Annotated in this window: 14 protein-coding genes (1 of these 14 running past the window's edge); 2 read left to right on the top strand and 12 right to left on the bottom strand. The window is 73.2% G+C overall.

All coding sequences use genetic code 11. The annotated features are described in order from the left end of the window. Together ABD269_RS20520 and ABD269_RS20515 are read right to left on the bottom strand one after the other, a co-directional pair. Positions 1-113: the beginning of an NADP-dependent succinic semialdehyde dehydrogenase gene (locus ABD269_RS20520; protein WP_344119791.1), read on the bottom strand. Its footprint begins 1,291 nt before the window's first position; only the first 113 of its 1,404 coding nucleotides appear in the window; the start codon lies at positions 111-113; the stop codon falls past the left edge of the window. Positions 114-239: 126 nt separating this feature from the next. Continuing rightward, positions 240-1,565: an MFS transporter gene (locus ABD269_RS20515; protein ID WP_301889923.1), complete on the bottom strand. Its 1,326-nt coding sequence runs from the start codon at positions 1,563-1,565 to the stop codon at positions 240-242. Positions 1,566-2,036: 471 nt separating this feature from the next. Here ABD269_RS20515 and ABD269_RS20510 point away from each other — a divergent pair, with 471 nt between their 5' ends. Together ABD269_RS20510 and ABD269_RS20505 are read left to right on the top strand one after the other, a co-directional pair. Continuing rightward, the gene (locus ABD269_RS20510; protein ID WP_301889922.1) at positions 2,037-2,678 is read left to right on the top strand and encodes a DedA family protein; all 642 of its coding nucleotides are present in this window, start codon (positions 2,037-2,039) and stop codon (positions 2,676-2,678) included. Between the two features lie 404 nt (positions 2,679-3,082). Further along, positions 3,083-5,824: an AAA family ATPase gene (locus ABD269_RS20505; protein WP_344119788.1), complete on the top strand. Its 2,742-nt coding sequence runs from the start codon at positions 3,083-3,085 to the stop codon at positions 5,822-5,824. Positions 5,825-5,904: 80 nt separating this feature from the next. Here the strand turns inward: ABD269_RS20505 and ABD269_RS20500 are convergent, their stop codons facing one another. From ABD269_RS20500 to ABD269_RS20455, 10 genes are all read right to left on the bottom strand, one after another. Further along, entirely contained in the window at positions 5,905-7,470 is a 1,566-nt protein-coding gene (locus ABD269_RS20500) for a DHA2 family efflux MFS transporter permease subunit (protein WP_344119786.1), read from the bottom strand. Further along, positions 7,467-7,997, bottom strand: coding sequence for a GbsR/MarR family transcriptional regulator (locus ABD269_RS20495; protein WP_301889917.1), 531 nt, complete (start codon positions 7,995-7,997; stop codon positions 7,467-7,469). Before ABD269_RS20495 ends, ABD269_RS20500 begins: the two co-directional genes overlap by 4 nt. A 141-nt stretch (positions 7,998-8,138) precedes the next feature. Then, complete coding sequence (locus ABD269_RS20490; RefSeq protein ID WP_344119783.1) at positions 8,139-9,560, bottom strand: NAD(P)/FAD-dependent oxidoreductase; 1,422 nt, start codon at positions 9,558-9,560, stop codon at positions 8,139-8,141. Between the two features lie 82 nt (positions 9,561-9,642). Then, a complete protein-coding gene (locus ABD269_RS20485) occupies positions 9,643-13,650 on the bottom strand; it encodes a type I polyketide synthase (RefSeq protein ID WP_344119781.1) in 4,008 nt (1,335 codons plus the stop codon). A 37-nt stretch (positions 13,651-13,687) separates the two neighbouring features. Then, positions 13,688-20,245 carry an SDR family NAD(P)-dependent oxidoreductase gene (locus ABD269_RS20480; protein ID WP_425572943.1) on the bottom strand — a complete coding sequence of 2,186 codons (6,558 nt, stop codon included), beginning with the start codon at positions 20,243-20,245 and terminating at the stop codon, positions 13,688-13,690. Between the two features lie 58 nt (positions 20,246-20,303). Continuing rightward, positions 20,304-25,904 (bottom strand): type I polyketide synthase, encoded by a 5,601-nt coding sequence (locus ABD269_RS20475; protein ID WP_425572939.1) that lies wholly within the window; start codon positions 25,902-25,904, stop codon positions 20,304-20,306. Between the two features lie 46 nt (positions 25,905-25,950). Then, positions 25,951-30,915, bottom strand: coding sequence for a type I polyketide synthase (locus ABD269_RS20470; protein ID WP_344119775.1), 4,965 nt, complete (start codon positions 30,913-30,915; stop codon positions 25,951-25,953). A 67-nt stretch (positions 30,916-30,982) separates the two neighbouring features. Continuing rightward, positions 30,983-36,514 (bottom strand): type I polyketide synthase, encoded by a 5,532-nt coding sequence (locus ABD269_RS20465; RefSeq protein WP_425572942.1) that lies wholly within the window; start codon positions 36,512-36,514, stop codon positions 30,983-30,985. A 95-nt stretch (positions 36,515-36,609) separates the two neighbouring features. Next, positions 36,610-53,148: a type I polyketide synthase gene (locus ABD269_RS20460; RefSeq protein ID WP_425572941.1), complete on the bottom strand. Its 16,539-nt coding sequence runs from the start codon at positions 53,146-53,148 to the stop codon at positions 36,610-36,612. 118 nt (positions 53,149-53,266) lie between these two features. After that, a partial coding sequence (locus ABD269_RS20455; protein ID WP_344119769.1) for an SDR family NAD(P)-dependent oxidoreductase occupies positions 53,267-57,671 on the bottom strand: 4,405 nt, incomplete at its 5' end.

Below are 57,671 nucleotides of genomic sequence, written 5' to 3'. Positions count from 1 at the left end.
CGCCGGAACGCCGAGACCGCGGCGGCCAGGCATCGCTCGATCCCGTCCGCTCCGAGCTCGTCGAAGGTCCTGAGCGTCTCGCCGTTCGCGGGGTTCACCGTCGCGATGGGCACGGTCGTCCGCCTCCTCCTGCTCCTCGTGCTCGTTGCCTCGACCTTGCAGGGGTCCGCGCGGGCGCGCAAGACGTGATGCGGCCGGGCGCGGCCGGCCCGGCCCGTACGGCGGGGTGGTCACCGGGCTCAGCGGGGAGGCTGCTCCCGTGCCTCGTCGGGGGCGTGCGCCGGGCCGGGCAGCCGGGCCGGGCCCTCGATCGCGGGCCGCGGCACCGCGGCGGGCGCGCGGGGCAGCACCCGGGCGCGGTAGAGCCAGTTGACGGCCACGGCCGACGTCAGCCCGAAGCCCACGCAGCACAGCCAGGGCAGCCAGCGCCTGCCGGTGCAGTCGGCGAGGTCCATCGCCCAGCCGACGACGGCGTTGCCGCCGACCGCCGCCGTGCCCGACAGCATGTAGAAGAGCCCGAAGTACGTTCCGGTCAGCCGCTCGCGGCCGAACCGGGGGATGACCTCCATGGCCGACGGATAGGCGATCATGCCCCCGGCGTAGAGCAGCAGCGCACCGGTGATCATGACGGCGAGCCTGGCGATGCCCTGCCCGGGGCCGTCCGGCCGGGTCGTGGCGCAGACCAGCAGGGGCGGCACGAAGCCGGCCCCTATCAGGGCGATCCCGGCCCCCAGCCAGCGCGCGCCGCCGCCGCGTCTCTCCAGCGTTCTGGTGATCGGGAGTTGGAAGAGCAGGTGGACGACGGCGCCGGAGGCCAGCAGCAGCCCGGCCGCGCCGTTCCAGCCGGACACGGTGCGCGCGCCCTCGGGCAGCAGGACGAAGAGCTGGTTCTCCATGACGACCATGCCGGTGGCGGCGAGGGAGAAGCACAGGAAGCGGCGGTTGCCGAGCACCTCGCGCCAGTCCGCGAGGACCGTCTCGGGCGCGTGGACGGTCTTGCGCGCCGGGAGAGTGAGTGCCTGGGCGATCGTCAGCAGGGTGAAGAAGCCGGAGACGGCCAGCGCGCAGACCCGGATGTCCGCGAGGAACAGCAGGCTGCCGAGCAGGAGTCCGATCAGCCAGCCGCTGGTGGCGAAGACGTTGAGCAGCGCGAACGCCTCGGCCTGACGCTCCCCCATCTCCTGGGCGACGTAGGCGCGTACGGCGGGATAGAACAGCGCCCCCGCCAGGCTGCTGAGCACGGAGGCGGCCAGCAGCAGGGGCAGGGAGTTCCCGAAGGCGAAGAGGGCGAAGCCCGCGGTCCGCAGGGCGCACCCGGTGACGATCACCGTGCGCGCGCCGAGCCGGTCGGCCGCGGTGCCGCCGACGACGAACAGCCCCTGCTGGCTGAGGTTCCGTACGGCGAGCACGAGTCCGACCAGGGCCGCCGACATCCCGAGATCCTGTTCCAAATACTTTGCGAGAAAAGGGATCAGGACGCAGAAGCCGATGTCGACGCCAAACTGATTGATGAATAGCAACCGCAATGCCAGAGGGAAATCCCGCACCGCCCGAAACATTCTCATGCGCGCCCCTGTACGGGCCCGACCGGCAGGCGACCGCGGTCGGGGAAACAACCATGATTTCGGCCCGATCACAGGCCGGGATGCCCCGGTGTACGGCTCGTCGGCTCGCTGTTCCGGTCAGTGGAAGGTCGCGTTCGACGACCTTGGGAAGCGGCCGATCATATGTATTTGCGGTCCATCCCCGATGACCCCCGGCCGTGTTCCTGACGGACACTTCGCCAGACACTTTAGCAAAGCAGACCCCTTGCCGACAGGGCTCGTTGGTGGGGCATTTGCATTTGCGCGGCAGCACAGGAGGTGACGGCGCACAGCGCCGCGCTCTCCCCCGCACCCCGCTTCGCGCCCCGGTCCGCGCCGCCGGGCGGACCCGGATTCCGCGGGCCGACCCGCATCCTTCGCCGCCCCGGATCGTCATACAGTCCCGGGGGCCGGGACGGACCGGCCCCGCCCTCGACTGGCGGAGGCGTTCACGTGCTCACCCACACCGCTGCCGATCTGGCCGTCAACCCCCTGGACGCCTCCTCGTTGCTGGCGGCCTTCGGAGCACTCGGGATCGCCGTGGTGCTGTTCGCGGAGACGGGGTTGCTGATCGGCTTCTTCCTGCCCGGGGACTCGCTGTTGTTCACCGCCGGGCTGCTGGCGAGGGCGGGCACGCACTCCGGTCCCCGGCTCGACCTGACGCAGGTGCTGGTCGCCGCCGCCGTCGGGGCGCTGGCCGGTGCGCAGTGCGGATACGTACTCGGGCGGCGGGGCGGCCGCACCCTGCTCGGCCGCTCCCGCAACCGCCGGCTGCACGAAGGGGCCGCGCGGGCCGAGGAGTTGCTCGACCGGTACGGCCATGCCCGCGCGATCGTGCTGGCGCGCTTCGTGCCGGTGGTCCGCACGGTCCTCAATCCGCTCGCGGGAGCCCTGGGCGTGGCACCGCGCACGTTCGCGCTCTGGCAGACGGCCGGCGGGCTGGTGTGGACGGTGGGCCTGGTCCTGGCGGGATACGGTCTGGGGTCGGCGGTGCCGAACGTCGACCGCTATCTCCTGCCCCTCGTCGGGCTCGTCGTCGCGCTGTCGCTGCTGCCACTGGCGCTGGAACTGCTGCGCAGCCGCCGCACCGGCTGAGGTGACGGCGGGCACGCCCTCACAGTCGCGAGCCCGCCAAAGGCGCGTAAAAATTATGCACAGTCATCCGGAGTGATGCAGTGCAGCGGGGCACCTTCACACAGCAACTGCTGTCCCTACCAAGGAGTTTGACGGGACGGGGGCGGCAGTCTAGGTTTACGCCGAGACTGGAAGACCTCGCCCTTCGCCCGCCCCGGCGCATCGACGATGATGCGCGCGCCGTCCTCAGCCGACTCCGATCCACCCCTGGGCTGCCCATACAGCGCGCTCATGACACAGGGCGCCCCGAGCGGCCGCAGTTGGACACACCGCGGCAACGCACAGGCAACGTGCGCCAAGTATGCCGGAGAACAACCTGCTCGTGAAGTGCTCGGCAAGCAGAAATCTCGGGGGTGCTCAACATCATGATATTCGCCGAAAGAGGAGCGGAATTAGAGATACTCCAGGCGGCGCTCGCCGAGAGCGTCTCCTGCGGAAACGGCGGCGGAACCAGAACCATTCTCATCGAGGGCGGAGTGGCATGCGGGAAGAGCGAGACGCTCGCCCTGACGGGTGATCACGCCTCATCGGCCGGAGCGATGGTGCTCGGCGCCACGGGCTCCCCGGCCCCGGACAGCCCGCCGTTCGACGTGCTGCGCCAGTTGATCGATCACCCGTCCTTTCCCCGCGACGCCCGCGAACGTCTCCGTCCGGTCGACGACCGGCACACCCGGACACCGATATCCCAGCGGTTCTCGGCCGCTCTTCAGGAACTGGCCCGCGAGGTCCCGGTGGTGGTCGCCATAGACGATCTCCAATACGTCGACGGCGACTCCCTGCATTGTCTGGCGCACCTGATCCACCATTCCCGGAAGAGCCGGATACTGGTGCTCCTGGCCCAGTCCCTCGACTGCCCTCCGCAGGACCCGACGTTCGACACCGAACTGCTCCGGCAGCCGGGCTTCCGGCGGATCCGGCTGGAGCCGCTGGGGCTGCCGGGCGTGGCCCAGATCCTCGCCGCGCAGCCGGACGTGCCGGCCGACCCCCGGCTGCCGGCCGAGTTCCACGCCTGCAGCGGGGGGAACCCGCTGCTGTTACGGGCGTTGATCGAGGACCACCGCCTGTCGGGGACCTGCCGGGAGCCCGGCACCGCCCTCGGCGTGGTCCCCGGCGCCCGCTTCGGTCAGGCCGTCCTCACCTGCCTGCACCGGGGCGGCGCCGGGATGCCGGCGGCCGCCAAGGCACTCGCCGTGCTGGGCGACCCGGCCCGCCCCGAGCGCCTGGGTCAACTGGCGGGAATGACACCGGCGTCGGCATCCCGCGCCCTGCACGCCCTGGCCGGTGCCGGGCTGCTCACCGAAGGGTTCCGCTTCCGGCACCCACTGGCCAGGGCGGCAGTGATCGACAGCATGCCCGCCACCGAACGCCGTTCGCTGCACTGCCTCTCCGCGGCGCTGCTGCACCAGGAGGGCGCGCCCGCCACCGAGGTCGCCGGGCACCTGCTGGCCGCGCGCGACGCGATCGGCCCCTGGGGCGTCGCGGTGCTCCAGGAGGCGGCCGAGCAGGTGCTGGCGGAGGACGAGGTGCGGCAGGCCATCGCGTATCTGGAGCTGGCCTGCGAGAGCTGCGCGGACGACGGGCTCCGGGCGGAGATGCGGATCCGGCTCGCCGCCATCACCTGGCGGATCAACCCGGCCGCCGCGGAGGAGCGCCATCTGGCCGAGCCGATCTCCGCGCTGCGGGCCGACCGCCTCCCGGTGGCCTCCGTCGGCCTGCTGGCGAGGCTGCTGGCCGCGCACGGCCGGCTCGACGAGGCCCGGCACGCCCTGGGGAGGATCAAGGAGTTGTCCGGCCCCGAGGCGGAGTGGGCGGTCGGGTCCGAGTGCGAGGTCCTGATGCCGTGGACCTGGCACCCGCAGCGCTCCGAGTGCGTGGGCGCCACGGTCGGGTCCGCCCGGCCACAGGACCCGCCGGTGGTGCCCGGCAGCGCCCAGGAGTACGAGTGCACCCTCGCCGGGACCGAGCACTTCCTGCGGGTGTCGCCGCTGACGGACACGACGCTCGGCCCCATCGTCACGGCGCTGAAGTCACTGCTGTACAGCGACCGGGTGGACCTGGCGGATCCGTGGTGCACCTGGTTCCTCGAGGAGGCCGCGCGCCGGGGCGCCCCGGGCTGGCAGGCGGTGTTCGCCTCGCTGCGGGCCGAGATCGCACTGCGCCAGGGCCGGCTGCCGGCCGCGGAGGACCACGCGCGCCGCGCGATGCGGGCCTTCCCCGAGCGCACCGGCAGCCTGTTCATCGGCGGCCCCATGTCGAGCCTGATCCTCGCCTACACCGCCATGGGGAACTACGGGGCGGCGGCCCGGCAGCTCAACCAGTCGGTGCCGAACGCCCTGTTCCGGACCGTGTACGGGCTCGGCTACCTGCGGGCGCGCGGACGCTACCACCTCGCCACCAACCGGATCCACGCCGCGCTCGGCGACTTCCTCGCCCTGGGCCGGCTCGCCGCCCGCTGGGGGGTCGACCGGCCCGTCCTGCTGCCCTGGCGCACGGACGCCGCCGAGGCGTGGCTCCAGCTCTCCGACCGCGACCAGGCGGCGCGGCTCGTCACCGAGCAGCTCCGGATGAGCGACTCCGACAACTCCCGTGTCCGGGGCGTCTGTCTGCGGATCCGGGCGATGACCGGGGACCTCGCACAGCGGCCGCGCGCGCTCGCCGGGGCCGTGGAGGCGCTGCAGCGCTCCGGTGACCGGCTGGAGCTGGCCCGCGCGCTGGCCGCGCTCGGTGAGGCGCACGAGCTGCTGGGCGACTCCGCACGGGCGGCCGTGGTGAAGAGCAGGGCGTGGCGGATGGCCGAGGAGTGCGGGGCCGGGACACTGTGCGAGTCCATACGGCCCGACCTCGGGGACCGGCATCCGGCGGTCGTGTTCGGCGGCCCCGACAACCGGGCCTTCCGGGCCGCGGCCGAGGCGAAGCTCAGCGACTCCGAGAAGCGGGTGGCCGTCCTCGCGGCGTGCGGCTACACCAACCGCGAGATCTCGGAACGGCTCACTGTCACGGTGAGCACCGTGGAGCAGCATCTCACCCGGGTCTACCGGAAGTTGAACATCTCCCGGCGCGAGCAGCTGCCGCCGGATCTCCAGGTCGGCATGGGCGAGATCGCCTGACGGCCCCGGGCACGGCGGGACCGCGGCACCGCGTCCACAGGGAGACGCGGTGCCGCGGCGCCGAGGGGCCCGCACGGTGGTCAGGCCGGCGAGCCGGGGGCCTCCGCCTGGTCGCCGAGGCCCTCCTGGGCCGGTTCCTTCTCCGGCGGCAGGGCCGCGCGCCTGGGCATGAAGGCCAGGGCCAGCAGGGCGGCGACGACGCCGATGCCGGAGCAGACGAACAGCAGCGTGTGCATGGCGTCCACGAAGGCGTCCCGCACGGCGCCGAGCATCACAGTGTCGTGCATCTTCTCGGCCACGGCGACGCCGGTGGACACGCTCCGGCTGACCGCGTCCTCCACCTGCTGGGAAGCGTTCTTCAGGTCGAGGTTGTTGCGGTAGCTGGAGTTGGCGACGGAGCCGAGCACCGCGACGCCGATGGCGCCGCCGACCTGGCGGAGCGCCTGGACGACCGCGGAGCCGACGCCGCTGCGCTCCTTGGCCAGGGAGTTCAGGGCCGCCGCCATCGAGCGGGTCATGGCCAGGCCCAGCCCGGCGCCGATGACCACGATCCAGACGGCCACATAGCCGTAGCCGGTGTCGGTCTCGGTGTAGGTGCCCATGAACAGGCCGATGGCCACCAGGAGGAAGCCGAGCGCCGGTACGGCGCGGGGGCCGATGTCCGGGCGCATCTTGTTGATCGCGCTGGCGCCGACGAGGAGTCCGCCGATCATCGGCAGCAGCCGCAGGCCGGTGCCGAGGGCGTCGGTGCCCTGGACGGCCTGGAAGTACTGCGGCAGGGCGAAGATGAGCCCGAACATCGCGAAGCTGACGATGGTGCTGAGGACCGAGCCCCAGACGAAGCCGCGGGTGCGGAACAGGCGGAGGTCGACGAGCGGATTCCCGGTGACGGCGACGCGCAGCTCCCACAGGACGAACACGATCAGGGCGACCACGCCGCCGCCGAGCGACAGCAGGGCCTCGGCGCTCCCCCAGCCCTTCTCGCCGGCCTCGATCGCGCCGAAGGTCAGCGCCGTCAGGCCGACGCTGGAGATCACCACGCCCAGGAAGTCGATGCCGACGCCCTCCGAACCGCGCGACTCCGGCACCACTTTGGCCACGGCGAGCGCGCCGATGACGACGAGCGGGACGTTGATGAGGAAGACCGAGCCCCACCAGAAGTGGTTGAGCAGCGCGCCGCCGACGACGGGACCCAGCGGGAGGCCGAGCATCGTGGAGACGGCGATGACGCCAATGGCCTTGGTGCGTTCCTGCTCGGTCTCGAAGAGGTTCAGCAGGACGGAGGTGCTCATCGGGACGATGAAGGCGGCGCCGAGCCCGAGCACCGCGCGGGCGGCGATCAGCTGCCCGGAGGAGCCGGAGTAGGCGCACCACAGGGATGCGCCGCCGAAGAGGATCAGCGCCGCGACGAGGAACTTCTTGCGGCCGTACTTGTCGCCCAGCAGGCCCGCCGGCAGCAGCGCCGCGGCGAGGACCAGGGTGAACGCGTCCACGATCCACTGGAGTTGGCTGGTCGAGGCGTCGAGGTCGGCGCTGATGGTGGGCACCGCGACGTTGAGGATGGTGGCGTCGACACCGACGACCAGCAGGCTCAGTCCGATGGCGCCGAGCGCCCACGCCTTGCGGGTGGCCTCAGTGCTGCTCATAAAGACATCCCTTCTTCTTCCCCTTCCACGGCCTGGTCACCGGAGTTCACGGCGTCCCAGCGCTTCCACATCGGCCCGGCCTCGGAGCTCAGCCACGCGAACATCCGGTGGGCCTCCCGCATCCGGCGGGCGCGCACGGCGTCGTCCGGGAACAGGTGCAGGCCCTCACTGGTGATGTCCACGAACGAGGTGAGGCTTTCGAGCCGCCGTTTGAGCACGCCCGACCAGGCGTCCTCGGTGATCTGGTAATACGTCGCCCGGCGTCCGGCGCGGGTGACGGCCTGCACCATCCTGGCCTCGGTCAGCAGCCTGAGCGTGGTGGTGAGCGAGGCGCGGCTCGCCTGCACGGCTTCGGCGATTTCCGCGGCGGTCTGTTCGGGTGGATCGCTCACCATGAGCCAGGCCATGGTGCGCCCCATGATCGGTGGCCAGCCCGCCTGTTGCATGAACCAGGTGGTCACCCGCTCCATCCAGGCCAGCACTTCCTCGGACTGGGGGGCGGGCCCCTCGTCGGCGCTCGATGACATACAGCTTCTCCTAGGCGAAACAGCAACTTCTAGAAGTTTCAGTCATCACTGTAATCCAGGAGCGGGGGGCAGGGAACGGAATCGACGCCGCCGGAAGGTTGATTCACCCCCGGCGGCATCAAAGTTCCGTCAACTCGTTCCCTATTCGGACTGGTTGGCGACGACCAGCGCCGCCGCGCCCCGCTCCTCTTCGGTCAGCGTCGGCCCGTCCGGCCGCACCCCGCCTGCGGGTATCCGGCCCAACGCGGCCCGCACCTCGGGCGATTGCAGGGCGTCGGCCGCACCCGAGAGCGTGTTGACCTGCATCGCGGCCGCGCAGACGACCGGATCGCCCAGTGCCGCCTCACCGATCAGGTCGGCCTGCGCCCGCCGCTCCCCGGCGTACCGCGTCAGCCGTGGATCCCGGGTCTCGATGTAGACATCGGGGTAGCAGATGTCCTGGGAGGTGCCGAGCGACCAGGGCGTGTCGACCACGGCGCCGATCGCCCGCTGGGCGCCGCGCGCCATCCCCGGCCCGACCCCGCTCTCCTCCAGTGCCGCCCCCAGGGCGGCCGCGCCCAGGGCCGCCGCGCTCATGCCGTGCCCGTAGACGGGGTTGAAGGCGGCCACCGCGTCGCCGACGACGACCAGCCCCTCCGGCCAGTCGACGAGCCGGTCGTAGAAGAGGCGGCGGTTGGCCGTGGAGCGGGACGCCTGGACCCCGGTCAGCGGCTCGGCCCGGGAGACGAGTTCGGCGAGGAGCGGGTGGCGCAGGGTCTCCAGATAGGCGGTGAAGCCGTCCTCGGTGTTCGGCGGTTCGCCGCCGCGCGTACCGGACAGCGTCACCATCCAGCGGCCGTCCTCGATCGGCAGCAGGATGCCGTTGCGGCCCGGCACCCCGGCGCGGTGGTCGGCGTAGACGCTCACCAGGGGGAACCTCTTGGCCGCACCCTCGGGCGCCCGGAAGATCCGCGTCGCGTACGCCATCCCGGAGTCGACGACGTCCTCCTGCACGGCGGGCATCCCGAGGCCGGCCAGCCAGCGCTTCATCGGCGAGCCCCGGCCGGCGGCGTCCACCACGACGTCGGCGTCGAGCACCGACACCGTGCCCTGGCGGCGGGGCTTGTACGTGACGCCGGTGATCCGTTCCGCGTCGCCGCGCAGCCCGATGATGTCGGTGTCGCCGATCACGGTGATCCGCGGATCGGCCTGCGCCTGGTCGCGTACGGTCCAGTCGAGCAGCGGACGGCCGGCCGCGATCATGAACTGGGTCTCGGGGAAGCGCTGTTGCCAGCCGTAGGCGGTCAGCGACACGAGGTCCTCGGGCAGGCCGATGCGGTGGGCGCCCGCCTCCAGCAGCCGTTCCGTCGTGCCGGGCAGCAGCGACTCGATGACCCGCGCCCCGCCCGACCACAGCACGTGGGTGTGCCGGGCCTGCGGTACGCCCTTGCGCGGGTCCGCGTCGCCGGGGAGCCGGTCGCGGTCCAGCACGGTGACGGTGTCGACGTGGCGGGCCAGCGCGGCGGCGGCGAGCATGCCCGCCATCCCCGCGCCCAGGACCACCGCACTCGTTTTCTCGCCCATGGTTTCTCGGGATTCCCTTCGTGTGCGCGCGGAAAGAGAGAAGCGGCCTGCCGGGGGCCCGTCGGGCCGGGCCGCCGGTCGGTCAGACCAGGTCACGGAGGAATTTCTCGACGGCCCCGGCCGTCGCCGCCGCGTGGTCCGCCTCCAGCATGGAGAAGTGGTCGCCGGGAACCTCCGCGAGCGTGTGGGTCTGCTCCCAGGTGACCCGCCACCCGTCACCGGCCCCCGGGGCGGCGGCGCCGAGCGGTTCGGTGGCCCGTACGAGCAGGGTCGGGGTGGTGAGCGGCGGCACGGTGTAGTCGAACGTGGCATACCGCGCACGGGCGGTGATCCACGCCTCCCCCGCCCCGTCGCCCGCCTGCCCGATGCGTTCCCCGCGGTCGAGCAGCGACGCCTGGAGGGCCTCGCCCCATTCCGGGCCCAGGCCGTGCCCGCCGCCCCAGGTCGGGGTGTCGAGCAGCACCAGGGCGGCGGGGCCCGCCCCCCGGCTCTCCAGGTGCGCGGCCGTCGCACTCGCGACGGAGCCGCCGCCGGAGTGGCCCAGCAGAGCGAACCGCCTACCGCCGGCGGCCCGTCGGGCCGCGTCCGCCAGGACCTCCGTCAGCGCCCGGACTGATGCGGGCAGCGGCTCGCCCCGCAGGAAACCGGGCAGGCCGACCATGGCCACGTCACGCTTGCCGCGGAGCCAGGAGGCGATACGCGCGTATTGGTAGAAGTTCTGCTGCCACACGAAGGACGGGAAGCAGATCAGGACCGGTTCCTCCGGGCCGTCGCACAGCCGGACCGTGCGGGGCGGCCGCCCGAGGGCGGCGGCCGAGTCGAACTGCGGCCTGAAGCGGGCGAGTTCGGTCATCAGTTGGTGGACCTCCGCGGCCCGGCCGTCCTGGCAGGCCCGCAGGAAGAGTCCGCCGAGCCCTTCGGGTGCCGCGGCGGGGGCGGGCCCGGCGCCGGACCCGCGGGCGAGCTCACCGTCGAGGAAGGCCGCCAGGTCCCGGGACGTGGGGTGGTCGAGGACGAGGGTGGCGGGCAGCGCGAGTCCGATGGCGGCGCCGAGCCGCTCGGAGAGCTCGACCGCCGACATCGAGTCGAAGCCCAGGTCGGCGAAGTCCCGCTCCGGAGCCACCGCGTCGGCCGAGGCGTGGCCGAGGGTCCCGGCGACGTACTGCCGCACAGCCTCCACCAGCCGCTCGCGGCGCTCGTCGCCGTCCAGGCCGCGCAGGGACTCGCGCAGGGCGGGCCGCCCGGCGTCCGGAACGGGCGCGGTGGCGGGAATGGAACGGGCGCCGGGAAGGGCGGGCCCGGCACCACCGGTCCCGGCATCCGTGCCGTTCTCCAGCCAGAACCGCTGCCGTTGGAAGGCGTACGTCGGCAGGCCCACGCGGCGCGCGCCGGTGCCGGTGAACACCGCGTCCCAGTCCGGGCGGACGCCCCGGACGTGGGCGGCGGCCACGGCGGAGAGCGCCGTACGGGTCTCCGGGCGCGCGCGGCGCAGCGTCGGGATCAGGGCGGTGCCCTCGGCACGGACGCCCAGGCAGTCGCGGGCCATCGCGGTGAGCACGGCGTCGGGGCCCAGTTCGACGAAGGTGGTGACGCGGGCGTCGGCCAGGGTCTGCATCCCGTCCCGGAAGCGGACGGCCGAGCGGATGTGCCGCACCCAGTAGTCCGGTGAGCGGAGGTTCTCTCCGGTGGCCGTGCCGCCGGTGACGTTGGAGACGACGGGGATGCGGGGCGGCGCGTAGGAGAGGGTGCTCGCGGTCAGCCGGAACTTCTCCAGGATCCCGTCCATCCGCGGGGAGTGGAAGGCATGGCTGGTCCGCAGCCGCCGGGTCCTGCGGCCCTGTCCGGCCCAGTGCGCGGCGAGTGCGGCCACGGCCTCCTCGTCGCCGGAGACGACGGTGGACCGGGGGCCGTTGACCGCGGCGACGGACATCTCGCGCTCGCGGCCCGCCAGCAGGGGCGCGATCTCGTCCTCGGACGCCTGGAGGGAGTACATCGCACCGCCCCCGGGGAGCCCCTGCATCAAGGTGGCGCGGGCGGCGACCAGTTCGCAGGCGTCGTCCAGTGACAGCACTCCGGCGACGTGGGCCGCGGTCAGCTCGCCCACGGAGTGGCCGATCAGGTGGGTGGGGGTGATGCCCCAGGACTCCCACAGCCGGTGCAGCGCCACCTGGAGGGCGAAGGTCGCGGGCTGGGTGAACTGCGTGTCGTCCAGCAGGGCGGCCTCGGGCGAGCCCTCCACGGCGAGGACGATCTCCCGCAGGGGGCGGCCGAGGTGCCGGTCCAGGCTCGCGCAGGCGCGGTCGAAGGCGTCGGCGAAGACGGGGAACGCCCCGTGCAGTTCCCGTCCCATGCCGGGCCGCTGGGCGCCCTGTCCGGTGAAGAGGAACGCGATGCCGCCCGGCTCCCCCGCCGTGCCGGTGACGACGGCCGGGTCGGGCCGTCCGTCGGCGAGGGCGCGCAGGCCGCGGAGGGCCTCGTCCCGGTCCTCCGCGACGACGACGGCGCACTGTCCGAGTGCGGCGCGGGTGGTGGCCAGGGAGAAGCCCACGTCGGCGAGCGGCGCTCCGGGGTGCTCGGCCAGGTGGTCCGCCAGTCGGCGGGCCTGGGCGCGCAGGGCCGCCGCGCTCTTGGCGGCGACGGGCAGCAGCACCTGCGCGGGGTGGACGCCGGCCGGGGGCCGCTCGTCCCGCGTGTGCCCGGCCGGCGCCTCCTCCACGATCACATGGGCGTTGGTGCCGCTGATGCCGAACGCGGACACGGCGGCGCGCCGGGGGCGCCCGCCGGTGTCGGGCCAGGGCCTGGCCTCGGTGAGGAGCCGTACGTCGCCCGCCGACCAGTCGACGTTGCGGGAGGGCTCGTCGACGTGCAGGGTCATGGGGAGGGTGCCGTGGCGCATCGCCTCGACCATTTTGATGAGCCCGGCCGCTCCGGCCGCGGTCCCCGCGTGGCCGAGGTTCGACTTGACGGAGCCCAGCCACAGCGGGCGGCCTTCGGGGCGCCCCTGGCCGTAGGCGGCCAGCAGTGCCCCGGCCTCGATGGGGTCGCCGAGCCGGGTGCCGGTGCCGTGCGCCTCCACCGCGTCGACGTCCTGTGCCGTGAGGCCGGCGCTGTCCAGGGCCGCGCGGATCACCTTGCGCTGGGCCCGGCCATTGGGCGCGGTCAGGCCGTTGCTGGAACCGTCCTGGTTGAGTGCGGAGCCGCGGACGACCGCCAGCACCCGGTGTCCCGCGCGCTGCGCGTCCGAGAGCCGTTCGACGACGAGCACGCCCGCGCCCTCGGCCCACGCGGTGCCGTCGGCGGCCTCGGCGAACGCCTTGACCCGGCCGTCGGAGCCCATGCCGCGCTGCCGGGAGAACTCCACGAACAGCGCGGGCGTGGGCATCACGTTCGCCGCGCCGACGAGGGCGAGCGGGCAGTCGCCGGAGCGCAGGGCGTGTGCGGCGTGGTGCAGTGCCACCAGGAAGGAGGAGCACGCCGTGTCGATGGACACGGCCGGTCCCTCCAGGCCGAGCGCGTAGGCGATGCGGCCCGAGGCGACGCTGGGGACGTTGCCGGTCATCGCATAGCCCTGGACCTCGGCCGGGACGTGGGTGACTCCGCTGCCGTACGCGGCGTACGAGACGCCGATGAACACGCCGGTCCGGCTGCCCTTCAGTGCCAGCGGGTCGAGGCCCGCCCGTTCGCACGCTTCCCAGGCGACCTCCAGCAGGATCCGCTGCTGCGGGTCCATGGCCAGCGCCTCGCGGGGGGAGATGCCGAAGAAGTCGGCGTCGAAGTGGGAGGCGTCGGGCAGGAATCCGCCCTGCCGCACCCGGGGGGCGCCGGGCAGCCCGCCGTCGGCGCCGAAGAGGGTGTCGAGGTCCCAGCCCCGGTCCTCGGGGACGTCGGTCATCAAGTCCGCCCCGGCGGCCAGGCGTTCCCAGAGGCGTTCCGGGGAGTCGGCGCCGCCGGGGAAGCGGCAGGCCGTTCCGACGATCGCGATCGGCTCGGTCGCGGCCGACAGGAGCTGCCGGTTGTGTCTGCGCAGCCGGTCGGCCTCGGTCAGGGCCGCGCGCAGAGCCTCGACGATCTGTTCCGTCGACGTGGCCATCACGTACTCCGTTTCGTGTTCTCGGTCCGTCCGCGCGTCAGCCGGCGTCGCCGAGGGCCGCGCGGACGAGGTCGTCGACGTCCATGTCGGCGATGGCTCCGGCCTCTTGGGGCCCGGAGGGTTCAGGGGCCCGGTCCGCCGGGTCGGCGGCGAGCTCCAGCAGGGTGTCCAGCACACCGGCACCGCGGAGCCTGGCCAGGGGGATGGACGTCAGTGCCTGCCGGATGCGGAGCTCCTCGGCGGGGACGGCGGGCCGCGCCTCGGCGTCGGGTACGAGCGCGTGGTGCAGGTGCTCGGCCAGTTCGGCGGGCGAGGGGAGGTCGAAGACGAGGGTGCTGGGCAGGCTCAGTCCGGTGACGGAGTTGAGCCTGTTGCGGAGTTCGACGGCGGTGAGCGAGTCGAGTCCCAGCTCCTTGAACGCCCGGCCGGCTCCGACGGCGGACGGGTCGCCGAGCCCCAGCACCGCGGCCACGTGGGACTGCACGAGGTCCGTCAACAGCTGCCGTTGCTCGGCCGCCGGCCGTCCGGCGAGCCGGGCCTCCAGGGAGCGTGCCTCGACCTCGGCGCCGGCCTGCGCGGCCTTGCGGGCCGACGTCCGCCGCCCGCCGGCCAGTTCGCGCAGCATGGCCGGGAGCGGGGCCTTCCCCGCCTGCTGCCGCAGGGTGGCGAGGTGCAGCCGGGTGGGCACCACCAGGGCCTCGCCGACGGAGCGGCCCGCGTCGAAGAGTGCCGTGCCCTCCTCGGCGGAGATGGGCAGCACTCCGGACCGTGTCATGCGTGCCACGTGCGACGCGTCGAGCCGGCCGGTCAGTTCGCTGGTCTCCGACCAGTAGCCCCAGGCCATGGACACGGCGGGCAGCCCCTGGGCGCGGCGGCGGTGGGCGAAGGCGTCGAGGAAGGCGTTGGCCGCGGCGTAGTTGCCCTGGCCGGGGTTGCCGAGGACACCGGCGCCCGCCGAGTACAGCACGAAGTCCGCCAGGTCGAGGTCCCGGGTCAGTTCGTGCAGGTTGACCACGGCGTCGACCTTGGGCCGCAGGACGCGTTCGAGGTGTCCGGGGGTGAGCGAGCCGATCAGCCCGTCCTCCAGGACGCCCGCGGTGTGCACGACCGCGGTCAGCGGCCGCCCGGCGGGGACGGCGGCCAGCACGGCCGCCAGGGCCTCGCGGTCGGCCGCGTCGCAGGACGCGATCTGCACGCTCTCGGCGCCCAGTGCGGCCAGTTCCGCGGCCAGCTCGGCGGCTCCGGCGGCGTCCGGGCCCCGGCGGCTGGTGAGCAGCAGGTGCCGTACGCCGTGCTCGGTGACCAGGTGCCGGGCGGCGATGCCGCCCAGGGTGCCGGTGCCGCCGGTGATGAGCACCGTGCCCGCCGGGTCGAGCGGTTTGGGTACGGTCAGGACGAGTTTGCCGGTGTGTTGTGCCCGGCTCATGAAGCGGAAGGCCTCCGGTGCCCGGCGCACATCCCAGGTGCGTACGGGCAGCGGCCGCAGGATCCGCCGGCGGAAGAGGGCGACCAGTTCGGCGAGGATCTCGCCGATCCTGTCGGCGCCCGCGTCGATGAGGTCGTACGCGAGGTAGTGGACGCCCGGGTGGCCGGCGGCGACGGTCCGCGGGTCGCGGGGGTCGGTCTTGCCCATCTCCAGGAACCGGCCGCCGCGCGGCAGGAGCCGCAGCGAGGCGTCCACGAACTCCCTCGCGAGGGAGTTGAGCACGACGTCCACGCCCTGCCCGCCGGTGGCCTCCCGGAACCGCTCTTCGAAGTCCAGGGTCCGCGAGGAGGCGATGTGCGCCGCGTCGAAGCCCATCTTGTGCAGGGTGCCCCACTTGCCCTCACTGGCGGTGGCGAACACCTCGGCTCCCCAGTAGCGGGCGAGCTGTACGGCGGCCATGCCGACGCCGCCGGTCGCGGCGTGGACGAGCACCCGGTCGCCGTCGCGGAGCCCGCCGAGGTCGGCGAGGCCGAAGTAGGCGGTGAGGAAGGCCGCGGGGACCGCCGCGGCCTGCTCGAAGGACCAGCCGCGCGGCATGGCCACGACCAGCCGCCGGTCGGTGACGGACACCGGTCCGAAGGGGTCGTGCAGCAGGCCCATGACCTTGTCGCCGACCGCGAGGCCGGTCACGCCGGGGCCGGTGGCGGTGACCACGCCGGCGCCTTCGCTGCCCAGCCTCGCCTGGCCGGGCACCATGCCGAGGCTCACCAGCACATCGCGGAAGTTGACGCCTGCCGCCCGTACGGACACCCGGATCTGCCCCTCCTTCAGGGGGGCGAGGGCCTCGGGGTGCGGCAGCAGCTCCAGGTTGTCGAGCGTGCCGGGCCCGGTGGTGTCCAGCCGCCAGACCGGTTCGCCCGCGGGCGGGGTCAGGAGCCGGTCCGCTCCGGCCCGGACGAGGCGGGGGGTGAGCGCGGTGCCGGCCCGCAGGGCGAGTTGTGGTTCGCCGGCGGCGAGGGCGGTCCGTACGGCCACGCCGAGGCGGGCCCGCGACTCGTCGCGGCCGTCGAGGTCGACGAGGAGGAAGCGTCCGGGGTTCTCGGCCTGCGCGGACCGGATCATGCCCCACAGCGGGGCGTGCACCAGGTCCTCGACGTCCTCGCCGTCCAGGACCGGCACGGCGCGGCGGGTGGCCAGGACCAGTCGGCAGTCGTCCAGTCGCTCGTCGGCCAGCCATGCCCGCACGGTGGCGAGCAGTTCGGTGACCGTCCGGTGCACGGCCGGTGCGAGGTCGCGGGTGTCGGGTGCGGCGTACGACAGCAGGGCCACCCGGGGGGCGGGGGCTCCGGCCTCGATGGCCGCGGCCAGTTCCCCGGGGCCGGGGTGGGTGGCGGCGAGGGTGCCCGCGTTCCGCAGCGAGGGGGCCAGGCCGTGGGGGTCGTCGCCGAGGAGGACCCAGCTGTCCGGGTCCGGGGCCCCGCCTTCGGGCGGCAGCGGGTTCCAGCCGACGCGGAACAGCGCGTCCCGTGTCGCGTCGTGCGCGCCGTCGAGCCGTTCGGCGCGCACGGGGCGGAACACCAGCGACCCGACGGACGCCACGGGCGCGCCCTGGACGTCGGCGAGCGTGACCGACAGGGTGTCGTCGCCCTGTGCGGTGATGCGGACGCGTACCGCGGTCGCGCCCACCGCGTGGAGGGTCACATCGCGCCAGACGAACGGCAGATGGGTGCCGTCGCCCAGGAAGTCGCCGAACCCTGTGGCGTGCAGGGCGGCGTCCAGCAGGGCCGGGTGGATCCCGAACCGGCCCGCTTCCTGGTGCAGTTCGTGCGGCAGCGCCGCCTCGGCGTACACGACGTCGCCGAGCCGCCAGGCCGAGCGCAGGCCCTGGAAGGCGGGGCCGAAGCGGTAGGCGGTGTCCTGGGCCCGTTCGTACACGCCCTCGGTCTCCAGTGGCCGTGCCCCCGTGGGCGGCCAGTCGGTGAGGGGTTCGGCACCGGGCCCGGTGCCGGGGGCGAGCGTCCCGGTGGCGTGGCGGGTCCAGGGCGCGTCGGGCCCGGCGTCGTCGGCGCGTGCGTACACGTCGAGGCCGCGCCGCCCTCCGCCGTCGGGGGCGGCGACCCACAGCTGTAGGTGCAGGCCGCCCCGCTCGGGCAGGACGAGGGGGCTCTCCAGGGTCAGTTCGGCCACCCGGTCGCAGCCGGCCTCGGCGGCGGCGCGCAGGGCGAGTTCCGCGAAGGCCGCGCCCGGGAAGAGGGCGGCGCCGCCGATGGCGTGGTCGGCCAGCCAGGGGTGGGTCTTCAGGGACAGCCGTCCGGTGAGCAGGATCCGGTCGTCGTCCGCGGCCCGGACGACCGCGCCGAGCACGGGGTGGCCGGTGCCGTCGAGGCCGAGGTCCCCGGCGTCGCCGGTGGCGTATTCGGCGTCCAGCCAGAAGTGCTGGCGCTGGAAGGCGTAGGTGGGCAGGTCCACCCGCCCGGCGTCCGCTCCGGCGAACACCGCGTCCCAGTCGACGGGCAGGCCGCGTACGTAACCCTCCGACAGGGAGGTGAGGAAGCGGGCCGGGCCGCCCTCGTCGCGGCGCAGCGTGCCGAGGGCCACAGCGTCCTTTCCGGAGTCCTCGAAGGTCTCCTGGAGGCCGACGGTGAGCACGGGGTGGGCGCTCGCCTCGACGAAGAAGCGGTAGCCGTCGTCCAGGAGCGCGCGGACGGTGTCGTCGAAGCGGACGGTCTGCCGGAGGTTGGTGTACCAGTAGGCGGCGTCCAGGCCGGTGGTGTCGAGGGGGCCGGCGGTGACGGTGGAGTAGAAGGGGATCTCCGAGGCGCGCGGCTCGATGTCCTCGAGCGCGTCGAGGACCTGCTCGCGGACGGCGTCGACCTGCGCGCAGTGGGAGGCGTAGTCGACGGCGACGCGCCGGGCCCGTACGCCGTCGGCCGCACAGTCGGCGAGCAGTTCGCCGAGCGCCTCGGGCTCTCCCGAGACCACCGTCGAGGACGGTCCGTTGACGGAGGCCACGGAGAGCCGCCCGCCCCACTTCCCCAGCCGTTCACGGACCTGTTCTGCGGGCAGCGGTACGGACGCCATGCCGCCGCGCCCGGAGAGTCCCTCGGCGATGGCCCGCGCGCGCAGGGCCACGCCCTTGGCGGCGTCCTCCAGGGACAGGGCGCCCGCCACCACGGCGGCCGCGAACTCGCCCTGGCTGTGGCCGACGACCGCCGACGGCTCGACGCCCACCGACCGCCACAGGCCGGCGAGCGACACCATCACGGCCCACAGCGCGGACTGCACGAGGACCACGTCGTCGAGGGCGGCCGCGTCGCCGTCGCGGAGCACGTCGGCCACCGGCCGGTCCACGTACGGCCGCAGGGCGGCGTCGCACTCGGCGAGCCGCCGCGCGAACTCCGGTGAGGCGGCGAGCAGTTCGGTCGCCATTGTGGCCCACTGCGAGCCCTGCCCGGGGAAGACGAAGGCGACGCGGGCGGCGCCCGTGCGGGCCCGGCCGGTGATCACCTGGGCGGCCGCTTCCCCCGAGGCCAGGGCCGCGAGTCCGGCGAGCGCGCCCGCGCGGTCCGCGGCCAGTACCACGCCGCGTTCCTCGAGCGCCGCCCTCGTGGTCGCCAGCGCCCGGCCCACCTCGGGCAGGGCGAGCTCACCGCGGTCCGCGACGTGCGCGGCGAGCCGCTCCGCCTGGGCGCGCAGGGCGGGGGCGGTCCGGCCGGAGACCGCCCAGGGGACGGCGGTCAGCGCCAACGGGCCCACGCTCTGCGGACGTTCGTCGGCGCCTTCCTGCGGGGGCGCCTCCTCCACGATGACGTGGGCGTTGGTGCCGCTGATGCCGAAGGAGGAGACCCCGGCCCGGCGCGGGCCGCCGTCGCTCTTCCACGCCACGGGCTCCGTGAGCAGCTCCACGGCGCCCAAGGACCAGTCGACGTGCGGCGAGGGGGCGTCGACGTGCAGCGTGCGCGGCAGCGTCTCGTGGTGGAGTGCCATCACCATCTTGATGACGCCGCCGACGCCGGCCGCGTGCGCGGTGTGTCCGATGTTCGACTTGAGCCCGCCGAGCCGCAGCGGCCTGTCCGCCGGGCGGTCCTGCCCGTAGGTGGCGAGCAGCGCGTGGGCCTCGATCGGGTCGCCCAGGTTGGTTCCGGTGCCGTGGGCCTCGACGGCGTCGACCTGGTCGGGCGACAGGCGCGCGTCGGCGAGCGCGTCGCGGATGACTCGTTCCTGCGAGGGGCCGTTGGGGGCGGACAGGCCGTTGCTGGCGCCGTCCTGGTTGACCGCGCTGCCCCGGATGACGGCGAGGACGCGGTGGCCGTTGCGGCGGGCGTCCGAGAGCCGTTCCAGGAGCAGCAGTCCGGCGCCTTCGGAGGGGCCGAAGCCGTCGGCGCCGGCCGCGAACGCCTTGCAGCGGCCGTCGGCGGCCAGTGCCCGCTGGCGGCTGAACGTGATGAAGCCGGCGAGGGTGGGCATGACGGCGACGCCGCCGGTCACCGCGAGCGAGCAGTCGTCCGTGCGCAGCGCCTGCACGGCCAGGTGCAGTGCGACCAGCGACGAGGAGCAGGCCGTGTCGACGGTGATCGCGGGGCCCACGAAGCCGTGGCTGTAGGCCACCCGGCCCGAGACCACGCTGGCGAACGAGCCGGTGCCCGAATAGCCCTCCAGGCCTTCCGGGATGCGCTGCCTGCCGGTGATGTAGTCGATGGTGGCGGCGCCGACGAAGACTCCGGTGCGGCTGCCCCTCATCGTGGTGGGGTCGATGCCGGCCCGTTCGAAGACCTCCCACGAGGTCTCCAGCAGCAGGCGCTGCTGCGGGTCCATGGCGAGGGCCTCGCGCGGGTTGACCCCGAAGAAGTCGGCGTCGAACTCGCCCGCCTCGTGCAGGAATCCGCTCTCACGGACATAGGTCCTGCCCTCGGCGTCGGGGTCGGGGTCGTAGACGTGGTCGAGGTCCCAGCCGCGGTTGTCGGGGAAGGCCGAGACGGCGTCGCCGCCCGAGGCCACCAGGTCCCACAGCGCCTCGGGGGACGCGGCGCCGCCGGGGTAGCGGCAGGCCATCCCGATGACCGCGACGGGCTCCGGCTCCTCCAGCTCCCGTATCCGCCTGCGGGCCTTGCGCAGGTCCGTGGTGGCCCGCTTGAGGTATTCCCGGAGCTTGTCCTCGCTGTCCATCAGCCCTCACAGCCCTTCATGATCGAGTCCAGCCGGATCCGGAGCGGCGCGCCGTGCGCGGTCACGGGGTGTCCAGTTCGTCGTCGAGCAGTGCGAACAGCTCGCTGTCCGTGGCGGAGTCGACGGCCCGGTCCTCGTCCGCCTCGGCCGACCCCGTGTCGTTCCACCTCGACAGGAGGGCGTGCAGCCGGGTCGTCACCTTCTTGCGGGTGTCGGTGTCGTCGGCCGCAACCGCGAGGAGGACGGACTCCAGCCGGTCCAGCTCTTCGAGGGCGGGCGGGAGCGCGGCGGGCTCCTCGGGCGTGATCTGCTCCCGCAGGAACCCGGCGGTGGCATTGAGGGTCGGGTGGTCGAAGACCAGGCTCGCGGGCAGTTGCAGGCCGGTGGCCGCCTGGAGGCGGTTGCGCAGTTCCAGCGCGGTGAGCGAGTCGAAGCCGAGCTCCTTGAAGGCCCGGTCGGGCTCGATGGCCTCGGGCGTGCCGTGGCCGAGGACCGAGGCGACGTGGCCGCGGACGAGCTCCACCAGCGTGTGGTGCCGGTCGGCCGCCGGTATCGCGCCCAGCCGGACCGCGAGGTCCTGCGCCGCGGGCCGTTCCTCCCGCGCGTCGGCCGTGCGCCGTGCCGGAGCGGCGCGCACCAGACCGCGGAGCAGGTCGGGCAGGGTGCCGTCGGCGGCGCGGGTGCGCAGGGCCGTGGTGTCGAGGCGTACGGGCACGAGCAGCGCCTCGTCGAGGGCCATGGCGGAGTCGAAGAGCGCCGTGCCGTCGTCCTCGGACAGCGGCAGGATCCCGGCCCGCGCGAACTTGGCCGTGTCGGCGGCCTCGCCCATCGCGCCGCTGCCCGCCCACAGGCCCCAGGCCAGGGAGCGGGCGGCGAGTCCTTCGGCCCGCCGGGCCTGCGCGAGCGCGTCGACGAACGCGTTGGCGGCCGCGTAGTTGCCCTGCGCGAGGCTGCCGAGGACGCCCGACGCGGAGGAGAACAGCACGAACGCCGACAGGCCGGCGTCCGCGGTGAGTTCGTGCAGGTGCACGGCCGCGGCGGCCTTGGGCGCGAAGACCCGGGCCACGTCCTCGGGCGTGAGCGCTTCGAGGGGGGCGTCGGCGAGGGCGCCCGCGGCGTGCACCACACCGGTGAGGGGGTGGTCGGCGGGGATGCCCGCGAGCAGCTCGCCGAGGGCGTCCCGGTCGGAGACGTCGCAGGAGGCCAGGGTGACGGCCGCGCCGAGTGAGGTCAGTTCACGCTCCAGGTCCCCGGCTCCGGGGGCCCGTCGGCCGCTGCGGCTCGCCAGGAGCAGGTGGCGTACGCCGTGCTGTTTCACGAGGTGCCGGGCGAGGACCGCGCCGAGGTCACCGGTGCCACCGGTGATCAGTACGGTCCCTTCGGCGCTCCATCGCGGGGCCGTTGCGGCGGCGGCGGCGGCCCGCACCATCCGGGGCACCAGGACCGCCCCGGCGCGCAGGGCGATCTGTGGCTCCCCGGAGGCGATCACCGCGGGGACGGCGCCGGGGAACACCGCGAGGGAGCCCTCGTCCGCGTCGAGGTCGAGGAGGGCGAAGCGTCCCGGGTGCGCGGACTGCGCGGAGCGCACGAGCCCCCAGAGCGGGGAGTTCGCCAGGTCGGTGATCGCGTCGGCGTCCCGCGCGGCGACGGCACCGCGGGTGACCACGAGGAGGCGGGAGGAGGCGAACCGCTCGTCCGCCGACCACTGCTGGAGGAGGGCCAGCAGCCGGGTCGTCGACTCCAGGGCGTCCCGGGCGAGCGTGTCACCGGTGCGCCGTGGGCCCGCGCAGGCCACGACGGCCAGTTCGGGCGCGGGCAGGCCCGCGTCGAGGGCCTCGGCCAGCGCGGCAAGGCCCTCGTACGTCTGCGGGTAGGCCCCGGACTCCTCCAGCGCGTCGGTCAGTTCGAGCGGGTCGTCGCCCAGGACGACCCAGTCGGCGCTCCGTCCGGGGGCGGGCACCGGTGTCCATTCGACGCGGTACAGCGAGTCGAGCGGGGTGCCGGCGACGCGCAGCTCCTCGGCGGAGACCGTACGGGGTGCCACGGCGTCGGCGGAGGCGACGAGGGCGCCGGTGGTGTCCGACACGGTGAGCGTCACCGCGCCGTCCTCGCCGACAGGGCGGAGGTGGACGCGCAGCGTGGTCGCGCCGACGGCCCGCAGCGTCACCCCGGTCCACTGCGTCCACAGGCTTCCGGACCGCGACTCCAGCAGGGCGGGCTGGAGGGCCGCGTCCAGCAGGGCGGGGTGGATCCCGAACCGGCCCGCTTCGCGCGCCGGGTCCTCGGGCAGGGTCACTTCGGCGAAGAGCTCCTTGCCAATGCGCCAGACGGCGCGCAGCCCCTGGAGCGCCGGGCCGTAGGACTGGCCGGCGCCGGCGAGGCGCGGATAGAAGTGGGTGACGCCGACAGGCTGCGCGCCGGCGGGCGGCCAGGCGGCCGGAGCGTCGTCGGGGGCGGCGGGCGCGGTGGTGAGCAGGCCGGTGGCGTGCCGGGTCCAGGGCGCGTCGAACCCGGCGTCCTCGGGGCGGGCGTGGACGCTCAGCGCGCGGGCGCCGGTGGCGTCGGCGGATGCCACCGTGACCTGGAGCCGGACGCCGCCCTGTGCGGGCGGGAGGAGCGGGGCGTCGAGCGTGAGCTGTTCGAGCCGGTCGCAGTCGACCGCTTCCCCGGCCCGCAGCGCGAGTTCCACGAAGGCGGAGCCGGGGACCACCGCGGTGCCCGAGATCGCGTGGTCGGCCAGCCAGGGGTGCGTGCGCAGGGAGAGCCGTCCGGTGAGGAGTGCGTCCCCGCTGTCCGCGAGCCGCACCGCCGCGCCCAGCAGCGGGTGTCCGGTGGCTCCGAGGCCGAGCCCCGCGGGGTCGCCCGCCCCGGTGGCCGCGGCCTCCAGCCAGTGGCGTTCGCGCTGGAAGGCGTAGGTGGGCAGGTCGACGCGCCGCGCGCCCGTACCGCCGAGTACCGCCTGCCAGTCGACGGGCAGACCCCGTACGTGGCCCTCGGCGAGCGAGGTCAGGAAGCGGTGGGGGCCGCCTTCGCCGCGGCGCAGCGTGCCGAGGGCCACGGCGTCCTTGCCGCAGTCCTCGAAGGTCTCCTGGAGGCCGACGGTGAGCACGGGGTGGGCGCTGGACTCCACGAAGAAGCGGAATCCGTCGGCGAGCAGCGCACGGACGGTGGCGTCGAAGCGGACGGTCCGGCGGAGGTTGGTCACCCAGTACTCGGCGTCCAGCTCCGTGGTGTCGATCGGTGCGCCGGTCACGGTCGAGTAGAAGGGGATCTCCGAGGCGCGCGGCTCGATGTCCTCGAGCACGTCGAGGACCTGCTCGCGGACGGCGTCGACCTGCGCGCAGTGGGAGGCGTAGTCGACGGGGACGCGCCGGGCCCGTGTGCCGTCGCTCCCGCAGAGCGCCAGCAGCTCGTCCAGAGCCTCGGGCTCTCCCGAGACCACCGTCGAGGACGGTCCGTTGACGGAAGCCACGGAGATCCGCCCGCCCCACGGACCGATGCGTGTCCGGACGTCGTCGGCGGGGAGGGAGAGGGACACCATGCCGCCCCGGCCGGACAGGCTCCCGGCGATGGCCCGGGCCCGCAGCACGACCACCTTGGCCGCGTCGCCGAGCGACAGCGCGCCGGAGACCGCGGCCGCGGCGATCTCACCCTGGCTGTGTCCGATCACCGCCGCGGGCTCCACACCCACCGAGCGCCACACAGCGGCCAGCGACACCATCACCGCCCACAGCGACGCCTGCACCACCACGACGTCGTCCAGCGGCGCCGCTTCCTCGCCGCCCCGCACCACATCGGCCACCGACCAGTCGACGTACGGGCGCAGCGCGGCGTCGCATTCGGCGAGCCGCTCCGCGAACACCGGCGAGGACTCCAGCAGTTCCGCCGCCATTCCCGCCCACTGCGATCCCTGGCCCGGGAACACGAACGCCACCCGGCCCCGCACATTGGCGACACCGGTCAACACCTGTGGTGCGGGGTCGCCTTGGGCCAGTGCGTCGAGCCCGGACAGTGCCTCGCCGCGCCCGGTCGCCAGCACCACGCCACGGTGGTCCAGTGCCTCTCGCGAAAGCGCCAGCGTCAGGCCGACGTCCGCGGCGGACGGCCCGGGGTGCTCCTGGAGGTGGGCGGACAGCCGCTCGGCCTGGGCGCGCAGTGCGGGGCCCGTCCTGCCGGACACCGGCCACAGGGTCACATCCCCGGCCGGGCCCGGGCGGCCCCGCTCGGGCCCGGCGGCCGGGGCGTCCTCGGCGGGCGCCTCTTCCAGGACGACATGGGCGTTGGTGCCGCTGATGCCGAAGGCCGAGACCCCGGCGCGGCGCGGCTGGCCGGCCGCCGCCCACGGCACCGGCTCGGTCAGCAGGCGCACGCCGCCGGACGACCAGTCCACCTGAGGGGTGGGGGTGTCGACGTGCAGGGTCTTCGGGAGCAGGCCGTTGCGCAGCGCCTGCACCATCTTGATGACTCCGGCGACACCCGCGGCGGCCTGAGTGTGGCCGATGTTGGACTTCACCGAGCCGAGCCGGAGCGGCTCGTCGGCGGAGTGTTCCCTGCCGTACGTGGCGATGAGGGCCTGGGCCTCGATGGGGTCGCCCAGGGTGGTGCCCGTGCCGTGCGCCTCGACCGCGTCGACGTCGCCGGCCGTGAGCCGGGCGTCGGCCAGTGCCGCCTCGATCACCCGCTGCTGGGCGGGGCCGTTGGGGGCGGTGAGGCCGTTGCTCGCCCCGTCCTGGTTGACGGCGGAGCCGCGTACGACGGCCAGCACCCGGTGGCCGTTGCGGCGGGCGTCCGAGAGACGCTCCAGGAGGACGAGCCCGGCGCCCTCGGAGAAGCCGGTGCCGTCCGCGGCGGCCGCGAACGCCTTGCAGCGCGCGTCGGCGGCCAGCAGCCGCTGGCGGCTGAACTCCACGAATTCCATGGGGCTCGGCATCACCATGGCCCCGCCGGCCAGCGCCAGCGAGGACTCCCCCGCGCGCAGCGACTGCACCGCGAGGTGCAGGGCGACCAGCGACGACGAGCAGGCCGTGTCGATGGTGACGGCGGGCCCTTCCAGGCCGAAGGTGTACGAGACGCGGCCCGAGACGACGCTGTTCGCGGACCCCGTCATGGTGTAGCCCTCGAGGCCGTCCGGGATCTGTCCGACGTCGGCTCCGTACCCGGTGTAGGAGGCGCCGACGAAGACGCCCGTACGGCTGCCGCGCAGGGTGGCCGGGGCGATGCCGGCCCGCTCGAACGCCTCGTAGGCGGATTCCAGGACCAGGCGCTGCTGCGGGTCCATGGCCAGGGCCTCGCGCGGCGATATCCCGAAGAGGCCGGCGTCGAATTCCGCGGCACCGTCGACGAATCCACCGGCGCAGGCGAGTTCCCTGCCCTCGGGGTCGCGCAGGCTCAGCCCGTCGAGGTCCCAGCCGCGGTCGGCGGGGAAGCCCGATATTCCGTCGCCGCCCTCGGCGACCAGCCGCCACAGCTCGTCCGGGGACTGCACACCGCCGGGATAGCGGCAGGCCATGCCGATGACCGCGACGGGCTCGTGCTCCCTGGCCTCCACCGACCGCAGCCGGCCCTGGGTCCGGCGCAGGTCGGCCATGACCTTGTTGAGGTATTCGCGCAGCTTCTGCTCGTCGTTCTTCGGCTTCTTGTGGTCGTTCGTCATCGTCAGCACTCTCCGCCGATAGCCAGGGAACTTGCGGTACTTTCCGGCGAGCGGGTCACAGAGTTCCCAGCTCTCGATCAATGAGGTCGAACATCTCGTCGTTGCTCACGGCCGTGAATTCGCTCTCCGCGCCTTCCGCCCCGGTGCCGGTGGATTCGCTCCCGGACCATTTCCACAGCAGCTTCTCCAGGCGTGCGGCCACCTTCGCCCGCGCCTCTTCGTCCGCCGGTTCCGCGGCGAACACGGCTTCCAGCCGCTCCAGTTCCGCGAGCCCGGGCAGGGTCGTCCCGCTCTCGTCGAGCCCCATCTCCCGGCGGAGGTGTCCGGCCACCGCCTCGGGGGTCGGGAAGTCGAAGACCAGGGTGGTGGGCAGGGCGAGGCCGGTGGCCGCGCCCACGCGGTTGCGCAGCTCGACGGCCATCAGGGAGTCGAAGCCCAGCTCCCGGAAGGGGCGGCCGGGATCGATGGCGTCGCGCGCGTTCTCGTCGAGGGTCACATGGCCCATGACCACGCCCGCGTGCGAGCGCACCACTTCCAGCAGTTCGTGCCGCTGCTCGGCGGCGGACAGCCGGCCGAGCCGCGCCCGCAGCCCGGCCGACGCCTCGCCACCGGTCGCGGGGTCGGCGGCCGGGGCGGCGAGGGCCTTCACGGCGGCCGGGATCTCCGTGAGGAGAGCGGTCGGGCGCTTGGCGTGGAAGACCGGCGCGAAGCGCTCCCAGCGCAGGTCGATGAGGACGGCGGTGGTCTCGTCCCGGTCGAGGAAGTGCCGCAGCGCCGCAGCGGCCTGTTCGGGTGCCATTTCGTGGATGCCTTCGAGCCGGCCCCGCGCGCCGACGGCGCCCGCGGCCATGCCGGTGCCCGCCCAGGTGCCCCAGGCCACCGAGGTGGCGGGCAGGCCGACGGCCCTGCGCCGCTCGGCGAGGGCGTCGAGGAAGGCGTTGCCCGGCGCGTAGTTGCCGAGCGCGGGCAGGCCGAACGTGGCGCCGAAGGACGAGCAGAGCACGAAGGCCGACAGTTCCGTGTCCCGGGTGAGTTCATGGAGGTTGAGGGCGCCCTGCGCCTTGACCCTGAGCACCCGGTCCATCTGTTCCGGTGTCAGGGAGTCGACGACTCCGTCGTCGAGGACGGCGGCGGCGTGGATCACCGTGGTCAGCGGGTACGCGGCGGGCAGGCCGGCGAGGAGCTTCGCGAGGGCCTCGCGGTCGGACACGTCGCACGCGGCGAGCGTGACCTTCGCCCCGAGGCCCGTCAGCTCGGCCTCCAACTCGGCGGCGCCGGGCGCCTGCCCGCCCCGACGGCCGACGAGCACCAGGTGCTCGGCACCGTCGCGGGCCAGCCGGCGCGCCAGGTGTCCGCCGATCCCGCCGGTGCCGCCGGAGATCAGCACGGTGCCCCGCGGGCTCCACTCGCGGCGTACGGGCGTGCCGGCCGCGGGGGCGTGGACGAGGCGGCGAGCGTACGTACCGGAGGCGCGTACAGCCACCTGGTCCTCGACGCCCTCCCCCGCGATCGCCGCCACGAGCCGACGGGCGCCGTCGGCTCCCACGGCCTCCGGGAGGTCGGCCAAACCGCCCCACAGCAAGGGGTGTTCCAGGGCCACGACGCGTCCGAGGCCCCAGACGTGCGCCTGCACCGGGCGGGTCAGGGGGTCCTCCGCGCCGACGGAGACTGCGCCCCGGGTGGCGCACCACAGCCTGGGCGGCTCGGCGCCCAGGCCCTCGGAGACCTCGACGACCGCCTGCGTGAGGGCCACGGTGGCGGACAGACCGACGGGCACGGCGGGGTGGGACGGGTGGCGGGTCTCGTCGAGCGCGAGCAGCGACAGCACGCCCACGACATCCCCGGCGCCCAAGGCGGCGCGCAGCAGTCCGGCGAGCTGCGCACGGTCCGCCCGTACGGGATCCACGGCGAGCCGGTGCACGTGCGCCCCGTGCTCCGCCAGGGCGGATACGGATCCGGTGGCCCATTCGGCCCCGGCCGCCGCCTCGGGCACGACCACGAGCCAACGACCGGACAGAACGGGTGGGGCGGGGGCCTCCGCCACGGGCCGCCACACCACCCGATAACGCCAGCGGTCGACCGTCGACGCCTCACGCCGACGGCGCCGCCACGACGACAGCGCGGGCAGCACCGCGCTCAACGGCTGGTCGGCGTCCAGCTCCAGCTCCGCGGCCACACCGTCCAGATCCTCCTGCTCGACCGCCGCCCAGAACTCGGCCTCCACGGAGTCGACGGCCGTCGTCCCGGGTTCGGTGTCGTCGGGGGTTCCCTCGGGCTCCTCCAGCCAGTAGCGCTGCCGCTGGAAGGCGTAGGTGGGCAGGTCGACGTGCCGCGCGCCCGTACCGGCGAAGACGGCACGCCAGTCGACGGACAGGCCGCGTACGTACCCCTCGGCGAGCGAGGTCAGGAACCGCTCGGGACCCCCCTCGTCACGGCGCAGCGTGCCCAGCGCCACGGCGTCGCTGGACGCGTCCTCGAAGGTCTCCTGCAAACCGACCGTCAACACCGGATGCGCACTGGACTCCACGAACAGCCCGAAACCATCGTCGAGAAGCGCCCGCACGGTCTCGTCGAAACGAACCGTCCGACGCAGGTTGGAGAACCAGTACTCCGCACCCAACTCGGAGGTATCGATCAACCCGCCGGTCACCGTGGAATAGAAAGGAATCTCCGACGGCCGCGGCTCGATACCCTCCAGCGCGACTATCACTTGCTCGCGTATGGACTCCACCTGCGCCGAATGCGACGCGTAATCCACCGCAATGCGCCGGGCCCGTACGCCATCCGCCTCACACACGGCGAGGAGTTCATCCAACGCCTCGGGATCACCCGAAACCACCGTGGACGACGGCCCGTTCACCGAAGCAACCGAGATCCGATCACCCCAGGCCCCCAACCGCACCTGATCAACAGGCAACGGCACCGACACCATCCCACCCCGCCCGGACAACCCTTCCGCAATCGCCCGCGCCCGCAACACCACCACCTTCGCCGCATCCTCCAACGACAACGCCCCGGAAACGGCAGCAGCCGCAATCTCCCCCTGACTGTGACCGATCACCGCCCCAGGCACGACGCCCACCGAACGCCACACCGCCGCCAGCGACACCATCACCGCCCACAACGACGCCTGCACCACCACCACATCGTCCAACGACGCCGCCTCGCCACCACGCACCACATCGACCACCGACCAGCCGACGTACGCACTCAGTGCCTGGTCACACTCCGCCAACCGCCCCGCGAAAGCAGGCGAGGACTCCAACAACCCCGCCGCCATCCCCACCCACTGCGACCCCTGCCCCGGGAACACAAAGGCGACCTGGCCGTGTTCTCCCGTGACCCCGGTGACGACGCCGGGCGCGGGCAGGCCGTCGGCGAGTGCGTCGAGCCGGGTCAGCGCGCTCTCGGTGTCCGGTGCCAGCACGACGGCCCGGTGTTCCAGCGCCGACCGTGTGGTGGCCAGGGAGTAGCCGGTGTCCCGGGGGTCGCGTTCGCCGGGGAACGTGGCCAGCCGTGCGGCCTGGGCCCGCAGCGCGGCGTCCGAACGGCCCGAGAGCACCCACGGCGTCACGCCCGCCGTGAGACCGGAGGGCGTCGAGGTGTCGGTGGCTGGCTGGGGCGCCGGTGCCTGCTCGATGATCACGTGGGCGTTGGTGCCGCTGATGCCGAAGGCCGAGACGGCCGCGCGGCGGGGGCGGTCGTCGGGGGTCGTCCACTCGACCGGTTCCGTCAGCAGCTCGACCGCGCCCGACGACCAGTCGACGTGGGGTGTGGGCGCGTCCACGTGCAGGGTCTTCGGGAGCACCCCGTGGTGGATCGCCTGCACCATCTTGATCACGCCTGCCACGCCCGCCGCCGGACCCGAGTGCCCGAAGTTGGACTTGACCGAGCCGAGGCGCAGCGGTGTGCCGCCCTGCCGGCCCTTGCCGTAGGTGGCGAGGAGGGCCTGTGCCTCGATCGGGTCGCCCAGGGTGGTGCCCGTGCCGTGCGCCTCGACGGCGTCGATGTCGGCGGCGGTGAGCCGGGCGTCGGCGAGGGCGGCTTCGATGACGCGTTCCTGGGCGAGGTTGTTGGGGGCCGAGAGGCCGTTGCTGGCGCCGTCCTGGTTGAGGGCGGAGCCGCGGATCACGGCGAGCACCCGGTGACCGTGCCGCTGGGCGTCCGACAGCCGCTCGACCAGCAGGACTCCCGCGCCCTCCGCCCAGTTGGTGCCGTCGGCCCCGGCGGCGAACGCCTTGATCCGCCCGTCGGGTGCCAGCCCTCGCTGGCGGCTGAACTCCACGAAGGCGTCCGGCACCGGCATGACCGTCACACCGCCCGCGAGGGCCATCGAGGACTCTCCCGTGCGCAGCGACTGCACCGCCAGATGCAGGGCGACCAGTGAGGACGAGCACGCGGTCTCGACGCTGACGGCCGGGCCCTGGAGTCCCAGGGTGTAGGCGATCCGGCCCGAGGCGACGCTCGCCATGGTGCCGGTGATCACGTAGCCCTCGACGGACTCGGGGGTCCGCCGCAGCCGGGACACGTAGTCGGTCGCGACGATGCCGGTGAAGACCCCGACCCGGGTGCCGTGCAGGGAGCGGGGGTCGAGCCCGGCGCGTTCGAAGGCTTCCCAGGAGGTCTCCAGGAGCAGGCGTTGCTGCGGGTCCATGCCGAGCGCTTCGCGCGGGGTGATGCCGAAGAAGGCGGGGTCGAAGTCCCCGGCGCCGTGGAGGAATCCGCCGTCGCGCACATAGCTGGTGCCGCGGGTGTCCGGGTCCGGGTCGTAGAGCCGGTCGAGGTCCCAGCCCCGGTCGGCGGGGAAGGAGCCGATGGCGTCCCGTCCGGTGGCGACCAGCTCCCACAGGTCCTCGGGCGACTCCACGCCACCGGGGTAGCGGCAGGCCATGCCGACGACGGCGACGGGCTCGTGCGCTGCGGCCTCCGCGTCGCGCAGCTGCGCCCGGGTCCGGCTCAGGTCGGCCGTGACCCGTTTGAGGTAGTCGCGGAGCTTCTGTTCGTTGTCGACGTTGGCCATGTCCCCTGTGCTCCTTGGTGAACGGCTCCGTGCGGGGAGCCCGTGGAAGTCGCCGTGCCGGACCGGTTCAGGAGGTGCCGAGTTCCTTGTCGATCAGCGCGAACATCTCGTCGTCCGAGGCCGAGTCGAGGACGTCCCGCGCGATGACGCCCTCCGTGCCGCCGGGGTCACCGGTCCACTTCCGCAGCAGGGCCTCCAGGCGCTTGGTGATCTTGTTGCGGGTCTCGTCGTCCGGGTCCGCCGGCAGTCGCGCGAGGCTCGCTTCGAGCTGTTCGAGCTCTCCGAGTACGGGCAGGGCCGCGTCGGTGGCGGGTCGCAGCTCGTCCAGCAGGAAGCGCACGAGCGCCAGTGGGGTGGGGTGGGTGAAGACGAGCGTGGCGGGCAGTTGCAGGCCGAGGGTGGCGCCGAGGCGGTTGCGCAGCTCCACGGCTGTGAGCGAGTCGAATCCGAGGTCCTTGAACGCCCGGTCCGCGGCGACGTCGTCAACCGTGGTGTGCCGCAGCACGGCGCCCACCTCCGTGCGCAGCAGGTCCAGCAGGATCCGTTCCTGCTCGGGGCGGCGCAGCCCGGCGAGCCGGCGCGCCGGTTCCGTACGGTCGGGTCCTCCGGCCCCGGCGGCCGCGCGCCGCGCGGGGGTGCGGACGAGGCCGCGCAGCGCTCCGGGCAGGGCGCCCGAGGCGGCGGCCGCGCTCAGCGCGGGCAGATCGAGGCGTACGGGCAGGACGAGCGCCTCGTCGCCGTGGCGTGCCGCGTCGAACAGGGCGAGCCCTTCCGCCGTGGTGAAGGGCACGGCCCCCGGGCCCCGGGTGTCCGTGCCCGCCGCGGCTTCCCACGGGCCCCAGGCGAGGGAGACGGCGGGCAGGTGGTGCGCGCGGCGGTGCTGGGCGAGGGCGTCGAGGAAGGCGTTGGCCGCGGCGGAGTCGCCCTGTCCCGGGTTGCCCAGGGTGCCCGCGGCGGAGGAGAGCAGGATGAACTCCGCCAGGTCGTGCTCGCGGGTGAGCTCGTGGAGGTTGACGGCCGCGTCGGCCTTGGCCCGTAGCACGCCGTCGAGCCGCTCGGGGGTCAGCGCGCCGGTCGGGCCGTCGTCGGGCGCGCCCGCCGCGTGGACGACGGCGGTCAGCGGGTGCGCGGCCGGGATGCCCTTGAGGAGGGCGGCCAGCGCGTCCCGGTCCGCCGCGTCACAGGCCACGACGGTGGCCGAGGCCCCGGCGGCGGTGAGCTCCGCGACGGACTCGGCGGCGCCGGGGGCGTCCGGCCCGCGGCGGCTCGCGAGCAGCAAGTGACGTACGCCGTGCCGCTCGACGAGGTGCCGGGCGAGCAGGCCGCCGAGGGTGCCGGTGCCACCGGTGATCAGTACGGTGCCGTCGGGGTCGAGCCGCCCGGCGGCGCCCGGGGCCCGTGCCGCGCGGGTCAGGCGTGGCACGAGGACCTCGCCGGCGCGCACGGCGATCTGCGGTTCGTCCGCCGCCACGGCGGCCGCGACGGCCGCCGCCAGCACGCTCCTCGACGCTTCGAGACCGTCGGTGTCCACGAGGAGGAACCGTCCCGGCCGCTCGGCCTGGGCGGCCCGCACGAGCCCCCACAGCGGGGCGTGCACCAGGTCGGGGACGTCCTCGCCGGGCCGCGCGGCCACGGCGTCGCGCGTCACCACGACCAGCCGCCCCGGCTCCGGGTGCCCGTCGGCCGACCGGTCCCGCAACAGGGCGAGCGCTTCCGCCGTGGCCGCGCGGATCCGGCCGGGCAGATCCGCCGCGTCCGGCGGGGCCTGCCCGTACGACACGAAGGTCAGCTCGGTGCCGTCCTCCGGTGTGTCGGGGAGGCCGAGCGTCTCGGCGAGCAGCAGGTCGTCGGTCGCGGACACGCTCCAGCGGCCGGTGTCGGGAGCGGTGGCGGTTGTCGGCGCGGCCGGGACCCACGTGAGGTGGAAGAGCGCGTCGCGGGTGATGTCACCGGCGGCACGCAGCTGTTCGGGCCGGAGCGGGCGGGGCAGTACGGATGCGAAGGTCGCCACGGGGGCGCCGGTCGGGTCCGCGACCGCCACCGACACCGCGCCCTCGTCACCCGCCGGACGGATCCGGACCCGGAGCGCGGTGGCGCCCACGGCGTGCAGCGCGACGCCGTTCCAGTCCCCCGGGAACCATAGCGTTCCGTCCACGTCCCGGGTGGCGTCGAGCCGGAGGAGGAGGGACGGGTGGAGGGAGGCGTCGAGGAGAGCGGGGTGCAGGCCGTAGCGGGCGGCTTCCGTGTTCTCCTCCTCCGAAAGCTCCACCTCGGCGTACACCTCCTCACCCGCCCGCCAGGCGGCACGCAGCCCCTGAAAGGCCGGGCCGTACGCGTAACCGGTCCCGGCCGCACGGCCGTAGAAGCCGTCCAGGTCGATCCGCCGGGCGCCCGGCGGCGGCCAGGTCGTGCCCGGCAGCTCCTCGGGGACGACGGGGTCGGGGGCAAGGGTGCCGGTGGCGTGCAGGGCCCAGGGCCGGGCGTCCGCCCCGCGGGCGTAAAGCCGGAGTTCGCGGTGGCCGTCCCCGTCCGGCGCGGCGACGGACAGCTGTACCTGCACGGCGTCGTGCTCGGGCAGGACCAGCGGCGCTCGCTGCGTCAGCGTCCGCACCTGGGCGCAGCCCGCCTCCCGGGCGGCGGTCAGGGCGAGTTCGAGCAGTGCGGAGCCGACCAGCAGAGGTGTGCCGTGGGCCGCGTGGTCGGCGAGCCAGGGGTGGGTTTTCAGGGACAGCCGCCCGGTCAGCAGCAGTTCATCGCCCCCGGCCACCTCGACGGCGGCCCCCAGCAGCGGATGGCCGACGGCGGTGAGCCCGAGGCCGGCCGGGTCGGCGGGGGACGCGGTGTGGGCGTCGAGCCAGTAGCGCTGCCGCTGGAAGGCGTAGGTGGGCAGATCGACGTGCCGCGCGCCCGTACCGGCGAAGACGGCACGCCAGTCGACGGACAGGCCGCGTACGTACCCCTCGGCGAGGGAGGTCAGGAACCGCTCGGGACCGCCCTCGTCACGACGCAACGTACCCAGCGCCACCGCGTCGGCGGACGCGTCCTCGAACGTCTCCTGCAAACCGACCGTCAACACCGGATGCGCACTGGACTCCACGAAGAAGCCGAAGCCGTCGTCGAGCAGAGCGCGCACTGTCTCGTCGAACCGGACCGTCTGCCGCAGGTTGGTGTACCAATACTCCGCATCCAGCCCGGACGTATCGATCAGACCCCCGGTCACCGTGGAATAGAAAGGCACCTCCGACGGGCGCGGCTCGATGCCCTTCAAAGCGTCGACGACCTGTTCGCGAATGGACTCCACCTGCGTCGAATGCGACGCATAGTCCACCGCGATGCGCCGGGCCCGTATGCCATCCGCCTCACAGGCGGCCAACAGCTCGTCCAACGCCCCGGGATCACCCGAAACCACCGTGGAAGACGGGCCATTGACGGAAGCGACGGAAATTCTCTCACCCCAGGCCCCCAACCGCACCTCATCGACAGGCAACGGCACCGACACCATCCCACCCCGCCCGGACAACCCCTCCGCGATCGCCCGCGCCCGCAACACCACCACCTTCGCCGCATCCTCCAACGACAACGCACCGGACACCGCAGCCGCCGCGATCTCGCCCTGGCTGTGACCGATCACCGCCCCAGGCACGACGCCCACCGAGCGCCACACCGCGGCCAGCGACACCATCACCGCCCACAACGACGCCTGCACCACCACCACATCGTCCAACGACGCCGCCTCGCCACCACGCACCACATCGACCACCGACCAGCCGACATAAGTACGCAACGCCGCATCACACTCGGCAAGTCGCTCCGCGAACACCGACGAGGACTCCAACAACCCCGCCGCCATCCCCACCCACTGCGACCCCTGGCCCGGGAACACAAAGGCGACCTGGCCGGTCAGTGCGGTCTCCGCGTCGTCGGTCCTGGCCACGCCACGCAGCACATGTGGTGCGGGGTCCCCGGCCGCCAGGGCCGCCAGGCCCTCCATCGCGCTCGCGCGGTCTGTTGCCAGGACCACGGCCCGGTGCTCCAGTGCGGCCCGCGTGGTGGCGAGGGAGCGGCCGATGTCGGCGAGGGTCGCGTCCCGGTCCCCGGCGTACGCGGCCAGTCGCCCGGCCTGCGCGCGCAACGCGGCCTCGGACCGTCCGGACACCGCCCATGGCACCGCACCGCCCGTCGGCCCGGACGCCGTCGCGGTCTCCTCGGCCGGCCCGGTCGCCGGGTCGTCGGTCTCCTGGTCGGCGCCGGGGCGGAACTCCTCCAGGATCACATGGGTGTTCGTGCCGCTGATACCGAAGGCGGAGACGCCGGCGCGGCGGGGCCGGTCGTCGGGGGTCGTCCACTCGACCGGTTCCGTCAGCAGCTCGACCGCACCCGACGACCAGTCGACATGCGGTGTCGGCTCGTCGGCGTGCAGGGTCCGGGGCAGCACGCCGTGGCGCATCGCCTGCACCATTTTGATGACGCCGGCGACGCCCGCCGCCGCCGAGGTGTGCCCGATGTTCGACTTGACGGAGCCCAGGCGCAGGGGCCGGTCCTGGGGGCGGCGTCGGCCGTAGGTGGCGATCAGGGCGTGGGCCTCGATGGGATCGCCGAGCGTGGTGCCCGTGCCGTGGGCCTCGACGGCGTCGATCTGGTCGGCGGAGACCTTGGCGTTGCGCAGGGCGGCTCGCATCACGCGTTCCTGGGCGGGGCCGTTGGGGGCGGTGAGGCCGTTGCTCGCCCCGTCCTGGTTGACGGCGGAGCCGCGTACGACGGCGAGCACCCGGTGGCCGTTGCGGCGGGCGTCCGAGAGGCGTTCCACCAGCAGCAGGCCCATTCCCTCCGCCGGGCCGAAGCCGTCGGCGGACGCCGCGAAGGCCCTGCACCGGCCGTCGGGGGACAGCGCCCGCTGACGGCTGAACTCCGCGTAGCCGACGGCCGTGGACATCACCGTCACACCGCCCGCGATCGCGAGCGAGCACTCGCCGGCCCGCAGCGCCTGGGCGGCGAGGTGCAGGGCGACCAGTGAGGAGGAGCAGGCCGCGTCGACGGTGACGGCGGGCCCTTCCAGGCCGAAGGTGTAGGCGACCCGTCCGGACATGACGCTGGCGAAATTACCGGTGGCGAAGTAGCCCTCGACGGATTCGGGGATCGTGGGCAGTTCCCAGCCGTAGTCCATGGAGCTGAATCCGACGAAGGTGCCGGTGGGGCTGCCCTTCAGGGATTTCGGGTCCATGCCCGCGCGTTCGAAGAGTTCCCACGCGCCCTCCAGCAGCAGCCGCTGCTGGGGGTCCATGGCCAGTGCCTCGCGCGGCGATATCCCGAAGAATCCGGCGTCGAACTCGGTGGCGCCGTGCAGGAATCCGCCGCCGCGCACGTAGTTCTTCCCGGAGCGGGTGGGGTCGGGGTCGTACTGCCCGTCGGTGTCCCAGCCCCGGTCGGCGGGAAAGCCGCTGATCGCGTCCCCGCCGGCGGCGACCAGGTCCCACAGGTCGTCGGGGGACTCCACCCCGCCGGGGTAGCGGCAGGCCATCCCGACGACGGCGACGGGTTCACCGGCCGCGGCCTCCGCCGCCCGCAGGCGGCGCTGCGTCTGCCGCAGGTCGCCCGTCACCCGCTTGAGATACGCGAGCAGCTTTTCCTCGTTCTCTGCCATTGCCCCTATTTCCCCAGTAGCGCGTAGGAACCGTGCTGTGGCCAGGTCGTGGGTCAGGAGTCCCCGAATTCCTTGTCGAGCAGGTCGAACATGTCCTCGGCCGACGCCGCCGCGAGGTCGTCGGCGGTGGCCGGTGCCTCGCCCTGTGCCGTGTCACGGCCGTCCCGGAGCCTCCAGACGAGGGCTTCGAGCCGTTCGACGACCTTCGTGGTGCTCTCGCCGTCGCCGGTGAGGTGGGCGACGCTGTTCTCCAGCGCCTCCAGCTCGCCGAACACCGCCTCCGGCGCGCCGCCGCCGTCCGGCACCACCTGGCCGCGTACGTGGTCGGCCAGGGCCATGGGTGTCGGGTGGTCGAAGACGACGCTCGCGGGGAGCCGGAGGCCCGTCGCGGCGTTGAGCCGGTTGCGCAGCTCGACGGCCGTCAGCGAGTCGAAGCCCAGCTCCTTGAACGCCCGTCCGGCCCGGATGCCGTCGGTGGCGGTGTGGCCGAGCACGGCCGCCACCTCCGTGCGCACCAACTCCACGACGTGCTTGAGCTGTTCGTTCTCCGGCAGTCCGGCCAGGCGTGCGGTCAGCGCCGCGCCCGCAGCGGGGTCCGCGGCATCGGCCGCGCCCTGCTGTTCGCGCAGCGCGCGCCGGACCTCGGGCAGTTCCGCGAGCAGGGGGCTGGGCCGTACGGCGGTGAAGCCGAGGACGAAGCGCTCCCACTCGACGTCGGCGACGGCGACGCAGGTCTCGTCGTGCTCGACGGCCTGGACCATGGCGGCGACGGCCGGTTCGGGCGCCATCTCCACGACGCCGCGCCGCCCCATGTACTCGACGGCGCCGTCGAGCGCCATCATCCCGCCGCCGCCCCAGGCGCCCCAGGCGACGGAGGTGGCGGTGCGGCCGCGGGCCCGCCGCGCCTCGGCGAAGGCGTCGAGGAAGGCGTTGCCCGCCGCGTACGCGCCCTGGCCGCCGCTGCCCCAGACCGCCGCGTTGGACGAGAAGACCACGAAGGCGTCCAGCGGGGTGTCGGCGAGCACGTCGTCCAGGTGCACGGCGCCCGCGACCTTGCCGGAGGTGATGTCCGCGAAGGCGTCCGCCGTGGTGTCCGTGACGGGTGTGAACGTCTGGGGGACGCCCGCGGTGTGGATCACGGCGGTGAGCGGGTGTTCCTCGGGCACCCCGGCGACGAGTGCGGCGACCGCGGCGCGGTCGGCCATGTCGCAGGCGGCGACGGTCACGCGGGCGCCCAGCTCCCGCAGCCGTGCGGCGAGTTCGGTGGCGCCGGGCGCGTCGGGGCCGCGGCGGCTGGTGAGCAGCAGGTGCTCGGCGCCGTTCCCGGCGGCCCATTCCGCGACCCTCGCCCCGATCCCGCCGGTTCCGCCGGTGATCAGCACGGTGCCTTTCGGGTTCCACGTGCGGACGGCGGGCCCGGCGCCGAGTGGGGCGCGTACGAGCCTGCGGGCCCAGACCCCGGAGGCGCGTACGGCGAGCTGGTCCTCGTGCCCGGCGTCGGCCGCGCCGGAGAGCGCACCGGCCACGCGCGTCACCGCGGTGTCGTCGGCCGTGTCGGGCAGGTCGATCAACCCACCCCAGCGCGCGGGCTGTTCGAGCGCGACGACCCGTCCGAGGCCCCAGGCGTGCGCCTGGTGGGGCCGGGCTTCGGGGTCCGCCTGTCCCACGAGTACGCCGCCCCGGGTGGCGGCCCACAGCGGGCCCGCCGTGTCGATGTCGTCCAGTGCCTGGGCGAGGGCCAGGGTGGCGACCGCTCCGCCGGGGAGGGTGTGGTGGGTGGGGTGGGGGGTCTCGTCGAAGGCGAGCAGGGACAGCACGCCCGCGAGCCCCTCGTCTCCCGCGGCCTCGCCCAGCAGACCGGCCAGCCGCGTACGGTCCACGGTGCCCGCGTCCACGACCAGCCGCTCCACGCGTGCGCCGTGCTCTTCCAGGGCGCGTACGGCTCCGGTGGCCCATGCGTCCTCGGTCGCCGACCCGGGGACGACCACGAGCCAGCGTCCGGACAGGGCGGGCGGGACGGGGCCGGCCGCGACGGGCCGCCACACCACCCGATAACGCCAGCGGTCGACCGTCGACGCCTCACGCCGACGGCGCCGCCACGACGACAGCGCGGGCAGCACCGTGCTCAGCGGCTGGTCGGCGGCCACGTCCAGCTCCGCCGCCACGCCGTCGAGGTCCCCGCGCTCGACCGCTTCCCAGAATTCCGTCTCGACGGCGTCGGCGCCCGGCCCGGTCCCGTCGGCGCCGGGGGCGTCCGCGAGGAGGTCGTCCAGCCAGTAGCGCTGCCGTTGGAAGGCGTAGGTGGGCAGGTCCACGAGCCCGGCGTCCGTACCGGCGAACACCGCCTCCCAGTCGACGCCCGGCAGACCCCGTACGTACCCCTCGGCGAGCGAGGCCAGGAAGCGGGCCGGGCCGCCCTCGTCGCGGCGGAGCGAGCCGACCGCGACGGCCTCGGCGCCGGCGTCCTCGAAGGTCGCCTGCATGCCCATGGTCAGGACGGGGTGCCCGCTGGACTCGACGAAGAAGCGGAAGCCGTCGTCGAGGAGGGCGCGCACCGCGCCCTCGAAGTCCACCGGCCGGCGGGCGTTGTGGAACCAGTACTCCGCGTCGAGCTCCGTGGTGTCCCGCACGGTGCCCGTCACCGTGGAGTAGAAGGGGATCCCGCCCCGGCGGGGGGTGAGGTCCGCGAACATCTCCAGGATGCGGTCGCGCAGCGGGTCCACCTGCGCGCAGTGCGAGGCCACCGTCGAGCCGACGACACGGGCCCGGATGTCCTCGGCCCGGCATCCGGCGACGAACTCCTCCAGGGCCGCCACCTCGCCCGCCACCGTCACGGCACCGGGACCGTTGCGTCCGGCGATGACCAGCCGGCCGTCCCAGGCCGTCAGCCGCTCCTCCACCGCGTCCGCGGACATGGCCACCGAGGCCACCGCGCCCTTGCCCACCAGCTCCTCGGCGAACAGGGCGCTCCGCAGCACGACCACCTTCGCCGCGTCCGCCAGCGACAACGCACCCGCGACGCAAGCCGCCGCGATCTCGCCCTGGCTGTGGCCGACGACCGCGGCGGGCTCCACCCCCGCGGCCCGCCACAACGCCGCCAGCGACACGTTCACCGCGAACAGCACGGGTTGCAGCACCTCGATCGACTCCATCGACGCGGCGCCCGGCACCCCCCGCACCACGTCCGTCACCGACCAGCCCAGGTGCTCGCCCAACGCCGCGTCGCACTCGGCGAACCGCTCGGCGAAGACCGGCGACGCGTCCAGCAGCTCCGCGCCCATGCCCACCCACTGCGAGCCCTGGCCCGGGAAGACGAACACCACCCGGCCCCGTACATCCGCGGCGCCCGAGACCACTCCGGCCCCGGACACGCCCCGGGCCAGCGCGCCCAGCCCCGACAGTGCGGCCTCGTGCGCGGTGGCGAGGACCACGGCGCGGTGCTCCAGCGCCACGCGGGACGCCACCAGGGAACGGCCCACGCCGGTGAATTCGTGCTCGGGCCGCCCGTCGCGGTGGGCCGCCAGCCGCTCGGCCTGGGCCCGCAGGGCGTCCTCCGACTTGGCGGAGACCACCCACGGCACGACGTCCGCGACGAGCCCGGTGTGTGCCCGGGGCGAAGCGTCCCTCTCCTCCCGCGTCTCCTCCGACACCGCCGGAGGAGAGGGCGGCTCTTCGAGGATCACGTGCGCGTTGGTGCCGCTGATCCCGAACGAGGACACCGCGGCGCGCCTCGGGCGCCCGTCGGTCCGCCACTCGACCGGCTCGGTGAGCAGCTTGACGGCGCCGGACGACCAGTCCACCTCCGGCGACGGCTCATCGGCGTGCAGGGTGCTCGGCAGCACCCCCTGTCCCATGGCCATCACCATCTTGATGAGCCCGGCGGCGCCGGCGGCCGCCTGGGTGTGCCCGATGTTCGACTTGACGGAGCCGAGCCACAGCGGCCGGTCCGCGTCCCGGTCCTTGCCGTACGTCGCGAGGAGGGCCTGTGCCTCGATCGGGTCGCCGAGACGGGTGCCGGTGCCGTGGGCCTCGACCGCGTCGATGTCGCCGGGTGTCAGCCGGGCGTTGGCGAGGGCCGCGCGGATGACGCGCTGCTGCGAGGGGCCGTTGGGGGCGGTGAGGCCGTTGCTCGCCCCGTCCTGGTTGGTGGCCGAGCCGCGTACGACCGCGAGGACCCGGTGTCCGTGGCGGCGCGCGTCGGAGAGCCGCTCCACCAGGAGCACACCCACGCCTTCGGAGAAGCCCGTGCCGTCCGCACCCGCGCCGAACGCCTTGCAGCGGCCGTCGGGCGACAGCACCCGCTGGCGGCTGAACTCCACGAACCCGAACGGGCCGGGCATGACCGTGACTCCGCCGACCAGCGCGAGCGAGCACTCGCCCGAGCGCAGGGCCTGCGCCGCCAGGTGGAGGGCGACCAGCGAGGACGAGCACGCCGTGTCCACCGTGATCGCGGGCCCTTCCAGGCCGAAGACGTACGACACACGGCCCGAGACGACGCTCAGCACATTGCCGGTGACCGAGTAGCCCTCGACGCTCTGCCGGAGCCTGGTGTCCTGGCCGTATCCCGTGGTGATGGCGCCGATGAAGACGCCGGTGCGGCTCCCGCGCAGCGAGGTCGCGTCGATGCCCGCGCTCTCGAAGGCCTCCCAGGAGGATTCGAGGATCAGCCGCTGCTGGGGGTCCATCGCGAGTGCTTCGCGCGGTGATATCCCGAACAGCCCGGCGTCGAACAGCGTGGCGTCGCGGAGGAACCCGCCTTCGCGCGCGTAGCTCTTCCCGGAGCGCTCCGGGTCCGCGTCGTAGAGCCGGTCGAGGTCCCAGCCGCGGTCGTCCGGGAAGCCGGAGATCGCGTCCCGGCCGGAGGCCACCAGGTTCCACAGGCCCTCCGGGGAGTCGGCGTCGCCCGGGAAGCGGCAGGCCATCGACACGATCACGACGGGGTCTTCGTCGACCGCGGCCGCCGTGAGGGCCGGGGTGCCGGACTCCACCTGCCCGCCGACGCCCAGTTCGGACTCGAGGTGTGCGGCGAGCGCGTCGGGGGTGGGGTGGTCGAAGACGAGCGTCGCGGGGAGCCGCAGCCCGGTCGCGGCGCCCAGCCGGTTCCGCAGCTCGACGGACGTGAGCGAGTCGAAGCCGAGCTCCTTGAAGGCGCGTTCGGGCTGCACCGAGGCCGGTGAGCCGTGCCCGAGCACGGTCGCGACGTGGGCCCGTACGAGATCGGTCAGCGCGGCCGTGCGTTCCACGTCCGACAGGCCGGAGAGCCGCCGGGCGAGCGCCGAGCCCCCGGCGCCGGTGCCGTCGGCGGCCCGCGCGGCGAGGGTGCGCCGTACGGGGCCGCGGCTCACCAGGCCCCGGGCCGCGGCCCGGACGACCTCGCTGCTCGCGCCGGACGTCCAGGCGGCGGTGGCGAGGCGCGAGGTGATCACAAGGGGTTCGTCCAGCGAGCGGGCCGCGTCGAAGAGCGCGAGGCCCTCGTCCGACGACATCGGCACCACACCGGACCGCGCCATGCGGGCCCGGTCCGTCTGGTCGAGTCGTCCGGTGAGCTCGCTGGCCCGGTCCCAGTGGCCCCAGGCCACGGACACGGCGGGCAGGCCGGCCGCCCTGCGATGGGCGGCGAGCGCGTCCAGGAAGGTGTTCGCGGCCGCGTAGTTGGCCTGCCCGGGGCTGCCGAGGGCACCGGCGAGCGAGGAGTAGAGGACGAACGCGGACAGGTCGAGACCGCGGGTCAGCTCGTGGAGATTCAGTGCCGCGTCGACCTTCGGCCGCAAAACGCGAGCCAGCCGTTCCGGCGTCAGCGCGGGAATCAGCCCGTCGTCGAGCGCGCCCGCCGCGTGGACCACGGCGGTGAGCGGGCGATCGGCCGGGATGCCCGCGAGCACGGCCGCCAAGGCGTCCCGGTCCGCGGCATCGCAGGAGGCGACGGTGACAGCGGCTCCCGCCGCCGTCAGCTCCTCGGTCAACTCCGTTGCGCCCTCTGCCTCCAGGCCCCGGCGGCTGGTGAGCAGCAGGTGGCGTACGCCATGTTGGGCGACGAGATGGCGGGCCAGGAGGCCGCCGAGGGTGCCGGTGCCACCGGTGATCAGCACGGTGCCGTCGGGGTCGAGGGGCTTGGGCACGGTCAGCACGATCTTCCCGGTGTGCCGGGCCTGACTCATGAACCGCAACGCCTCCGGAGCCCGCCGCACATCCCACGTACGCACCGGCAACGGCTCCAGCACACCACGCTCGAACAGCCCCACCAACTCGGTCAGAATGTCACCGAGTCTGTCGGTCGATATCTCGGTGAGCGCATAGGGGTGGTAGCTGACGCCGGGGTGTTCGGCGGCGACGGCCTCGGGGTCACGGATGTCGGTCTTGCCCATCTCCAGGAACCGCCCACCGCGCGGCAACAGCCGCAACGACGCGTCCACGAACTCCCGCGCCAGCGAATCCAGCACCACATCCACACCACGGCCATCCGTGGCAGCGAGGAACTTCCCCTCGAAGTCCAGGGTCCGCGACGACGCGATATGCGTCCCATCGAAACCCATCGCCCGCAACGTGTCCCACTTCCCCTCACTGGCCGTGGCGAAGACCTCGGCACCCCAGTACCGGGCCAACTGCACCGCCGCCATCCCCACACCACCGGTCGCCGCATGCACCACCACCGACTCCCCCACCGACAGACCCGCCAGATCCACCAGCCCGAAGTACGCGGTGAGGAAGACGACGGGAACGGCGGCAGCTTGCTCGTACGACCAGCCGTCGGGGATACGGGCGACCAGCCGCTGATCCACCACGCACACCGGGCCGAACGCCTCGGGCAACAGACCCATCACACGGTCGCCGACCGTGTGGCCGGTCACTCCGGGGCCCACCTCGATGACGACGCCCGCGCCCTCGGTGCCCATGTAGGCGTCGGCGTCCGGGTACATCCCGAGGCCGATCAGCACATCACGGAAGTTGACACCACCGGCACGTACGGACACCCGCACCTGGCCCGCGCGCAGCGGCTCCAGTGCCCCGGGAGCGGGCAGCAGGGCCAGGTTCTCCAGCGTTCCGGCGCCGGTCGTGGCCAGCCGCCAGGCGCGCACTCCGGCCGGGGGGACGAGTGCACCGCCGGACGAAGCCGCTCGCGCGAGACGAGGCACGAATAACTCTCCTGCCCGTATGGCGAGTTGCGGCTCCTCGGCGGCGGCAGCCGCGGCGACCGCCCCGGTGAGGGCGGCGTGGGACGCCTCGTGGTCGTCGGTGTCGACGAGCAGGAAGCGGCCGGGGTTCTCCGCTTGCGCGGTCCGCAGCATGCCCCACAGCGGGGCGCAGGCCAGGGCCGTCACGTCCTCGCCGGGGCGGGCCTGCACCGCGCCCTGTGTCAGCACGACGAGGCGCGTCGACCCGAGCCGCTCCGTCGAGGCCCACGCCTGTACGAGCGCCAGCGCCTCGGCGGTCACCGTGTGGGTCATATCCGCGGCACCGGGGTCCGGTCCGGCCCGGCCGGTGCCGAACGGCGCGATGACGAACTCAGGTGCGGAAGCGCCGTCTTCGATCGCCGCTGCCAGCTCTGCCACGCTCGCATGGCGAGCACCCAGGTCGGCGACGAGCTGCGTACCGTCCCGGCCGAGCAGCGCGAAGGTGGAGGTGGCGGGGGTGTCGGCGGGCCGTGGGAGCGGGACCCAGTCCAGGCGGAACAGCGAGTCCCGTGTCGGGTCCTGCGCCTGGCGGAGCTGGTCCGGAGAGATCTCCCGCAGGGCGAGGGAGTCGATCGAGACCACGGGGGTGCCGGTCGCGTCGGCGACGGTCACCGACACCGTGTCCTCGCCCACCGGCCGCACGCGCACCCGGAGCGTGGTCGCACCCACGGCGTGCAGCACCACCCCGGACCACGAGAACGGCAACCGCAGAGCACCGGAGCCGGGCCCGTCCAGCAGGGCGGCGGGGTGGAGCGCGGCGTCGAGAAGCGCGGGGTGGATACCGAACCGTCCCGCTTCCTGGCGCTGCTCTTCGGGGAGTTCGACCTCGGCGTAGATGTCGTCCCCTGCACGCCAGGCGGTGCGCAGACCCTGGAAGGCGGGGCCATAACCGTAGCCGGACTCGGCGACCTGCGCGTAGAAACCATCGACAGCGAGCGGCTCCGCTCCCGCGGGCGGCCACGAGGAGAGGCCGGCATCCGGGGTACGGGCCTCCCCGCTCACCACACCCACCGCGTGACGGGTCCAGGGGCTGCCCTCCTCTTCGGAACGGGAATGGACCGTCAGCTCACGACGCCCCGTAGCATCCGGGGCACCGACGGACAGCTGCACCTGAACCCCACCACGCCCGGGCACCACCAACGGGGCCTCCAGCGTCAGCTCCTCGACCTGGACACAACCCACCTCATCAGCAGCACGCAACGCCAGCTCCACCAACGCCGCACCCGGAACCAGCACCAAACCCGACACCACATGATCAGCCAGCCACGCATGCGTCACCAACGACAGCCGGCCCGTCAACAACAACTGATCCCCACCCGCCACCCGCACCACCGCACCCAGCAACGGATGATCCATAACACCCAGACCAAAGCCCGACGCATCACCGACCGGAGCCACAGACGCCTCAAGCCAGAAACGCTCACGCTGGAAGGCGTAAGTGGGCAGGTCGAGCAGCCGACGGGCTCCGCTCCCGGCGAAGACGGCGTTCCAGTCGACCGGCAGACCGCGCACGTAACCCTCGGCGAGCGAGGTCAGGAACCGCTCGGGACCCCCCTCGTCACGACGCAACGTACCCAGGGCCACCGCGTCGCTGGACGCGTCCTCGAACGTCTCCTGCAAACCGACCGTCAGCACCGGATGCGCACTGGACTCGACAAAGAAACCGAAACCGTCATCGAGCAGAGCACGCACGGTCTCATCAAAACGAACCGTCCGACGCAGATTGGTGAACCAATACTCCGCATCCAGCCCGGACGTATCGATCAAACCGCCGGTCACCGTGGAATAGAAAGGAACCTCCGACAGCCGCGGCTCAATGCCCTCCAGCGCGCCTATCACCTGCTCGCGTATGGACTCCACCTGCGCCGAATGCGACGCATAGTCCACCGCAATGCGCCGGGCCCGTACGCCATCCGCCTCACACACAGCGAGGAGTTCATCCAACGCCTCGGGATCACCCGAAACCACCGTGGACGACGGTCCGTTCACCGAAGCAACCGAGATCCGATCACCCCAGGCCCCCAACCGCACCTGATCAACAGGCAACGCCACCGACACCATCCCACCCCGCCCGGACAACCCCTCCGCGATCGCCCGCGCCCGCAGCACCACCACCTTCGCCGCATCCTCCAACGACAACGCACCCGACACCGCAGCAGCCGCGATCTCGCCCTGACTGTGGCCAATCACCGCGGCGGGCTCCACACCCACCGAACGCCACACCGCCGCCAGCGACACCATCACCGCCCACAACGACGCCTGCACCACCACCACATCATCCAACGACGCCGCCTCGCCACCACGCACCACATCGACCACCGACCAGCCGACATAAGAACGCAAAGCCGCATCACACTCCGCCAACCGCTCCGCGAAAGCAGGCGACTCCAACAACCCCGCCGCCATCCCCACCCACTGCGACCCCTGACCCGGGAACACGAACACCACCCGCCCCGGCTCCACCGCTGCCACACCCGTCACCACATTCCCCGCGGGCAGGCCCTCGGCAAGCGCCGACAGACCGGACAGCGCGCTCCCACGGTCCGCTGCCAGCACCACAGCCCGGTGTTCCAACGCCGCTCGCGTCGAGGCGAGGGACCAGCCGATGTCCATGAGCGAGGGTTCCGGGCAGTCCTGTGCGAACGCGGCCAACTTCCCGGCCTGTGCGCGCAGTCCGGCCTCCGTGCGGCCCGAGACGATCCATGGCACGACGAGCGAGTCAAGAGGGCGTGTTGTGGCGGGGGCTTCCTCCGGCCCGGTTGCGGGCCGGGCGTCGGCCTCCTCGGCCTGTTCGAGGATCACGTGGGCGTTGGTGCCACTGGCTCCGAAGGCCGACACTCCCGCGCGGCGGGGGCGGCCGTCGTCTGCTGTCCAGTCGACGGGCTCGGTCAGCAGCTCGACCGCACCCGAGGACCAATCGACATGAGGTGTCGGCTCGTCCACATGCAACGTCCCCGGCAGCACACCACGCCGCATCGCCTCCACCATCTTGATCACACCCGCCACACCAGCAGCAGCCTGCGCATGACCAATATTCGACTTCACCGACCCCAACCACAAAGGACGACCCACCGGCCGACCCTGCCCGTACGTCGCCAACAACGCCTGCGCCTCGATCGGATCACCCAGCGTCGTCCCCGTACCATGCGCCTCTACCACATCCACATCCACAGCCGACAAACCCGCACCCGCCAACGCCTGCCGGATCACCCGCTGCTGCGACGGACCATTCGGCGCCGTCAGACCATTCGACGCACCATCCTGATTCACCGCACTCCCCCGCACCACCGCCAACACCCGATGACCATTCCTCCGGGCATCGGACAACCGCTCCACCAACAACACCCCCACACCCTCCGACCACCCCGCACCATCAGCCGACGCCGAAAACGCCTTGCACCGACCATCACGCGCCATCCCCCGCTGCCGACTGAACTCCACGAACAGCGTGGGCGTGGACATCACGGTGACGCCTCCGGCGAGCGCCATCGAGCACTCGCCGGAGCGCAGGGCCTGGACGGCGAGGTGCAGTGCCACCAGCGAGGACGAGCACGCCGTGTCGACGGTGACCGCCGGGCCCTCCAGCCCGAAGGTGTAGGCGACCCGTCCCGACACCGCCGCCGGCGAGGCTCCCATCAGGGCGTAGCCCTCGATCTCGCCCTGGATCTGTTCCACGCGGGCCGCGTAGTCGTGGTGCATGACTCCGGCGAACACGCCGGTCGGGCTGCCCTTCAGCGAGGCCGGATCGATACCCGCCCGCTCGAACACCTCCCACGACGTCTCCAGCAACAACCGCTGCTGCGGATCCATCGCCAACGCCTCACGCGGCGAAATCCCGAAAAACCCCGGATCGAACTCCCCCGCCCCGTACAGAAACCCACCCTCCCGCGCATAACTCTTCCCCACCACCTCCGGATCCGGATCATAAAGACCCTCCACATCCCACCCACGATCCGACGGGAACCACGACACCGCATCCCCACCCGACGCCACCAACCCCCACAACTCCTCCGGCGAACCCACCCCACCCGGGAACCGACACGCCATCCCCACAATCACCACCGGATCATCCGCAACACCGGCAGCCATAGCCACCGGCCCGGCCGCGACCGCCCCCACACCCAACACCTCCGACCGGAGGAAACCCGCGAGGGCGAGCGGGGTCGGGTAGTCGAAGACCAGCGTCGCGGGCAGGCGGAGGCCGGTCGTCGCGTTCAGGCGGTTGCGGAGTTCCAGTGCGGTGAGGGAGTCGAAGCCGAGCTCCTTGAAGGGGCGGCCGGCTTCCACCCTCTCGGCCCCGGAGTGGCCGAGTACAGTAGCGACGCGGCCGCGCACCAGGTCGAGCAGGAAGCGCAGTTGCTCCTCGTCGGACTTCCCGGCCAGGCTGCGGAGCAGTCCGCCCCCGCCGTCGTCGGTACCGGCCGTGCGGCGCGTCGTGATCCGTACCAAGGAGCGGTGGAGGGGCAGGAGTTCTCCGGCTTCGGCCTGTGCGCGCAGGGCGGCGAGGTCGAGGCGGCTGACGACGAGCGCCGCGTCGTCGCCGTCGGCGGCGAGGGCCGCGTCGAAGAGCGCCAGGCCCTGGTCCGAGGGCATCCGGGCGATGCCCATACGCAGGTAGCGCGCCACGTCGGTGTCGTCCAGGTGACCGGTCAACTCGCTTTCGCGGGCCCAGTAGCCCCAGATCAGGGAGAGCGCGGGGAGACCGGCCGCACGGCGGTGCTGGGCGAGGGCGTCCAGGAAGGCGTTCGCGGCCGCGTAGTTCGCCTGCCCGGGGTTGCCGAGCGTGCCGGCCATCGAGGAGAAGAGGACGAACGCCGACAGGTCGAGGCCCCGCGTCAGCTCGTGCAGGTTCACGGCGGCGTCGACCTTCGGCCTCAGCACCCGCTCGACCCGCTCCGGCGTCAGGGCCGCGATCAGCCCGTCGTCGAGCGCACCCGCCGCGTGGATCACGGCGGTCAGCGGACGCTCGGCGGGAATGCCCGCGAGTACGGCCGCCAGGGCATCCCGGTCCGCGGCATCGCACGCCACCACCTCCACAGTGGCCCCGGCCGCCGCGAGTTCCGCCGTCAGCTCCGCCGCCCCAGCAGCCTCCACCCCACGACGACTGATCAACAACAGATGACGCACACCACGTTCGGCCACCAGATGACGCGCCAGCAGACCACCGAGCGTGCCCGTACCACCCGTGACCAACACAGTCCCGTCACCCGCGAACGACCCGGCACCACCCGGCGTACGGGAGGCGCGGACGAGCCTGGGTGCCAGCACCGCGCCGTCGCGTACGGCCAGTTGAGGTTCCTCCGCCGCCAGGGCGATCGTCACGGCGTCCCGCGCGTCGGCAGGATCACCGTCGATGTCCACCAGGACGAAGCGGCCGGGGTTCTCCGACTGGGCGGAACGGAACAGCCCCCAGAGCGGTGCGTGGGCCAGGTCGGCGACATCCTCGCCCGGCCGCGTCGCCACCGCGCGACGGGTGACGACCACCAGGCGGGCGCCGCCGAGACGTTCGTCGGACAGCCACGTCTGTACGAGCGCCAGTGCCCGGTTCGTCGCCTCGCGCACGAGGGCGGGGAGAGCGGGACCGGCGCCGTGCGGGGCGGCTTCGAAGGGGACGACGACGGTGTCGGGGACGGTGTCCGTCCCGTTGTCGAGCCGTTCCAGGAGCGTGGGCAGGTCGTCGGATCCGATCGTCACCCAGCCGCTGGTGTCCGCCCCGGAGGCAGGGGGCAGCGGGGTCCAGTCCAGGCGGAAGAAGGCGTCCCGCGCCGGGTCGTTCGCCTGTCGCAGCTGCTCGGGGGCGATCGGGCGCAGGACGAGCGAGTCGACTTCGGCGACGGGCACGCCGGTCGTGTCCGCGACGGTCACCGATACCGTGTCCTCGCCCGTCGGGCGGATCCGTACGCGCAGCCTTGTGGCGCCCACGGCGTGCAGCGTCACTCCGGACCAGGAGAACGGCAGCCGCAGCTCGCCGGAGCCCGGTCCGTCGAGGAGGGCCGCGGGGTGCAGTGCCGCGTCCAGGAGCGCGGGGTGCAACCCGAACCGGGCGGCGGCCTTTTCCTGCTCCTCGAGCAGGGCCACCTCGGCGTGTATCTCGTCCCCGACCCGCCAGGCCGCGCGCAGACCGCGGAACGTGGGGCCGTAGCCATAGCCCGTGTCGGCGACCCGCTCGTAGAAATCCTCCACCGGCACCGGCCGTGCCCCGGCTGGAGGCCAGGCCGTCAGTGCGTCGGGGGCGGGGCCCTGGGCCATGGCGAGCACACCGGTGGCGTGCCGGACCCAGAGTGCGTCGACGGTGGCGTCCTCGGTGCGGGAGTGGATGTCCAGTTCACGGCGGCCGGTCGTGTCGGGGGCGCCGACGGAGAGCTGCACCTGGACGGCACCGCGCTCGGGCAGGGCGAGCGGCACCTCCAGCGTCAGTTCCTCGATCCGGGCGCACCCCACCTCGTCCGCCGCCCGCAACGCGAGCTCGACGAACGCGGCGCCGGGGACCAGCACCGTGCCGAGGGCCGCGTGGTCGGCGAGCCAGGGGTGGGTCTGCAGGGAGAGCCGCCCGGTGAGCAGCAGTCTGTCCGCGCCGGCCACTTGCACTGCGGCACCGAGCAGCGGGTGGTCGGCGGCGCCGAGCCCGAGTCCGGTGGCATCGGCCACCGTGAGGGAGCCGGACTCCAGCCAGTAGCGCTTGTGCTGGAAGGCGTAGGTGGGCAGGTCGAGCAGCCGACGGGCTCCACTCCCGGCGAAGACGGCGTTCCAGTCGACCGGCAGGCCGCGTACGTAACCCTCGGCGAGGGAGGTCAGGAACCGCTCGGGACCGCCCTCGTCACGACGCAACGTACCCAGCGCCACAGCGTCGCTGGACGCGTCCTCGAACGTCTCCTGCAAACCGACCGTCAACACCGGATGCGCACTGGACTCCACGAACAGCCCGAAACCATCGTCGAGCAGAGCGCGCACTGTCTCGTCGAACCGGACCGTCTGCCGGAGGTTTGTGTACCAATACTCCGCATCCAACTCGGACGTATCGATCAGCCCGCCGGTCACCGTCGAGTAGAAGGGGATTTCTCCCCGGCGTGGCTCGATGTCTTCCAGCGCGCCTACCACCTGCTCGCGTATGGACTCCACCTGCGCCGAATGCGACGCATAGTCCACCGCGATACGCCGCGCCCGCACACCATCCGCCTCACACACAGCGAGAAGTTCGTCCAACGCCTCGGGATCACCCGAAACCACCGTGGACGACGGCCCGTTGACGGAAGCAACCGAGATCCTCTCGTCCCAGGCCTCCAACCGCACCTGATCAACAGGCAACGGCACCGACACCATCCCACCCCGCCCGGACAACCCCTCCGCGATCGCCCGCGCCCGCAACACCACCACCTTCGCCGCGTCCTCCAACGACAACGCCCCGGACACCGCAGCAGCCGCAATCTCGCCCTGACTGTGACCGATCACCGCGGCGGGCTCCACACCCACCGAACGCCACACCGCCGCCAGCGACACCATCACCGCCCACAACGACGCCTGCACCACCACCACATCATCCAACGACGCCGCACCCGCACCACCTCGCACCACATCGACCACCGACCAGTCGACGTACGCACGCAACGCCGCATCACACTCCGCCAACCGCTCCGCGAAAGCAGGCGACTCCAGCAACCCCGCCGCCATCCCCACCCACTGCGACCCCTGACCCGGGAAGACGAACGCCACCCGGGACACACCGGGGCGCACGCTGCCGGACAGTGCCTCCGGTGCGGGCGTGCCCTCGGCGAGGGCCGTCAGGCCCGACAGCGCGCTCTCGCGGTCGGCGGCGAGCACCACACCGCGGTGTTCGAGTGCGGCCCGCGTCGAGGCCAGCGACCAGCCCAGATCGGTGAGACCGAGCGCGGGGACGTCCCGGACATGGGCGGCCAGCCGCCCGGCCTGTGCCCGCAGCGCGTCCTGGGTCCTGCCGGAGACCGGCCAGGGGACCACGGGGAGTTGCACGCGGCGCTCGCCCGGCCCGGCGGGCGCGGCCGTCGGGTCCGTCGGGTCCGTCCGGTCGGTGGCCTCGCCGTCCGGCTCCGCGGTCGGCTGTGGTGCTTCCTCGATGATGACGTGGGCGTTGGTGCCGCTGATGCCGAACGAGGAGATGCCGGCCCGGCGGGGGCGGCCGTTGCGGGTCCACTCGACCGGTTCGGTGAGCAGCTCGACCGCGCCCGACGACCAGTCGACGTGCGGCGAGGGGGCGTCGACGTGCAGGGTGGGCGGCAGGGTGCCGTTGCGGAGCGCGAGCACCATCTTGATGACGCTGACGACACCTGCGGCGTGCGCGGTGTGGCCGAGGTTGGACTTGACCGACCCCAGCCACAGGGGCCGGTCCTCGGTGTGCGCCCTGCCGTACGTGGCCAGCAGGGCCTGCGCCTCGATCGGGTCGCCGAGCGTCGTGCCCGTGCCGTGTGCCTCGACGGCGTCGACCTCGTCCGCGGACAACTGCGCGTTGGCGAGGGCGGCACGGATCACGCGTTGCTGCGAGGGGCCGTTGGGGGCGGTGAGGCCGTTGCTCGCCCCGTCCTGGTTCAGGGCGGAGCCGCGTACGACGGCGAGTACCTCGTGGCCGTTGCGGCGGGCGTCCGAGAGGCGCTCCACCAAGAGCGTGCCCACGCCTTCGGACCAGACGGTGCCGTCCGCCGCGGCCGCGAAGGCCTTGCAGCGGCCGTCGCGTGCCAGCCCGCGCTGGCGGCTGAAGTCGACGAATACCCAGGGGGTCGGCATGACGGCGACACCGCCCGCGACGGCGAGGGAGCACTCGCCGGAGCGCAGCGACCGTACGGCCATGTGCAGCGCGACCAGGGACGAGGAGCACGCGGTGTCGACGGTGATGGCGGGGCCTTCGAGACCGAGGCTGTAGGAGACCCGGCCGGAGACGACGCTGACGAAGGAGCCGGTGCCGGTGTATCCCTCGACGCCGTCGGGCACGCGCTGCATGTTCGTGAGGTAGCCGGTGCCCGCGGCGCCGACGAAGACTCCGGTCCTGCTGCCCTTCAAGGAGGTGGGGTCGATGCCCGCGCGTTCGAGGACCTCCCAGGAGGATTCGAGGATCAGCCGCTGCTGGGGGTCCATCGCGAGGGCTTCGCGCGGTGATATCCCGAAGAGGTCGGCGTCGAAGTCACCAGCCCGGTCGAGGAATCCACCCTTGCGGAGATACGTTTTTCCGGGTGCCTCCGGATCCGGGTCGTAGATTCCCTCGTTGTCCCAGCCCCGGTCGGTCGGGAAGTCCTCGATCGCGTCGGCGCCGGATTCCAGCAGGCGCCACAGGTCCTCGGGCGAGCCGACTCCGCCGGGGAAGCGGCAGGCGAGGCCGACGATGGCGATCGGCTCGTTCTCCCGGTCCTCGGCCTCGCGCAGACGTTGACGAGTCTCGTGCAGGTCAGCTGCCACGCGCTTCAGGTAGTCAACCAGCTTGTCGTCGTTCGTCATCCGACGCGGTCCTCCTCGGAGCCGGTGCAGGGATTTCGGGGTACGGGATCCCGGCGGAGGATCCGCCGGGGGCTTTCCTTCAGGAAATCCCGAGCTCGTTGTTGATGAAATCCAGGACTTCGTCGGTCGATGCCGACTGAAGGCGACCCGCCGCGGTGGCCCGGGGCCCGTTCGTGGCCAGGCTCTTCCAGGACGCCAGCAGGTTCTCCAGGCGCCGGGATATCGCGGTGTGTTCTTCGTCGTCCGCGGCGACGGTGGTGAAGGCGGATTCGAGCCGGGCCAACTCGGCGAGCAGGCTCTCCGCTCCGGCCGCCGCGTCGCCCGCGGGCGCGATCTCCGTCAGGAGATGAGCGGCGAGGGCATCGGGTGTGGGGTGATCGAAGATCAGTGTCGAGGGCAGTCGCAGGCCGGTCGCGGCGCCCAGCCGGTTGCGCAGTTCGACCGCCGTCAGCGAGTCGAAGCCCAGCTCCTTGAACGCCCGCTCGGGCTCCACCGCCGCCGGTGAGCCGTGGCCGAGGACGGTGGCCGCGTGCCTGCATACGACATCGACCAGCGCGGCAGTGCGCTCCACCCCGGACAGTCCGGCCAGCCTCTGCGCCAGCGCCGAACCGCCGTCCGTCCCGGTCGCACCGTCCCCTTGTGCCGCCTGCGCGCGGCGCGCCGGGCCGCGGACCGCCAGCCCGCGGGCCAGGGCCCGGACCACCTCGCCGCTCGTGTCCGACGCCCAGGCCGGCACGTCGAGCCGTGCGGTCACCACGAGCGGCTCGTCCATCGAGCGGCCCGCGTCGAACAGGGCCAGCCCCTCCTCCGAGGGCATCGGGACGATCCCCGAGCGCGCGAGCCGCACCAGATCCGCCTGGTCGAGTCGCCCGGTGAGCTCGCTGGACTGGCCCCAGTGGCCCCAGGCCATGGACACGGCGGGCAGGCCGGCCGCCCTGCGATGGGCGGCGAGCGCGTCCAGGAAGGTGTTCGCGGCCGCGTAGTTGGCCTGCCCAGGGTTGCCCACGACCCCGGCGAAGGACGAGTAGAGGACGAACGCGGACAGGTCGAGACCGCGGGTCAGCTCGTGGAGGTTCAGCGCCGCGTCGACCTTCGGCCGCAACACGCGCGCCAGCCGCTCCGGCGTCAAGGCCCCGATCAGCCCGTCGTCGAGCGCCCCCGCCGCGTGGACCACGGCGGTGAGCGGGCGCCCGGCGGGAATGCCCGCGAGCACGGCCGCCAAGGCGTCCCGGTCCGCGGCATCGCACGAGGAGATCGTCACCCCGGCGGCACCGAGCCCGAGCAGTTCGGCCTCCAGCTCTGCGGCGCCTTCGGCGGCACGACCATGACGGCTCGTCAACAGCAGGTGGCGTACGCCGTGTTCGGTGACCAGATGGCGGGCCAGGAGGCCGCCGAGGGTGCCGGTGCCACCGGTGATCAGCACGGTGCCGTCGGGGTCGAGGGGCTTGGGCACCGTCAGCACGATCTTCCCGATGTGCCGGGCCTGACTCATGAACCGCAACGCCTCCGGAGCCCGCCGCACATCCCACGTACGCACCGGCAACGGCTCCAGCACACCACGCTCGAACAGCCCCACCAACTCGGTCAGAATCTTGGACACGCGGTCGGGGTCGACCTGCGCCAGGTCGTAGGCGTGGTAACCGACGCCGGGGTGTTCGGCGGCGACGGCCTCGGGGTCACGGATGTCGGTCTTGCCCATCTCCAGGAACCGTCCACCGCGCGGCAACAACCGCAACGACGCGTCCACGAACTCCCGCGCCAGCGAGTCCAGCACCACATCCACACCACGGCCATCCGTGGCAGCGAGGAACTTCCCCTCGAAGTCCAGGGTCCGCGACGACGCGATATGCCTCCCATCGAAACCCATCGCCCGCAACGTGTCCCACTTCCCCTCACTGGCCGTCGCGAAGACCTCGGCACCCCAGTACCGGGCCAACTGCACCGCCGCCATCCCCACACCACCGGTCGCCGCATGCACCACCACCGACTCCCCCGCCGACAGACCCGCCAGATCCACCAGCCCGAAGTACGCGGTGAGAAACACCGCCGGTACGGCGGCGGCCTGCTCGTACGACCAGCCGTCGGGGATACGGGCGACCAGCCGCTGATCCACCACGCACACCGGGCCGAACGCCTCGGGCAGCAGGCCCATCACACGGTCGCCGACACTGTGGCCGGCCACTCCGGGGCCGACCTCGATGACGACGCCCGCACCTTCGCTCCCGAGCGTCTCCTGTCCGGGGACCATGCCCAGACTCACCACGACATCGCGGAAGTTCACGCCGGCGGCCCGTACGGACACCCGTACCTCGCCGGCACCCAGCGGTGCCGAGGCCTCGGGCACGGGCAGCAGGGCCAGGCTCTCCAGGGTCCCCGCGCCGGTCGTGGCCAGCCGCCAGGCGCGCGCTCCGACCGGGGGTACGAGCGCACCGCCTGCCGAGGCCGACCGCACCAGCCGGGGCACGAACAGTTCGCCTTCGCGCACGGCGATCTGCGGTTCCTCGGCGGCGAGCGCGGCCGCCACGCCGAGGGGCACCGCCGCGTGGGACTTGTCCTCGCCGTCGATGTCGATGAGCAGGAACCGGCCCGGGTTCTCCGTCTGCGCGGCCCGTACGAGACCCCACAGCGGGGCGTGCGCCAGATCGGCCACGTCGTCGCCCGACCGGGTCGAGACAGCGTCGCGCGTCACCAGGACCAGGCGGGACGAACCGAACCGCTCCTCCGCCAGCCACGCCTGCACCAGCTCCAGTGCCTGCTCGGTCGCGGCGTGAACCGCGCCCACCGGCTCACCTTCCGCCAGGGCACCGAACGACGCGAACACGAACTCCGGCAGCGGAGCACCCCCTTCGACCGCGGCGGCCAGCTCCGCCACGCTCCCGTAGGGCGACGCCTCCGATACCTGGAGGTCGTCGGCGCCCACGACGGCGAACTCGTCGGCGTCCGCCGGGGCGTCCGGGATCGTCGGCAACGGCGTCCAGTCCACCCGGAAGAGGGCGTCCCGTGTCGGGTCCTGCGCCTGGCGGAGCTGCTCGGGAGAGATCTCCCGCAGGGCGAGGGAGTCGATCGAGACCACGGGGGCGCCGGTCGCATCGGCGACGGTCACCGACACCGTGTCCTCGCCCACCGGCCGCACACGCACCCGGAGCGTGGTCGCACCCACCGCGTGCAGCACCACCCCGGACCACGAGAACGGCAGCCGCACGCGCTGCCGACCGGCCGACGCCAGGAGAACCGGCTGGACAGCAGCGTCCAGCAGAGCGGGGTGGATGCCGAACCGTCCCGCTTCCTGGCGCTGCTCTTCGGGGAGTTCGACCTCGGCATAGATGTCGTCCCCTGCACGCCAGGCGGTACGCAGACCCTGGAAAGCGGGGCCATAACCGTAGCCGGACTCGGCGACCTGCGCATAGAAACCATCGACAGCGAGCGGCTCCGCTCCCGCGGGCGGCCACGAGGAAAGGCCGGCATCCGAGGTACGGGCCTCCCCGCTCACCACACCCACCGCGTGACGGGTCCAGGCGCTGCCCTCCTCTTCGATACGGGAATGGACCGTCAGCTCACGACGCCCCGTAGCATCCGGGGCACCGACGGACAGCTGCACCTGAACCCCACCACGCCCGGGCACCACCAACGGGGCTTCCAGCGTCAGCTCCTCGACCTGGACACAACCCACCTCATCAGCAGCACGCAACGCCAGCTCCACCAACGCCGCACCCGGAACCAGCACCAAACCCGACACCACATGATCAGCCAGCCACGCATGCGTCACCAACGACAGCCGGCCCGTCAACAACAACTGATCCTCACCCGCCACCCGCACCACCGCACCCAGCAACGGATGATCCGCGACACCCAAACCAAAGCCCGACGCATCACCGACCGGAGCCACAGACGCCTCAAGCCAGAAACGCTCACGCTGGAAGGCGTAAGTAGGCAGATCGACGCACTGCCCGCCCGTACCGGCGAAGACGGCGTTCCAGTCGACCGGCAGGCCGCGCACGTAACCCTCGGCGAGGGAAGTCAGGAACCGCTCGGGACCGCCCTCGTCACGACGCAACGTACCCAGCGCCACCGCGTCGCTGGACGCGTCCTCGAACGTCTCCTGCAAACCGACCGTCAACACCGGATGCGCACTGGACTCCACGAAGAAGCCGAAGCCGTCGGCGAGAAGCGCCCGCACGGTCTCGTCGAACCGGACCGTCTGCCGCAGGTTGGTGAACCAATACTCCGCATCCAGCCCGGACGTATCGATCAGCCCGCCGGTCACCGTGGAATAGAAAGGAACCTCCGACAGCCGCGGCTCGATACCCTCCAGCGCGCCTACCACCTGCTCGCGTATGGACTCCACCTGCGCCGAATGCGACGCATAGTCCACCGCGATACGCCGCGCCCGTATGCCATCCGCCTCACACACAGCGAGGAGTTCGTCCAACGCCTCGGGATCACCCGAAACCACCGTGGACGACGGCCCGTTGACGGAAGCAACC

It is taken from the genome of Streptomyces blastmyceticus, from assembly GCF_039521185.1.
In the GTDB taxonomy this organism is placed as follows: domain Bacteria; phylum Actinomycetota; class Actinomycetes; order Streptomycetales; family Streptomycetaceae; genus Streptomyces; species Streptomyces blastmyceticus.
Note: the sequence above shows the minus strand (reverse complement) of the source record. Positions and strands in the feature narration are given on the sequence as shown.

Coding starts and splice junctions, on each gene's coding strand:
- ABD269_RS20515 (WP_301889923.1), bottom strand. CDS start 1,565: ATGAGAATGTTTCGGGCGGTGCGGGATTTCCCTCTGGCATTGCGGTTG.
- ABD269_RS20505 (WP_344119788.1), top strand. CDS start 3,083: ATGATATTCGCCGAAAGAGGAGCGGAATTAGAGATACTCCAGGCGGCG.
- ABD269_RS20500 (WP_344119786.1), bottom strand. CDS start 7,470: ATGAGCAGCACTGAGGCCACCCGCAAGGCGTGGGCGCTCGGCGCCATC.
- ABD269_RS20495 (WP_301889917.1), bottom strand. CDS start 7,997: ATGTCATCGAGCGCCGACGAGGGGCCCGCCCCCCAGTCCGAGGAAGTG.
- ABD269_RS20490 (WP_344119783.1), bottom strand. CDS start 9,560: ATGGGCGAGAAAACGAGTGCGGTGGTCCTGGGCGCGGGGATGGCGGGC.
- ABD269_RS20485 (WP_344119781.1), bottom strand. CDS start 13,650: ATGGCCACGTCGACGGAACAGATCGTCGAGGCTCTGCGCGCGGCCCTG.
- ABD269_RS20470 (WP_344119775.1), bottom strand. CDS start 30,915: ATGGCCAACGTCGACAACGAACAGAAGCTCCGCGACTACCTCAAACGG.